General features: G+C 74.2%; 40 protein-coding genes and 1 pseudogene. 27 read left to right on the top strand and 14 right to left on the bottom strand.

Annotation, left to right across the window (positions count from 1 at the left end; translation table 11 throughout):
- Nucleotides 1–27: 27 nt before the first annotated feature.
- The gene (locus tag AB0B41_RS25610; protein WP_358207589.1) at nt 28–2100 is read right to left on the bottom strand and encodes an elongation factor G-like protein EF-G2; all 2073 of its coding nucleotides are present in this window, start codon (nt 2098–2100) and stop codon (nt 28–30) included.
- Between the two features lie 219 nt (nt 2101–2319).
- Between AB0B41_RS25610 and AB0B41_RS25605 the strand changes: the two genes are divergently transcribed.
- On the top strand, nt 2320–3729 hold the full coding sequence (locus AB0B41_RS25605) for an NAD-dependent malic enzyme (RefSeq protein ID WP_358207579.1): 1410 nt from the start codon (nt 2320–2322) through the stop codon (nt 3727–3729).
- A gap of 66 nt (nt 3730–3795) precedes the next feature.
- Nucleotides 3796–4428 carry a pyridoxal 5'-phosphate synthase glutaminase subunit PdxT gene (pdxT, locus tag AB0B41_RS25600; RefSeq protein ID WP_358207577.1) on the top strand — a complete coding sequence of 211 codons (633 nt, stop codon included), beginning with the start codon at nt 3796–3798 and terminating at the stop codon, nt 4426–4428.
- A gap of 20 nt (nt 4429–4448) precedes the next feature.
- Here pdxT and AB0B41_RS25595 read toward each other — a convergent pair whose 3' ends face one another.
- On the bottom strand, nt 4449–5075 hold the full coding sequence (locus tag AB0B41_RS25595) for a hypothetical protein (RefSeq protein ID WP_358207574.1): 627 nt from the start codon (nt 5073–5075) through the stop codon (nt 4449–4451).
- 36 nt (nt 5076–5111) lie between these two features.
- Nucleotides 5112–5441: a hypothetical protein gene (locus tag AB0B41_RS25590; protein ID WP_358207572.1), complete on the bottom strand. Its 330-nt coding sequence runs from the start codon at nt 5439–5441 to the stop codon at nt 5112–5114.
- A gap of 284 nt (nt 5442–5725) precedes the next feature.
- On the opposite strand from AB0B41_RS25590, the gene AB0B41_RS25585 reads away from it, so the two are divergent.
- The 5 genes from AB0B41_RS25585 to AB0B41_RS25565 all read left to right on the top strand — a co-directional run bounded on the left by AB0B41_RS25585 (nt 5726) and on the right by AB0B41_RS25565 (nt 12962).
- Nucleotides 5726–6478 (top strand): YebC/PmpR family DNA-binding transcriptional regulator, encoded by a 753-nt coding sequence (locus AB0B41_RS25585; RefSeq protein WP_358207570.1) that lies wholly within the window; start codon nt 5726–5728, stop codon nt 6476–6478.
- A 220-nt stretch (nt 6479–6698) separates the two neighbouring features.
- Nucleotides 6699–6932, top strand: coding sequence for a hypothetical protein (locus AB0B41_RS25580; protein ID WP_358207568.1), 234 nt, complete (start codon nt 6699–6701; stop codon nt 6930–6932).
- 69 nt (nt 6933–7001) lie between these two features.
- Nucleotides 7002–9377 carry a galactose oxidase-like domain-containing protein gene (locus AB0B41_RS25575; RefSeq protein WP_358207566.1) on the top strand — a complete coding sequence of 792 codons (2376 nt, stop codon included), beginning with the start codon at nt 7002–7004 and terminating at the stop codon, nt 9375–9377.
- A 115-nt stretch (nt 9378–9492) separates the two neighbouring features.
- On the top strand, nt 9493–12312 hold the full coding sequence (polA, locus tag AB0B41_RS25570; RefSeq protein ID WP_358207564.1) for a DNA polymerase I: 2820 nt from the start codon (nt 9493–9495) through the stop codon (nt 12310–12312).
- A gap of 47 nt (nt 12313–12359) precedes the next feature.
- Nucleotides 12360–12962 (top strand): AAA family ATPase, encoded by a 603-nt coding sequence (locus tag AB0B41_RS25565; RefSeq protein WP_358207562.1) that lies wholly within the window; start codon nt 12360–12362, stop codon nt 12960–12962.
- A gap of 66 nt (nt 12963–13028) precedes the next feature.
- Here the strand turns inward: AB0B41_RS25565 and AB0B41_RS25560 are convergent, their stop codons facing one another.
- Together AB0B41_RS25560 and AB0B41_RS25555 are read right to left on the bottom strand one after the other, a co-directional pair.
- On the bottom strand, nt 13029–14057 hold the full coding sequence (locus AB0B41_RS25560; RefSeq protein WP_358207560.1) for an NAD(P)-dependent alcohol dehydrogenase: 1029 nt from the start codon (nt 14055–14057) through the stop codon (nt 13029–13031).
- 76 nt (nt 14058–14133) lie between these two features.
- Complete coding sequence (locus AB0B41_RS25555) at nt 14134–14718, bottom strand: molybdenum cofactor biosysynthesis protein (protein ID WP_358207557.1); 585 nt, start codon at nt 14716–14718, stop codon at nt 14134–14136.
- 47 nt (nt 14719–14765) lie between these two features.
- Here AB0B41_RS25555 and AB0B41_RS25550 point away from each other — a divergent pair, with 47 nt between their 5' ends.
- The 10 genes from AB0B41_RS25550 to AB0B41_RS25505 all read left to right on the top strand — a co-directional run bounded on the left by AB0B41_RS25550 (nt 14766) and on the right by AB0B41_RS25505 (nt 25111).
- A complete protein-coding gene (locus tag AB0B41_RS25550; protein WP_358207555.1) occupies nt 14766–15266 on the top strand; it encodes an AraC family transcriptional regulator in 501 nt (166 codons plus the stop codon).
- Nucleotides 15263–15685: a VOC family protein gene (locus tag AB0B41_RS25545; RefSeq protein ID WP_358207553.1), complete on the top strand. Its 423-nt coding sequence runs from the start codon at nt 15263–15265 to the stop codon at nt 15683–15685. The genes AB0B41_RS25550 and AB0B41_RS25545 overlap by 4 nt, the downstream gene beginning before the upstream one ends.
- Nucleotides 15686–15789: 104 nt before the next feature.
- Nucleotides 15790–16419 carry a crossover junction endodeoxyribonuclease RuvC gene (gene ruvC, locus AB0B41_RS25540; RefSeq protein ID WP_358207551.1) on the top strand — a complete coding sequence of 210 codons (630 nt, stop codon included), beginning with the start codon at nt 15790–15792 and terminating at the stop codon, nt 16417–16419.
- A 244-nt stretch (nt 16420–16663) separates the two neighbouring features.
- Nucleotides 16664–17281 (top strand): Holliday junction branch migration protein RuvA, encoded by a 618-nt coding sequence (ruvA, locus tag AB0B41_RS25535; RefSeq protein ID WP_358207549.1) that lies wholly within the window; start codon nt 16664–16666, stop codon nt 17279–17281.
- A 32-nt stretch (nt 17282–17313) separates the two neighbouring features.
- Nucleotides 17314–18336: a Holliday junction branch migration DNA helicase RuvB gene (gene ruvB / locus AB0B41_RS25530; RefSeq protein WP_358207586.1), complete on the top strand. Its 1023-nt coding sequence runs from the start codon at nt 17314–17316 to the stop codon at nt 18334–18336.
- Between the two features lie 181 nt (nt 18337–18517).
- A complete protein-coding gene (yajC, locus tag AB0B41_RS25525; RefSeq protein WP_358207547.1) occupies nt 18518–18949 on the top strand; it encodes a preprotein translocase subunit YajC in 432 nt (143 codons plus the stop codon).
- Nucleotides 18950–19101: 152 nt separating this feature from the next.
- Nucleotides 19102–20862 carry a protein translocase subunit SecD gene (gene secD, locus AB0B41_RS25520; protein WP_358207545.1) on the top strand — a complete coding sequence of 587 codons (1761 nt, stop codon included), beginning with the start codon at nt 19102–19104 and terminating at the stop codon, nt 20860–20862.
- A 3-nt stretch (nt 20863–20865) separates the two neighbouring features.
- A complete protein-coding gene (gene secF, locus AB0B41_RS25515) occupies nt 20866–22116 on the top strand; it encodes a protein translocase subunit SecF (protein WP_358207543.1) in 1251 nt (416 codons plus the stop codon).
- A 50-nt stretch (nt 22117–22166) separates the two neighbouring features.
- A complete protein-coding gene (locus AB0B41_RS25510; RefSeq protein WP_358207584.1) occupies nt 22167–22682 on the top strand; it encodes an adenine phosphoribosyltransferase in 516 nt (171 codons plus the stop codon).
- Between the two features lie 68 nt (nt 22683–22750).
- Nucleotides 22751–25111, top strand: a complete 2361-nt coding sequence (locus AB0B41_RS25505; protein ID WP_358207541.1) for a RelA/SpoT family protein — start codon at nt 22751–22753, stop codon at nt 25109–25111.
- A gap of 71 nt (nt 25112–25182) precedes the next feature.
- Here AB0B41_RS25505 and AB0B41_RS25500 read toward each other — a convergent pair whose 3' ends face one another.
- Nucleotides 25183–25995: a peptidylprolyl isomerase gene (locus tag AB0B41_RS25500; RefSeq protein ID WP_358207539.1), complete on the bottom strand. Its 813-nt coding sequence runs from the start codon at nt 25993–25995 to the stop codon at nt 25183–25185.
- A gap of 92 nt (nt 25996–26087) precedes the next feature.
- Here AB0B41_RS25500 and AB0B41_RS25495 point away from each other — a divergent pair, with 92 nt between their 5' ends.
- From AB0B41_RS25495 to AB0B41_RS25485, 3 genes are all read left to right on the top strand, one after another.
- Nucleotides 26088–26801 (top strand): MBL fold metallo-hydrolase, encoded by a 714-nt coding sequence (locus AB0B41_RS25495; RefSeq protein ID WP_358207536.1) that lies wholly within the window; start codon nt 26088–26090, stop codon nt 26799–26801.
- Between the two features lie 5 nt (nt 26802–26806).
- Nucleotides 26807–28087 (top strand): histidine--tRNA ligase, encoded by a 1281-nt coding sequence (gene hisS / locus AB0B41_RS25490; RefSeq protein WP_358207581.1) that lies wholly within the window; start codon nt 26807–26809, stop codon nt 28085–28087.
- A gap of 70 nt (nt 28088–28157) precedes the next feature.
- A complete protein-coding gene (locus tag AB0B41_RS25485) occupies nt 28158–28730 on the top strand; it encodes a methyltransferase domain-containing protein (RefSeq protein WP_358207534.1) in 573 nt (190 codons plus the stop codon).
- Between the two features lie 7 nt (nt 28731–28737).
- Here the strand turns inward: AB0B41_RS25485 and AB0B41_RS25480 are convergent, their stop codons facing one another.
- The 3 genes and pseudogenes from AB0B41_RS25480 to AB0B41_RS25470 form a co-directional block, all read right to left on the bottom strand.
- On the bottom strand, nt 28738–30111 hold the full coding sequence (locus tag AB0B41_RS25480; protein WP_358207532.1) for a YibE/F family protein: 1374 nt from the start codon (nt 30109–30111) through the stop codon (nt 28738–28740).
- 57 nt (nt 30112–30168) lie between these two features.
- A pseudogene (locus tag AB0B41_RS25475) lies at nt 30169–31600 on the bottom strand (SLC13 family permease).
- A 62-nt stretch (nt 31601–31662) separates the two neighbouring features.
- Entirely contained in the window at nt 31663–32187 is a 525-nt protein-coding gene (locus AB0B41_RS25470; RefSeq protein ID WP_358207530.1) for a gluconokinase, read from the bottom strand.
- A gap of 85 nt (nt 32188–32272) precedes the next feature.
- Between AB0B41_RS25470 and AB0B41_RS25465 the strand changes: the two genes are divergently transcribed.
- The 5 genes from AB0B41_RS25465 (at nt 32273) to AB0B41_RS25445 (ending at nt 38514) form a co-directional block, all read left to right on the top strand.
- Nucleotides 32273–33322 (top strand): Rv2578c family radical SAM protein, encoded by a 1050-nt coding sequence (locus AB0B41_RS25465; protein WP_358207527.1) that lies wholly within the window; start codon nt 32273–32275, stop codon nt 33320–33322.
- A gap of 165 nt (nt 33323–33487) precedes the next feature.
- The gene (gene aspS, locus AB0B41_RS25460) at nt 33488–35323 is read left to right on the top strand and encodes an aspartate--tRNA ligase (protein ID WP_358207525.1); all 1836 of its coding nucleotides are present in this window, start codon (nt 33488–33490) and stop codon (nt 35321–35323) included.
- Nucleotides 35324–35337: 14 nt separating this feature from the next.
- A complete protein-coding gene (locus AB0B41_RS25455) occupies nt 35338–36279 on the top strand; it encodes a DUF389 domain-containing protein (RefSeq protein WP_358207523.1) in 942 nt (313 codons plus the stop codon).
- A 10-nt stretch (nt 36280–36289) separates the two neighbouring features.
- The gene (locus AB0B41_RS25450) at nt 36290–37495 is read left to right on the top strand and encodes a hypothetical protein (protein ID WP_358207520.1); all 1206 of its coding nucleotides are present in this window, start codon (nt 36290–36292) and stop codon (nt 37493–37495) included.
- A gap of 113 nt (nt 37496–37608) precedes the next feature.
- Nucleotides 37609–38514 (top strand): GDSL-type esterase/lipase family protein, encoded by a 906-nt coding sequence (locus AB0B41_RS25445; RefSeq protein ID WP_358207518.1) that lies wholly within the window; start codon nt 37609–37611, stop codon nt 38512–38514.
- Between the two features lie 21 nt (nt 38515–38535).
- Here the strand turns inward: AB0B41_RS25445 and AB0B41_RS25440 are convergent, their stop codons facing one another.
- The 4 genes from AB0B41_RS25440 to AB0B41_RS25425 form a co-directional block, all read right to left on the bottom strand.
- Nucleotides 38536–38748, bottom strand: a complete 213-nt coding sequence (locus AB0B41_RS25440) for a hypothetical protein (protein ID WP_358207516.1) — start codon at nt 38746–38748, stop codon at nt 38536–38538.
- A gap of 85 nt (nt 38749–38833) precedes the next feature.
- Entirely contained in the window at nt 38834–39997 is a 1164-nt protein-coding gene (locus AB0B41_RS25435; RefSeq protein WP_358207514.1) for an aminotransferase class I/II-fold pyridoxal phosphate-dependent enzyme, read from the bottom strand.
- A gap of 10 nt (nt 39998–40007) precedes the next feature.
- Entirely contained in the window at nt 40008–40496 is a 489-nt protein-coding gene (locus AB0B41_RS25430; protein WP_358207512.1) for an Lrp/AsnC family transcriptional regulator, read from the bottom strand.
- A gap of 11 nt (nt 40497–40507) precedes the next feature.
- Nucleotides 40508–41746, bottom strand: coding sequence for a PLP-dependent aminotransferase family protein (locus AB0B41_RS25425; RefSeq protein WP_358207510.1), 1239 nt, complete (start codon nt 41744–41746; stop codon nt 40508–40510).
- Between the two features lie 262 nt (nt 41747–42008).
- Here AB0B41_RS25425 and AB0B41_RS25420 point away from each other — a divergent pair, with 262 nt between their 5' ends.
- The gene (locus AB0B41_RS25420; RefSeq protein ID WP_358207507.1) at nt 42009–43163 is read left to right on the top strand and encodes a hypothetical protein; all 1155 of its coding nucleotides are present in this window, start codon (nt 42009–42011) and stop codon (nt 43161–43163) included.
- Nucleotides 43164–43208: 45 nt separating this feature from the next.
- Nucleotides 43209–44573, top strand: a complete 1365-nt coding sequence (locus tag AB0B41_RS25415) for a replication-associated recombination protein A (protein WP_358207505.1) — start codon at nt 43209–43211, stop codon at nt 44571–44573.
- Between the two features lie 124 nt (nt 44574–44697).
- Here AB0B41_RS25415 and AB0B41_RS25410 read toward each other — a convergent pair.
- Nucleotides 44698–45456: S1 family peptidase (locus AB0B41_RS25410; protein WP_358207503.1), on the bottom strand; the 759-nt coding region annotated here is incomplete at its 5' end.

Genomic DNA, 45456 nt, shown 5'->3' with positions numbered 1-45456 from the left:
GCAGGCGCCGCTCGCGACGGCCGGCCGCTACTTCTCCCCGTACCGCGCGAAGGCCCGGGTGAACGTGGCCGTCCCGGAGGTCATCGCCCGCAGGTCCACCGCGTAGCGCAGCAGCTCCTCGGACGGCACCTCGGCGCGGACCACGGTGCGGCCCGCCGTCTCCGTCGGCTCGGTGCCCAGCACCCGTCCGCGGCGCGACGACAGGTCGCCGAGGACGACGCCCAGGTGGTCGTCGAGGATCGTGACGGCGACCTCGTCGACCTGCTCCAGCAGCGTGACCCCGCAGGCCTCGGCGGCCTCGCGGAGCGCGAGCGCCCCGGCGGTCTGGAAGGCGGCGTCGGACGAATCGACGCTGTGCGCCTTGCCGTCGACGAGCGTCGCCCGGATGTCGACCACGGGGTGCGGCGGCGCGTCGGGGCCTTCCGACGGCGCGGTGAGACCCCGCTCGAGCTGCGCCCGGATGCCCTTCTCGACGCTCGGGACGTACTGCGTCGGCACCGACCCGCCGACCACGGCGGACTTGAACTCGAAGCCGGACCCGCGGGGGAGCGGCTCGAACTCGACGTGGCAGATCGCGTACTGGCCGTGCCCGCCGGACTGCTTGACGTGCCGGCCGGTCACCTTCGCCTTGTGGTCCAGCGTGACCCGCATCGGCACCCGCACGGGCTCGGTGTCGACGTTGGCCCCGGCCTCGCGCAGCCGGGACAGCACGACGTCCGCGTGCGCCTCGCCGGTGCACCACAGCACCGTCTGGTGGGTCTCCGGATTCCGCTCCAGGATCAGCCCCGGGTCCGCCGCGACCAGCTTGCCGAGCGTGCGGGCGAGCGCGTCCTCGTCGCTGCGGTCCTTCGCCACGACGGCGATGGGCAGCAACGGTTCCGGGAGGTCCCAGGCCCGCAGCAGCAGCGGGTGCTCGGCGTCGGACACGGTGTCCCCGGTCTCGGCCCCGGACAGCTTGGTCAGCGCGCAGATGTCGCCGGCCACGCAGGTCTCCGTCTCCTGCAGCGTGGAGCCCAGCGGGGTGTAGAGGTGGCTGAGCCGGTCGTCCGAGTCGTGGCCGGGCGGGAACGCGCCGGCGTCCTCCGGACTGGTCCGCGGGGCGGGGACGTGCCCGCTGACGTGCACGGACGTGTCCGGCCGCAGCGTCCCGGAGAACACCCGGACCAGCGAGACCCGGCCGACGTACGCGTCGGCCGAGGTGCGCACGACCTCGGCGGCCAGCGGGCCCCCGGGGTCCGCGGTGAGCGCGTCGTGCGCGCCGCCGTCGATCGTCGACACCATCGGCAGGGGGCGTTCCAGCGGGGACGGGAAGCCGCCCGCGAGCACTTCGAGCAGGGCGTCGAGCCCGACGCCGCTGGCCGAGCAGACCGGCACGACGGGGTGGAAGGCCCCGCGCGCGACGGCCGTCTCCAGGTCGTCGATCAGCACCGCGGTGTCGATGTCCTCGCCTCCGAGGTAGCGCTCCATGAGCGTCTCGTCCTCGGACTGCTCGATGATCCCCTCGATCAGCGTGGCCCGGGCCTCCTCCGCCCCGGCCGGCGCCGCGCCCTCGGGGGTCTGGCTCAGCAGGCCGTACAGACCGCCCTCGATGGGCAGGTAGAGCGGTGCGACCCCGCCGAACGCCTCCTGGCAGGCGATCTGGGTGGCTTCCACGTCCGCCCGCGCCTGGTCGCACCGCGCGACGACGAGCGCCCGGGGCATCCCGACGGCGGCGCACTCCTCCCACAGCGCGATCGTCCCGGCGTCGATGCCCTCGCCGTCCGCGCCCGCGATCGCCGGGACGACGAAGAGCGCGGCGTCCGCGGCCCGCAGGCCGGCGCGCAGCTCCCCGACGAAGTCCCCGTAGCCGGGCGTGTCGATGAGGTTGATCTTGAGCTCGCCGTGTCGCAGCGGCGCGACGGCGAGCGTGACGGAACGGTGCTGGCGGACGGCGGCCGGGTCGTGGTCGCACACGGTGGTCCCGTCGAGCACGCTGCCCTGCCGGGGGATCACGCCGGTGTGCGCGAGCAGCGCCTCCACCAGCGTCGTCTTCCCGGATCCGGACGGCCCGACGAGGGCGACGTTCCGGATGAGCGAGGGATCGGTGACCGGCGCCCCGATCCCGTCTGATGCTCCGCGCTGGCCGGTCTTGGGGTCTGATCTGACGGTCACTGCGACCACCTCCGCTGGGGTGCACTCCGATGTGCTGCGGGTCACACGCGATTCCACTCCCCTCGTCGCGCGGGCACAACCCCGCGCCCAGGGTCCGCCTCAAGCCTTGCCCAATCCGGTGGCGGCGCGATCGGGGTCACGCGGCGGGCGCGAGTAGGGTCCGTGGCCGTGCCCATTCCCGGTCCCGGATACGCCATCACCGTCCGCGTCGAGGCCCCGGCCTCCGCCAGCGCCGCCGGGGATCTGGCCGTGGCGGTCGGCAACGTCGGCGGGGTCGTGACCGCGTTCGACGTCGTCGAGGCCCGGACGGCCACGATCGTCGTCGACATCTCCTGCAACGCCCTCAACCAGGACCACGCCGAGGAGATCACCGCCGCGCTCGGCGCGGTGCCCGGCGTGCACGTGCGCAAGGTGTCGGATCGGACCTTCCTGATCCACCTCGGCGGCAAGCTCGAGGTGCAGTCGAAGGTCGCGCTGCGCAACCGTGACGACCTCTCCCGCGCCTACACCCCCGGCGTCGCCCGGGTCTGCCAGGCGATCGCGGCGAACCCCTCGGACGCGCGCCGGCTCACGATCAAGCGCAACACCGTCGCCGTGGTCACCGATGGCTCCGCGGTGCTGGGCCTGGGCAACCTCGGCGCGGCTGCCGCGATGCCGGTGATGGAGGGCAAGGCGGCGCTGTTCAAGCGGTTCGCCGGGGTCGACGCCTGGCCGGTCGCGCTGGACACCCAGGACACCGAGGAGATCATCCGCACCGTCGAGGTGATCGCCCCGGCCTACGGCGGGATCAACCTGGAGGACATCGCCGCGCCGCGCTGCTTCGAGATCGAGCGCCGGCTGCGCGAGATGCTCGACATCCCGGTCTTCCACGACGACCAGCACGGCACCGCGGTCGTGGTGCTCGGCGCGCTGCGCAACGCCCTGCGCGTGGTCGGCAAGAAGATCACCGACTGCTCGATCGTGGTGTGCGGGGTGGGCGCGGCCGGGTCGGCGATCATCCGGCTGCTGCAGTCGGAGAAGCCGGGCGACGTGCTCGCCGTCGACATCGACGGGATCGTGCACAAGAACCGGGCCGGCCTCGACGACAACCTGGCCTCGATCGCCGAGCAGACCAACACCCGGGGCCGGCAGGGGTCGCTGGCCGACGCGCTGGTCGGGGCGGACGTGTTCATCGGCGTCTCGGCGCCGAACCTGTTCGGGGCCGCGGAGCTCGCCACGATGGCCGACGACGCGGTCGTGTTCGCGCTGGCCAACCCCGACCCGGAGATCGACCCGTCGGTCGCGATGCACCACGCGGCCGTGGTCGCGACGGGGCGCTCGGACTACCCGAACCAGATCAACAACGTGCTCGCGTTCCCCGGCGTGTTCCGCGGCCTGCTCGACGCGCAGGCCCACGACATCACCGACCGGATGCTGCTCGCCGCCGCGGCGGCGATCGCGGACGTGGTGCACGAGCCCAACGCCAGCTTCATCGTGCCCAGCGTGTTCGACCCGTCGGTGGCCCCCGCGGTCGCCGAGGCCGTCCGGCACGCCGCGCAGGAGGCCGCGCGGGCCGGCGAGGTCGCCGCCGGGCAGTGATCGGCCGCTGACCGGCGCCGGGTGGGCCCGGTCACCGTCTACCCTGGTAGACGTGGTGATCGAGCAGTGACCGGAGCCGTCCCGACGATCGGCGTCCTGGCCCTCCAGGGCGACGTCCGCGAGCACGCCGCCGCCCTCGGGGCGACCGGTGCGAAGGCCGTGCCCGTCCGCCGCCCGGCGGAGCTGGCCGCGGTCGACGGCCTGGTGATCCCGGGCGGCGAGTCGACCACCATGAGCCGGCTCCTCGAGGTCTTCGAGCTGCTCGACCCGCTGCGCGACCGGATCGCCGACGGTATGCCCGCCTACGGCTCCTGCGCCGGGATGATCCTGCTCGCCGGCGAGGTGCTCGACGGCCGGCCGGACCAGAAGCAGCTCGGCGGGCTGGACGTCGTCGTGCGCCGCAACGCCTTCGGCCGCCAGGTCGACTCGTTCGAGACCGACCTCGCCTTCACCGGCGTCGAGGGCGGCCCGGTCCGGGCCGTGTTCATCCGCGCGCCGTGGGTCGAGAAGACCGGCGACGACGTCGAGGTGCTCGCCGTGGTCCCGCCCGTCACCAGCACGGGGAAGGACCCCGGCGCCGCGGCCGGCCGCCCGGTCGCGGTCCGGCAGGGCGCGGTGATCGCCACCGCGTTCCACCCGGAGCTCACCGGCGACGGGCGCGTGCACGCGCTCTTCGCCGACATCGTCCGGCAGAGCTGACCGGTTCGGCCCGGCGCGGTTCAGCCCGGCGCGGCCGGGTCCCGCTCGGCGGCCGCCCGGCCCTCGGCCAGGAAGGCGGCGAGGGCGTCGACGTCCGGCAGCGTCGAGGCCGGCCGCAGCGCACCGAACGGGGCGTTCCAGAACTCCCCGCGCCGGGGCTCCCAGGGGCCGACGTAGGCATACGGAGCCGGGTGTGCGGCGTCGCCGGGAGAGACCCCGTAGTTGACCCGGTCGGCCGTCACCGCCAGGTCGAAGTGCTCGGGCCAGAGCACCGGGTCACCGAGCCTCCGCAGCGCGGCGTCGCCCCGCGCGAACCAGTCCGCGAGGTGCTCCACCGCGGCCGGGTCGGGCGCGAACGGCTCGTCCGGGCCGACGCCCGAGCCGTCGGCGTAGAGCCCCTCGGGCGGTCCGACCTGCACACCCGCCGCCTCGGCGAGCTGCCGGCACGTGCCGGCGAGCGGTGCGCGCCCGCCCCGCCAGACCAGCTCGGTGTGCTCCACCCGCAGCGCGGAGAGGGTGCCGCCGAACCCGCCGGGCGTCACCTTCAGCCGGATGGTGCCGTCGGTCCGATACTGCGGGCCCGCGATCACCGACTCCGCCACCGCGTGCAGCGCCCGCCGGGTCGCCACCAGGGTCCGCTCGTCCATCCCGTCCTCCCGGTCGTCCGGCGCGAGGGAGGGAGCCTAACGCCCCCCGGCGTCGAGCAGCTGGCCGTCGATCCACGGGTCGAACGAGCGCTGCCGGCCCTGGTCGTCGACGTACCCGCAGGCCCGGTTCGTGATCTCGTCCGGGTTCGCCGGGTCGCCGAACTCCGGCGGGGACTGCAGGTCGCAGGTGTAGAGGGGGGCCGGTGCCCCGGTGATCGTGACGGTGAGCGGGGTGTCCGCGGTGGCGGTGCCGGTGAGCACCGTCGCGGCCGCGGTGCCTCCGGTGGCGAGCACGGCGGCGCCCGCCGCGGCCCATCCGAGCCGCGCCGCGGACCGCTCGCGGCCCCGCATGCTGTGCTTCCCCATCGCGCACCCCCTCGGCGTCCTTCACCGGTGACATCGCACGGGCGGCCCGGAACGTGAACGCCCGGCCCGCTCATTCACCGATGCCGGTGAGTTACCCGCCTGCTCCGTAACGAACCCGGCCCGGCGTGTGATGAACATGGCCGCACGTGGGGTGTCCGTGCCGGTGACGTGTCCGTCGGTACCATCGGTGGGATCCGGCAGGGCCTCGTGCAGGCCCTGCGTGCCCGTCCTGCGAGGCGTGGCGAGCGGGCACACGCGCGAGTTCAGGAAGGACGGGGCAGCCGATGAGTGGCCACTCCAAATGGGCGACGACGAAGCACAAGAAGGCCGTCATCGACGCCCGCCGGGGCAAGATGTTCGCGAAGCTGATCAAGAACATCGAGGTCGCGGCCCGGACCGGCGGCGGTGACCCCGACGGCAACCCCACGCTCTACGACGCCATCCAGAAGGCGAAGAAGAGCTCGGTGCCCAACGACAACATCGACCGCGCGGTCAAGCGCGGCTCGGGTGCCGACGCCGGCGGCGCGGACTACCAGACGATCACCTACGAGGGCTACGGCCCCAACGGCGTCGCGCTGCTGATCGAGTGCCTCACGGACAACCGCAACCGCGCGGCCACCGAGGTGCGCACGGCGATGACCCGCAACGGCGGCACCATGGCCGACCCGGGCTCCGTCGCCTACCTGTTCACGCGCAAGGGCGTCGTGGTGCTGCCGAAGAACGACCTCTCGGAGGACGACGTGCTCATGGCCGTCCTCGAGGCCGGCGCCGAGGAGGTCAACGACCTGGGCGAGAGCTTCGAGGTCGTCTCCGAGGCCACCGACCTGATCGCAGTGCGCACGGCCCTGCAGGAGGCGGGGATCGACTACGACTCCGCCGACCCGACCTTCCTGCCGTCGATGCAGGTCGAGCTCGACGCCGAGGCCGCCAAGAAGGTCTTCCGGCTGATCGACGCGCTCGAGGACTCCGACGAGGTCCAGAACGTCTACGCCAACTTCGACGTGAGCGACGCGGTCCTCGAGGAGGTCAACGCCTGAGGCGGAGGCCGAGGTCGGCCGACCCTCCGTCCGTCCGACGGCGCCGTCCCCCGTCCGGGGGCGGCGCCGCCGTCGTTCTCAGGGCCGTTCCGCCGGTGACCTCCACCCCGGCGGGGCCCGACAATCCCGAGGGGTCGGCGGGGCCGTCAGGGGCTATCCGGACCAGGACGGGCGGCGCGAGACGTACCGGCGGACAGCGACGGCGGAACCGGAGGCACGGATGATCAAGCGGATGCGCGACCTGGCCGACGAGCTGGACGCGTCGTTCCACGACGTCAAGGAGGCCGTGAACGCGCTGGCCGCGCAGCACGGGGCGGACCGGATCGTCGTGCACGAGGACGAGCCGCCGGAGTTCAAGATCCTCCGCGAGCAGTACGTCGACCAGCTGATCACCGAGGAGGGCTGCGAGGCGGTGCGCGAGATGCTCGGCCCGCCCCCGGAGGAGTTGGCGTGAGCGCCGAACCGCGGTATCACGTCCTGTGACCGGTGCCTCTGGTTCCGTAGCGACCACCCGGGAGGGCACGTGGACACGGACTTCACCGCGGTTCCGGACTGGTTCGCGGGCGCCTCGGCGGGGGCCGGGGTCGCGGTCGGCGACCTCGCCGGCGACGGCGGCCGCTCCGTCGTCGTCCTCATGATCGACGCGCCGCCGGGTGCGAACGCCGGCTGGTACCGGGTCGGCCACGGGCTGACGGACGGCGGCGCGCTGACCGGCCCGTGGAGCCCGTGGCGGCCGGTGCCGGACTGGGGGTTCTGGGAGAACCAGGGCGCCGGCATCGCGCTCGCCGACGTCACCGGCACCGGATCGCTCGACCTGGTCGTGTTCACGGTCGACGCGCCGGACGGCCCGAACGGCGGCTTCTACCGGATCGGCCGGGACCTCGACGCGGACGGCGAGGTCACCGGCGGCTGGACCGGCTGGACCGCGATCCCGGACTGGCCCTCCTGGCAGAACGCGGGCGCGGACATCGCGGTGGCCGACGTCGACGGGGACGGGCAGCCGGATCTCGTCGTGCTGTGCGTCGACGCCCCCGAGGGGCAGAACCACGGCTTCTACCGCAGCGGCCCGCTCGGGCCGGACGGCGTCGTCACCGAGTGGCGGGGCTGGGCCGAGGTCCCGGCCTGGTGGGGCTGGGAGAACCAGGGGGCCGGGCTGGCCGTCGCCGACCTCGACGGCGACGGCAGGCCCGAGCTGGTGGTCCTCGTCGTCGACAACCCGGCGGGGGAGAACGTCGGCTACGTCAGCGTCGGGTGGCGGCTCGAGGACGGCCGCAGCGCGGACGGCTGGGGACCGTGGGAGCGGCTGCCCGGCTGGGGGTTCTGGGAGAACTCCGACGCCGCGCTCGCCGTCGTCCCGCTCGGTGCCCGCGGCATGCCGCACGTGGTCACGCTGGCCGTCGACGCCCCGGTCGGCGGGAGCAGCGGCTGGTACCGGGTGTCGGACCTGATGACGGACCGGGACATGGGCGCCGAGATGGGCGTCTGGCGGCTGCTCGAGCGGGACTCCGGGGTGCTGGCGGTCCACGCGGCGCTGCTGCACACCGGGTCGGTCGCGTTCTTCGCGGGCTCGAGCAACGACCCGGACAACGCCGCCGCCGGCCGCTTCGGCACGGCGGTGTGGCACTACCCGTCGAGCGCGCTGAGCAGGCCGACGACCCCGGTCGACCTGTTCTGCTGCGGGCACGCCTTCCTGGCCGACGGCCGGCTGCTCGCCGCGGGCGGGACCGAGCGGTACGACCCGTTCCTCGGCCTGCGCCAGGCCGTGGTGTTCGACCCCGACAAGGGCGCGCCCGACCCGGGCTCGCCGACCGGGACGACGGGGGCGTGGGAGGCGGTGCCGGACATGGCCGGCGGCCGCTGGTACCCGACGCTCGTGGCGCTCTCCGACGGCCGGGTCCTCGCGGTCTCCGGGCTCGACGGCACCTCGCAGCTCAACACCCACCCGGAGATCTACCGGGACGGCACGGGCTGGACCACGCTGCCGACCTCGCCGAACTGGCCGATGTACGGGCACCTGTTCCTGCTCGAGGACGGGCGGGTCTTCTACTCGGGCGGCCAGTACGGTCCGAACAACGGCGAGCGGCCGGCGACGTGGGACCTCGCGACGAACGCGACGGTGCCGGTGGAGGGCCTGCCGGTGCCGCAGGCCCGCAACCAGGCGGCGAGCGTGCTGCTGCCGCCCGTGCAGGACCAGCGGGTGATGATCGTGGGCGGCGGCCCGTGGGACATGCACGACATGACCGGTGCGACGGGCTCCGCCGCGGTGGTGGACCTGAAGGCCGCCGCGCCCCGGTACGTCGCCACCGGCTCGCTCGCGATGCCGCGGATGCACCTCTGCGCGACCCTGCTGCCGGACCGGACGGTGCTGGTCAACGGGGGCGCGATGATGGAGGAGTCCGCCGCCGACGCGGCCCTCGACGCGGAGATCTACGACCCCGCGAGCGGCACCTGGGCGATGGGCGCGACCTCGCGCGTCCCGCGGCTCTACCACTCGGTCGCCCTGCTGATGCCCGACGGCCGGGTGGTCACCGCCGGCTCGAACCCCGCGCGCAAGACCGAGGAGCTGCGCATCGAGGTCTACTGGCCGCCGTACCTGTTCCGCGGGACGCCGCCGGGGTGCGTGCCCGCGGAGACGGCGGTCGACTTCGGCGGGACGCTCGACGTGTCGACCGGGGACCCCGGGGCGATCGCCTCCGCCGCCCTGGTGCGGCCCGCCGCGACCACCCACTCCGCCGACGTCGAGCAACGACTCGTCGACCTGCCGATCCTCGCCCGGGGGGCGGTCCGGCTGACCGTCCGGCTGCCGGGGCCTCGGCACGCGCCGCCGGGCTGGTACCTGCTGTTCCTGCTGTCCGACGCAGGCCTCCCCTCCCGCGGGGAGTGGGTGCGGCTGGGGTGAGGACGGGTCGCGGCGGGGGCGGGGCCCGCCCGCCGCTCGCCCGATCGGGGACGGGGCCGGGCCGTGGCGGAGGCTCGCCGGGAACTGTCGGTGCCCGGTCCTAGACTCGCCCCCGATGAGCCCCGCCACGAAGTCACCCGCCACACCGGCCGCCGGGAAGTCCGCCACGAGCGCCGGGAAGACCGCCGCGCCCGAGGGCAGGCGGCTGCTGCTGCTCGACGGTCACTCGCTCGCGTACCGGGCGTTCTTCGCCCTGCCCGCGGAGAACTTCCGCACGGGCACGGGGCAGACCACGAACGCCGTCTACGGCTTCACGTCGATGCTCATCAACCAGCTGCGCGACGAGCAGCCGACGCACCTGGCCGTGGCGTTCGACGTCTCGCGCAAGACCTTCCGGGCGGAGCGGTACGCGGACTACAAGGCGAACCGGACGACGACCCCTGACGACTTCAGGGGCCAGGTCGACCTCATCAAGGAGGTCCTGCGGGCGCTGAACATCCCGGTGTTCGCGGTCGAGGGCTTCGAGGCGGACGACATCATCGCCACGCTGGCCACGCAGGCCGAGGCGCAGGGCTTCGAGGTGCTCATCACCACCGGCGACCGGGACGCGTTCCAGCTGGTCACCGACAACGTCACGGTGCTGTACCCGAAGCGGGGCGTGTCGGACCTGGGGCGCATCGACCCGGCGGAGGTCGACAAGCGCTACGGGCTCACCCCGACCCAGTACCCGGACTTCGCGGCGCTGCGCGGCGACCCCAGCGACAACCTGCCGAACATCCCGGGCGTGGGGGAGAAGACGGCGGCCAAGTGGGTCCGCGAGTTCGGCTCGCTCGGCGAGCTCACCGACCGGGTGGACGAGGTGAAGGGCAAGGCGGGGGACGCCCTGCGCGCCAACCTGGCCAACGTCCTGATGAACCGGCAGCTCACCGAGCTGGTGCGGGACGTGCCGCTCGACAGCGTGCCCGCCGAGCTCGAGGTCCGGCCCTGGGACCGGGACGCGGTGCACCGGCTGTTCGACGAGCTGGAGTTCCGGGTGCTGCGCGAGCGGCTGTTCGCCACACTGCAGAGCGCCGAACCGGAGGCCGAGTCGGGCTTCGACGTGCAGGGCGGGACCATCGCGCCGGGCACCGTGCGCACCTGGCTGGCCGAGCACGCGCGGGACGGGCGGCGGGTCGGCGTCGCCTTCTCGGGGGTGGCGGGCGGGATCACCGAGCGGGACTTCACGGGCATCGCGCTGGCCACCGGCGAGCCGACGCTGGAGGATCGGGCCGGCCTGGATTCCCGCCCGCCTGCCGAGGCCGGCGTCCCGGTGGCCGGCTACGTCGACGTCCGGCTGCTGGAGCCGGACGACGAGGCTGCCCTGGGCGAGTGGCTGGCCGACCCGGCCGTGCCCAAGGCGTCGCACGACGTCAAGGCGGTGCTGCACGGGCTGCGCGCCCGTGGCTGGACGCTCGCGGGCCTGACCAGCGACACCGCACTTGCGGCGTACCTCGCGCGGCCGGGGCAGCGCAGCTTCGACCTCGCCGACCTGGCCCTGCGGTACCTGCGCCGCGAGCTCGCGATGGAGGGCGGCGAGGGAGACGGCCAGCTGTCGCTGCTGGGCGGCGAGGAGGAGGCCGACGCGAAGCACGCCGAGACCGAGATGGTGGCGGCGTCGGCGGTGGCCGAGCTGGCCGACGCGCTGGGTGCCGAGCTGGCAGAGAAGGAGCAGACCCGGCTGCTGCTCGAGCTGGAGCAGCCGCTGGCCTTCGTGCTCGCCGACCTCGAGGCCGCGGGCATCGCCGTGGACCGGGACCACCTGGAGTCGCTCGAGTCCGAGTTCGCGGCCCAGGTGAAGGAGGCCGCGCGCGCCGCCTTCGAGGTGATCGGCAAGGAGATCAACCTCGGCTCGCCGAAGCAGCTGCAGGTCGTGCTGTTCGACGAGCTGAGCATGCCGAAGACCAAGCGCACCAAGACCGGCTACACCACGGACGCGGACGCGCTGCAGAGCCTCTACGAGCAGACCGAGCACCCGTTCCTCATGCACCTGCTGCAGCACCGGGACGCGACGCGGCTCAAGGTCACGGTCGACGGGCTGCTCAAGTCGATCGCGGCCGACGGGCGGATCCACACCACGTACAGCCAGACGATCGCGGCGACCGGCCGGCTGTCGTCGACCGACCCGAACCTGCAGAACGTGCCGATCCGCACCGCCGCGGGGCGGCGGATCCGCGAGACCTTCGTGGTCGGCGAGGGCTACGGCGAGCTGATGACCGCCGACTACAGCCAGATCGAGATGCGGATCATGGCGCACCTGTCCGAGGACGAGGCGCTGATCGAGGCGTTCAACTCGAAGCGGGACTTCCACTCGGAGACCGCGTCGAAGGTGTTCGGCGTCGCGGCGGACGAGGTCACCCCCGAGCAGCGCGCCAAGATCAAGGCGATGAACTACGGCCTGGCCTACGGGCTGTCGGCGTTCGGGCTCTCCGCGCAGCTGCGGATCTCCACCGAGGAGGCCCGCGCCCTGATGGAGGACTACTTCGAGACGTTCGGCGGCGTGCGGGACTACCTGCGCTCGGTCGTCGACGTGGCCCGCAAGGAGGGCTACACCGCCACCATGCTCGGCCGGCGGCGCTACCTCCCCGACCTGACCAGCGACAACCGGCAGCGCCGGGAGATGGCCGAGCGGATGGCGCTCAACGCGCCGATCCAGGGCAGCGCGGCGGACATCATCAAGGTCGCGATGCTCAACGTGCACGGTGCGCTGGCCTCCGGGTCGTTGCGCAGCCGGATCCTGCTCCAGGTGCACGACGAGCTGGTGCTCGAGGTCGCGGAGGGCGAGCGCGAGGCCGTCGAGGAGCTGGTGCGCCGGGAGATGGGCGCGGCCGAGACGCTGTCGGTGCCGCTCGAGGTGTCGGTCGGGTACGGCCGCAGCTGGGACGACGCGGCGCACTGATCGGAAACCGGGTGCGGGGGCCGGGCCCGGCCGACCAGGATGGCGCGGTGCTGCTCGGCCCCTCGGACCCGTTGCCCGCGCGACCCCGCCGCATCCTCGTCACCGGTTGCTCCGGCTCCGGCAAGTCGACCCTCGGTCGCGCGCTCGAGGCCAGGCTGGGCCTGCCCTACACCGAGCTCGACGGCCTGTTCCACGGACCGGACTGGGTGCCGCGGCCCGAGTTCGCCGCCGACGTCGTGGTGCTGACCGCCGGCGAGGAGTGGATCACCGAGTACGGCTACTCGGCGGCCCGACCGCTGGTGCTGCCGCGCGCCGAGCTGCTGGTGTGGCTCGACCTGCCGCGCGTGATGGTGATGCGGCAGGTCGTGCCGCGGACCGTCACGCGCCGGATCCGCCGTCAGGTGCTGTGGAACGGCAACATCGAGCCGCCCTTCCGGACCTTCCTCACCGACCCTGACCACATCGTCCGGTGGGCGTGGCGCACCCACGGCAAGGCGGCCGTCCGGGTCGGGGAGGTGCAGGAGCGCAGGCCCGAGCTGCCCGTCGTGCGCCTGCGCTCCCGCCGCGAGGTCCGGCAGTGGCTCGCCGGCCCGGTGGCGGCCCTCGCCGCCGCCGGCGCCCCCACCAGCGAGGGCACCGACGGCGCCTGAACCGCGAGTCGCGCCGTGCCTTCCCGCGAAGTCGCGCTGTGCCCTCCGGCGAGTCGCGTTCGGTCGTCAGGGCACCAGCACGCCCCGCCCGTGCATCCGGCCGTGCTCGAGGTCCGCGAAGGCGTCGGCGAAGGCGTCGAGCGGGTATCGCCGCGCCCGCACCGTCACCCTGCCTGCCGCCGCGAGCGCGACGAGCTCGCGGAGGTCGTCGAACGTCCCGACGGCGTTGCCGACCACACTGATCTCGGGCAGGACCAGGGCGAAGGTCGGTACCCGCAGCTCCCCGCCGTAGCCGACGACGAAGTACGTGCCTCGTGGCCGCACCATCGCCAGCGCCGTCCCGACGGCGTCGCCCTCGCCCACGAAGTCGATCACGGCGTGGGCCCCGGCCCCGTCCGTGAGGTCGCGGACGCCGTCGACCTCCCGGCCGTCGACCGGGAGCACCTGGTGGGCCCCGGACTCGGTCGCCAGCGCGCGGGCCTCGGGATCGGGATCGACGGCGACGATCGTGGCCGCGGTGAGCGCGCGCAGGCACTGGATCCCGATGTGGCCGAGCCCGCCGACGCCGACGACCGCGACCGTCGTCCCCGGGCCGAGCAGGGGCACGGCCTTGCGGGCGACGTGCATCGCGGTGAGTCCGGCGTCGGCGTGCGGGGCGAGGTCCACGGGGTTGAGGCCTGCGGGCAACGTGAGGACGCCCCGCTCGGTGGTGAGCAGCAGGTCCGCGAACCCGCCGGCCCGGGTGAGGCCGGTGAAGGAGAGGCCGCGGGCGCAGCGCATGTCGTCACCGATGCGGCAGGCCGCGCACGTGCCGCAGCTCTGCTGGGGATGGCAGATCACGGTGTCGCCCGGCGCCACGGCCCGCACCTCCGGCCCGACCGCCTCGACCACACCGGTGTTCTCGTGGCCCAGGGTGAGCGGGAGGTCCGTCGGCACGGCGGGGGCGAACCAGCCGTCGCGGATGTGCAGGTCGGTCCGGCAGAGGCCGGCGCCGGCGATCCGCACCACCACGTCGTGCGGGCCGGTCGCCTCCGGTTCGGGCACCTGGTCGAGCCGGGGTGGCTTGTCGTAGGAGTGCAGCCGCACGGCCCGCATCGGGACCTCCTGACGTCGAGGTGCGCCGAGCGTCACACTCGTCGTCGGGGCGCGGTAGTACGCAGTTCGACGTACGTCAGAGTTCTTGACGAGCCACCACGGCGGCCAGCTCGGCGGGCATGGTGAGCGTCGCCGCTCCCCGCTGCAGCACGCCGTCGGAGAGGGGCTCGCAGCGCACTCCACCGCGGCCGCGGAGTGCCGTGAAGGCCCCGGGGGCCAGCACGACGTCCATCCAGCGGCAGGGGTGAGCCGCGCGATGCGCGCGGAAGCGGACGGGACCCTCGCCGGAGTCGAGCGTGAACTCGGCGCCGGAGCCGGCCAGGGCGTCGACCGCGGCCCCGCGCAGGACGACGGTCCGCCGCGCCAGGACGGGGTCGAACGGAGACACGCCGAGATCGGTCGCGACGGCCTCGAGCGCCTCCGCCGACAGCAGGGTCACCGCCGCGCGCCGGTGCGCCGCGTGGTTGAAGTACCGGTCGCCGACGACGCCGAGCCCGGCCCGGACCTCGATCCGGTCCCGCCGCGGGTCCTCGGGATCCGGCCGCGGCCCGTCCGCCGGGCGGCCCTCGTACGCGTGCACGGGCGAGGCGACCAGCTCGACGATCTCGACGGCGATGCCCACCGGCGCGCCGGTCGCATCCTGGGCGGCGATCTCCTGCACGCCTCGATGATGCCCGCGGAGGGGGCCCGGGCTGGGACGATGGCGGCATGACCCGCGGCACGCCCCGGCCCGCGGTCGCGTACGTCCGGCGAGCCCGCGACCTGATCGACCGCGACTACGCCGAGCCGCTGGACCTCGACGCCATGGCCGCGGCCGCCGGCTTCTCGCGCTTCCACTTCGCCCGCGCCTTCCGCGCGGCCTACGGCGAGACGCCCGCGGCCTACCTGACCCGGCGGCGGGTCGAACGGGCCAAGGACCTGCTGCGCTCGGCGAACCTCACCGTGACCGAGATCTGCCATCTCGTCGGCTTCACCAGCCTCGGCTCCTTCAGCAGCCGGTTCACCGAGCTGGTGGGCCTGAGCCCGACCGCGTACCGCGACGAGCACGTCCGCCGCGGCGGGCCGCCACCCATCCCCGGGTGCGTCCTCATGAGCTGGACGCGCCCGCCCGCACCGCGCACGCCGGACACCGCAAGTACGGAGAAGCCTCCGGACGCCGAGCGGTCCTACCGTTCCCACGACCGATCCACCGAGGAGGGAACGCCGTGATCGACCGCATGTCCCACACCACCATCTGGGTCCTGGACCAGGACTCCGCCAGGAGCTTCTACACCGGCAAGCTCGGCTTCGAGGTGCGCACCGACGTCGTGATGGGCCCGGAGTCCGAGGGCGGGATCCGCTGGCTGACCGTCGGCCCGCCGGGGCGCCCCGACCAGGAGCTGATCCTCGCCGACCCGGCGATGGGCCACGACCCGTCGACGGCCGGCCAGATCCGCGAGCTCGTCGCGAAGGGGGCGCTCGGCACGGGCGTGATGGCGACGGAGGACTGCCACGCCACCCACGCCGAGCTCGTCGCCCGCGGGGTCGAGTTCCTGCAGCCGCCCGCCGAGCGGCCGTACGGCATCGAGGCCGTGTTCGTCGACGACTCGGGCAACTGGTTCAGCCTCTGCCAGCGGCACCCGGGCTGAGGCCCGCCCCGTGGTGATCGTCTCGGCCGCGGGGCGGCGCGCCGCACGCGGGGGCCAGGTGCCGCGCCGGTAGCGTGCGGCGCGGACCGGTGAGGGGAGCGCGCGTGCGGGTGCTCGGAGTCGACCCGGGGCTGACCCGGTGCGGCCTCGGCGTGGTCGACGGCGACGGCGGCCGCCAGGTGGCGTGCGTCGACGTCGGCGTCGTGCGCAGCGACGTCGACCTGCCGGTGGACCGGCGGCTCCTCGTGGTCGCCGACGAGGTGGAGCGCTGGATCGCCCGGCACCGGCCGGACGTCGTGGCCGTCGAGCGGGTGTTCAGCCAGCACAACGTCCGCACCGTGATGGGGACCGCGCAGGCCAGCGGGGTGGTCGCGCTCGTCGCCGCGCGGGCCGGGCTGCCGGTGGCCTTCCACACCCCGAGCGAGGTCAAGGCCGCGGTCACCGGGGCGGGCCGCGCGGACAAGGCCCAGGTCACGACCATGGTCACGCGCGTGCTCGGGCTGACCGAGGCGCCGAGGCCGGCCGACGCCGCCGACGCCCTCGCCCTCGCGATCTGCCACTGCTGGCGGGCCCCGATGATGACGCGCATGGCGGAGGCGGAGCGGCGCGCCGCCGAGATCGCCAAGGCGCACAAGGCCCGCCTCGCCGCGGCGCAGAAGGAGCGCCGGAAGCAGCTGGCGACGCAGCAGGAGAAGCAGCGGCTCGCGGAGTCCGCCGCCCGCCCCCGCCCCTGACCCCCGTCCCGCGCGTGCCGCCTCGCGGTGCTGGAAGTGCCGACTCGCGGTGTGGGAAGTGCCGACTCGCGGTGTGGGAAGTGCCGGCTCGCGGTGTGGGAACTGCCGACTCGCGGTGTGGGAACTGCCGACTCGCGGGGACTGCGTGCGGGACACGCCGAGGGGCGGGGGAGCGGGCGGGGGTGTCGGTGGGGACCGGTAGCCTTCGGCCTCGAACGACTGTTCGCAGGAGCGGGGGAGTGCCGTGATCGCGTCCGTGCGCGGGCCCGTGCTGGAGATCGGGCTGGACCACGCCGTGGTCGAGGTCGGCGGCGTCGGGCTGGCGGTGTTCTGCACCCCGGCCACGCTGGCGGGCCTGCGGCGCGGCACCGAGGCCCGGCTGTCCACGACGTTGATCGTGCGCGAGGAGTCGCTGACGCTGTTCGGCTTCGCCGACGCGGACGAGCGGGAGCTGTTCCTGCTGCTGCAGACGGTGAGCGGGATCGGGCCGCGGCTCGCGCTCGCCACGATCGCCGTCCTGGAGCCGGAGGTGCTGCGCCGCGCCCTGCACGACGGCGACCTGGCCACGCTGACCCGCATCCCGGGCGTCGGCAAGAAGAGCGCCGAGCGGCTCGTGGTGGAGCTGCGGGACAAGGTCGTGGTGGCACCGGCGCCGGTCACCGCGGCGGGCATCGCCGTCCCGGTCGCGGCCGGCAACGGGGCCTCGCCGGTCCGCGACCAGGTCGTCGAGGCGCTGGTCGGCCTCGGGTTCACCCTCAAGCCCGCCGAGCAGGCGGTCGACGCCGTGCTCGCGGACAAGCCCGAGGCCGAGGCCTCGCAGCTGCTGCGCGCGGCGTTGGCGGGCCTGGGCCGGAGCAGGTGACCGAGCCGGTGACCGAGTACGAGCCGGGGGACCTGCGGGACGTGGCGGCCGAGGCCGTCCCCGAGGACCTCGACGTCGAGAACTCGCTGCGCCCGCGCCGGCTCAGCGAGTTCATCGGGCAGCCCCGGGTCCGCGAGCAACTGGAGCTGGTACTGGAGGGCGCCCGCCGGCGCGGCGACCCGCCCGACCACATCCTGCTCTCGGGCCCGCCAGGCCTGGGCAAGACGAGCCTGTCCATGATCGTCGCGGCCGAACTCGGCGCGGCGATCCGGCTGACGAGCGGCCCCGCGCTGGAACGCGCCGGGGACCTCGCGGCCATGCTGTCGAACCTCGTCCCCGGCGACGTGCTGTTCATCGACGAGATCCACCGGATCGCCCGCCCCGCCGAGGAGATGCTCTACCTCGCGATGGAGGACTTCCGGGTGGACGTCGTGGTCGGCAAGGGCCCGGGCGCCACGTCCATCCCGCTCGACATCGCACCGTTCACGCTGGTCGGGGCCACCACCCGGGCCGGCGCGCTCACCGGCCCGCTGCGGGACCGCTTCGGCTTCACCGCGCACATGGAGTTCTACGAGCCGGACGAGCTCGAGCTCGTGCTCCGCCGGGCCGCCGTGATCCTCGACGTCGACCTGAAGCCCGACGGTGCCGCGGAGATCGCCCGGCGCTCCCGTGGCACCCCCCGCATCGCGAACCGGCTGCTGCGCCGGGTCCGGGACTTCGCCGAGGTCCGCACCGACGGGGCCGTCACCCTGTCCGTCGCCCGGGACGCGCTCGCGGTCTACGACGTCGACGAGCTCGGCCTCGACCGGCTCGACCGCGCCGTGTTGGGGGCCCTCGTACGGACGTTCGGGGGAGGCCCGGTGGGCGTGTCCACGCTGGCAGTGGCGGTGGGCGAGGAACCCGGTACCGTCGAGGAGGTCTGCGAGCCCTACCTGGTGCGGGCCGGGATGCTGGCCCGGACGCCGCGGGGTCGTGTCGCCACGCCCGCGGCCTGGAGCCATCTCGGCCTGCGGCCGCCGGAGTCCGGCGGCGAGGTGCCGCCGGCGCTGTTCTGAACGCGGTCTCGATCGGGGGCGGAGCGGTACCGGGGGGCGCACCCGGTGGGCCCCGCACGGAAACCGCACGTCACGGGGCCGTCACGGGGCCGTCACGACGCCGGGTCGACCGACCGGGTGTCGGACCCGACTGGCAGACTCGGCCGTCCGACCTGCCCGAGAAACGGAGAAAAACGACATCATGGACCTGAGCCTGCTGTTCCCGATCCTCATCCTGCTGCTCTTCATCCCGATCTTCCTGTCGGGTCGCAAGCAGAAGCGGCAGATGGCGGAGACCCAGGCGATGCAGAACGCGCTCGCCGAGGGCGACGTCGTGACCACCACCTCGGGGCTGCGCGGCACGGTCGTCGACGCCTCCTACGAGGACACGATCGACCTCGAGATCGCCGACGGCGTCGTCACCACCTGGCTGCGCGCGGCCGTGCGGGACAAGGTCGCCCAGGACGACCACGCCGAGATCGCCGACGCGGCCGACGAGACCCCGGCCGCGACCGGCGCCGCGACCACCGGCGAGCTCCCGGCGAGCGGCGCCACCAGCGCGAACGGGACGCCGAGCGCCAACGGGGCGGTCTCGGACACCCCCGCCGACTCCACCGCGGACGAGAAGAAGTAACCGGATCGCCCACGGCGGGGCCGCCGTCGGCCCGCTGCGCCGGATGGTGCAGCATCGTGCGGGAACACCGGGCCGCGGCCACGCCGCGGACAGGACCGGACAGGCCGTCCGCCGACGCGTGACCGGGCCGTGACGCCAGGAGAGCAGAGAGAGTGGCAACGACCCCGGGGCGGATCCGCCCCTGGCGGTACCTCGCGGGGTTCGCGGGCATCGTCGTGGTGCTGTACGCGCTGGTCGCCTTCACCGGCGACCGGTCCTTCGCCCCGAAGCTGGGCATCGACCTGCAGGGCGGTACCCGGGTCACCCTGACCGCGCGCACCGAGTCGGGCCAGGTCCCGCCGCGCGACCAGCTGGTGCAGGCGCAGGCGATCATCGAGCAGCGCGTCAACGGGCTGGGCGTGAGCGGCGCCGAGGTGGTGCTCGACGGGAACAACATCACCATCACCGTGCCCGGCGACCAGGGCGAGCAGGCCCGCTCGCTCGGCCAGACCGCGCAGCTGCGCATCCGCCCGGTCGTCGGCCAGCCGATCGCGGCCACCCCCGCCACCCCGCCGGCCGGGCAGGACACCGGCGGCGCCACCACCCCGCCCGCCGGGCAGGACACCGGCGGCGGCACGACCCCGCCGGCCGGGGAGAGCACCGCACCGGCCCCGTCCGGCGGCGGCGCGCAGCCGCAGAGCCAGGGCACGGGCCCGGTCGTCGACGGCACGGTCGCCCCGGTCTCGTACAGCACCGCGCTGGCGCCGGCCCAGCAGCCGACCCCGCCGCCGGGCGGCGACGAGGACCCGGCCAAGGCCGCCGCGATCGCCGAGGCGAAGGCCACCCGGCAGAGCACCGACCAGGTGACCCAGCAGCAGGCGCTCCTCGCGCTCGACTGCAACGCCCCGGACCCCCTGCGGGGCTACGACGACTCGTCGCTGCCCCTGGTGACCTGCGACCAGGACAAGACCGCGAAGTACATCCTCGGGCCCACGGTGGTCGAGGGCACCCAGATCGCGTCCGCGCAGGCCTCGCAGAACCAGCAGGGCGTCGGCTACGTCGTCGACCTCAGCTTCAAGGCGGACGGGTCGAAGGCCTGGGGCGACTACACCGCCGCGCACATCGGCGAGCAGGCCGCCTTCGTGCTCGACGGCGAGGTGGTCTCGGCCCCGACGATCCAGGGCGCGCTGTACGGGAACACCCAGGTCAGCGGCAACTTCAACCAGCAGCAGGCGCAGGACCTCGCGGGCATCCTGCGGTACGGCTCGCTGCCGCTGTCCTTCGAGGCGTCCGACGCGCAGACCGTGTCCGCCACGCTCGGGCTCGCCTCGCTGGAGGCCGGCCTGATCGCGGGCGCCATCGGCCTGGCCCTCGTGTTCGTCTACTGCCTCTTCTACTACCGCGTGCTGGGCGTGCTCACGATCCTGTCGCTGGTGCTGTCCGGCCTCGTGGTCTACGCGGTGCTGGTGCTGCTCGGGCGGTGGATCGGGTTCACCCTGGACCTCGCCGGCGTGGCCGGGTTCATCGTCGCGATCGGCATCACCGCGGACTCGTTCGTGATCTTCTTCGAACGGCTGAAGGACGAGGTCCGCGAGGGCCGCTCGTTCCGCTCGGCCGTCCCGCGGGCCTGGGTGCGGGCGCGGCGCACGATCCTGACCGCGGACGCCGTGAGCTTCCTCGCGGCCGCGGTGCTGTACATCCTGGCCGTCGGGCAGGTGAAGGGCTTCGCGTTCACCCTGGGCATGTCGACCGTCCTGGACCTGGTCGTGGTCTTCCTGGTCACGCACCCGCTGGTCGCGCTGGCGTCGAACTCGAAGATCTTCGGCAGCCCCACGCTGTCCGGGCTCGGTGCGGTGGCGAAGATCGGCGCGCAACGGCGGCGGCAACCGCGGGAGACCGCCGGCAGCGGGTCCGGCACGAACAAGGGGGCCTGAGGCATGGTCGGGACGAACGGGGCCGGCGCCGCCCGCAAGCGCGGGGTGCTCAGCCGGCTGTACACGGGTACCGGGGCGTTCGACGTCGTCGGCCACCGCAGGACCTGGTACATCTCCTTCGGCGTGCTGGTGCTGGTCTGCGTGCTGTCGATCGCGATCCGCGGCTTCAACCTCGGCATCGACTTCACCGGCGGCTCGCAGTTCCAGATGCCCGCCGCCGGGGCCAACGGCACGATCACCACGGAGCAGGTCGAGGACGTCTTCCGCTCCTCGGTCGGCGAGGAGCCGGCGTCGACCCAGTCCGCCGGCGCCGGCGGCTCGGCCACGATCCTCGTCCGGGCGGAGCCCCTCAACCCGGCGCAGATCGCCTCGTTCAAGGACGCGGTGTTCCAGCAGCTCCAGCCGCTCGACGCGAGCGGACAGCCGTCCGAGCAGGTGATCAGCGACAGCGCGGTCAGCGGCACCTGGGGCGGGGAGATCACCCGCCAGGCGCTGATCGCCCTCGCCGTGTTCCTGGTGCTGGTCACGATCTTCCTGGCCTTCTACTTCGAGCGGGCCATGGCGATCGCGGCGCTGGTGGCGCTGGTGCACGACGTCGTCGTCACCGCGGGCATCTACTCGCTGATCGGCTTCGAGGTCACCCCGTCCACGGTCATCGGCCTGCTGACGATCCTCGGCTTCTCGCTCTACGACACGGTCGTGGTGTTCGACAAGGTCAAGGAGAACACCCGCGGGCTGCTCAACCTGACCCGCCGCACGTACGGCGAGCAGGCCAACCTGGCGGTCAACCAGACGCTGATGCGCTCGATCAACACGTCGCTGATCGCGGTGCTGCCGGTGATCGGGCTGATGGTGGTCGGCGTCGGGCTGCTCGGCGTCGGCACGCTCGCCGACCTGGCACTGGTGCAGCTGGTCGGCATCATCGCCGGCGCCCTGTCCTCCCTGCTGCTGGCCACACCGCTGCTGGTCGACCTCAAGATGCGCGACCCGCGGTTCCGCAAGCAGGCCGAGCGGGTCGCCGCCCGCCGCGCCCGGGCCGCCGCCGCGCAGTCCGTGGACACCGGCGAGGAGGACCTCGACACCGCGGACGACGAGGCCCTCGCCCGCGAGCTGCGCCGCGAGCGTGCGATGGCCGCGGCGGCCGCCGCCCCCGACCGGGTGCGGCCGGGCCGTCCGCAGGGCAAGGCGGGTCAGGGCCGGGCGGGCCAGAACCGGGCGACGTCCGGGCGGCCGAGCGGGAAGCGGCGCCGGTGAGCGCCGCGTCCGACGGCCCGGCCGGCCCGGTCGAGCTCGACGAGTCCGTCCTGGAGCTCGAGAAGGTCCGGGAGCTGGTCCGGGCGGTACCGGACTACCCGGAGCCCGGCGTGCTGTTCCGCGACCTCACACCGGCGTTGGCCGACGCCGAGGCGTTCGCCATCCTGACCACCGAGCTCGCGGCCTCCGCGGGCGCCGCCGACCTGATCGCCGGCGTCGAGGCCCGCGGGTTCCTGATCGGTGCCGCGGTCGCGCTGGTCGCGGGCACCGGCGTCGTCCCGGTGCGCAAGGCGGGCAAGCTGCCGGCCGTCGCCGGGTCGCGGACCTACCAGCTCGAGTACGGCACGGCCACGCTGGAGTTGCCCGCGGGCACCGTGGAGCCCGGGGCCCGGGTCTTCGTCGTCGACGACGTGCTCGCCACCGGCGGCACCGCCGCAGCGGCCTGCGGGCTGCTGACGGACGTCGGGGCCGAGATCACGGGTTTCGGCACCGTCGTCGAGCTGGCGGCGCTGAGGGGCCGGGAGCGGCTCGGTGGCATCGACGTGCACGCCCTGCTCACCTATTAGGCGAGCGTCCCTCCGGGCTACCGGAGGGTTATCCTTCGGTAGGTGGTGACAGGAGCGGAGCAGGCCCGGTGACGGACGTCCAGCAGAACGCACCCGCACCCGCGGAGGCGCCCTCCGGCGCGTCGCGGACCGCCGTCCAGACGGCGGCGCAGGACCCGGCCCGCCCCTCGGCCACTCGCCGGGTCCGGGCCCGCATCGCCCGGCGGATGACGCCGCAGCGGGTCGCCATCGTCAAGCCCGTCCTCGAGCCGCTGGCGAGCGTGCACCGTGCGCTGCACCCCAAGGCCGACCTGGTGCTGCTGCAGCGGGCGTACGACGTCGCCGAGGAGAAGCACGCCGGGCAGAAGCGCAAGTCCGGCGACCCGTACATCACGCACCCGCTGGCCGTGGCCACGATCCTCGCCGAGCTCGGCATGGACACGACCACGCTGGTCGCGGCGCTGCTGCACGACACCGTCGAGGACACCGACTACTCGCTCGAGCGGCTCAGCACGGACTTCGGCGAGGAGGTCGCGCACCTCGTCGACGGCGTGACCAAGCTGGACAAGGTCGAGTTCGGCACCGCGGCGGAGGCCGAGACCATCCGGAAGATGGTCGTCGCCATGGCGCGGGACCCCCGGGTGCTGGTGATCAAGCTCTCCGACCGGCTGCACAACATGCGCACCATGCGCTTCCTGCCGCCGGAGAAGCAGGCGAAGAAGGCGCGCGAGACGCTCGAGGTCATGGCGCCGCTGGCGCACCGCCTGGGCATGGCGACGATCAAGTGGGAGCTGGAGGACCTGTCCTTCGCGATCCTGCACCCGAAGAAGTACGAGGAGATCGTCCGGCTCGTCGCGACCCGCGCCCCGTCCCGGGACACCTACCTCAAGCAGGTCATCGACGAGGTGTCGCGGCAGCTGGAGGCCGCCCGGGTCAGCGGCACGGTCGAGGGCCGGCCGAAGCACTACTACTCGATCTACCGCAAGATGATCGTCAAGGGCCGCGAGTTCGACGACATCCACGACCTCGTCGGCGTGCGCGTGCTGGTCGACGAGGTGCGGGACTGCTACGCGGCGATGGGCATGGTCCACGCGCTGTGGCAGCCGATGCCCGGCCGGTTCAAGGACTACATCGCCCAGCCGCGGTTCGGCGTGTACCAGTCGCTGCACACCACGGTGATCGGGCCGGACGGCAAGCCGCTCGAGGTGCAGATCCGCACGCACGAGATGCACCGCACCGCCGAGTACGGCATCGCGGCGCACTGGCGCTACAAGGAGACCCGCGGGCAGAACAGCGCCAACGGCACCGTCGAGATCGACGAGATGTCCTGGATGCGGCAGCTGCTCGACTGGCAGCGCGAGGCCGCGGACCCCGGGGACTTCCTCGAGTCGCTGCGCTACGACCTCGCGGCCAAGGAGCTGTTCGTCTTCACCCCGAAGGGCGACGTCGTCACGTTGCCGGTCGGGTCCACCCCGGTCGACTTCGCCTACGCCGTGCACACCGAGGTCGGCAACCGCTGTATCGGCTCCCGGGTCAACGGCCGGCTGGTCGCGCTGGAGCGCACGCTGGAGTCCGGCGACGTCGTCGAGATCTTCACGTCGAAGGCCGAGGGCGCCGGGCCGAGCCGGGACTGGCTGGGCTTCGTCAAGTCGCCGCGCGCCAAGAACAAGATCAAGCAGTGGTTCGCCAAGGAGCGCCGCGAGGAGGCCATCGAGGAGGGCAAGGAGGCGATCACGCGGGAGGCCCGGCGCACGGGCATGCCGCTGCAGCGCCTCGTGTCCGCCGACGCGATGGCCGCCCTGTCCCGCGAGATGCACTACTCCGAGATCTCGGCGCTCTACGCCGCGGTCGGGGAGGGGCAGGCCAGCGCCCGGCACGTCGTGCAGCGGCTGGTCGCGCTGCTCGGCGGGATGGAGGACGCCGAGGAGGAGCTCGCCGAGCGGGCCACCCCGTCGACCGTCCGGGTGCGCCGTCCCTCCGGCGACGCGGGCGTGGTGCTCACCGGCGAGAACGGCGTCGAGATGGGGGACGTCTACTGCAAGCTCGCCCGCTGCTGCACGCCCGTGCCCGGGGACGAGATCCTCGGGTTCGTCACCCGCGGCGGCGCTGTCTCGGTGCACCGCACGGACTGCACCAACGCTGCGGACCTCAAGGCCCGCAGCGAGCGGCTGGTCGACGTCGCGTGGTCGGTATCGCCGGCGTCGGTGTTCCTGGTGGCGATCCAGGTCGAGGCGCTCGACCGGCACCGCCTGCTGTCCGACGTCACGAAGGTACTGGCGGACGAGAAGGTCAACATCCTCTCCGCGTCCGTCACCACCTCGCGCGACCGCGTGGCCGTGTCGCGCTTCTCCTTCGAGATGGGCGACCCGAAGCACCTCGGGCACGTGCTGCACGCCGTGCGCAACGTGGAGGGCGTCTACGACGTCTACCGCGTCACCAGCGCCAGCTGATCCCGCCGACCAGGAGCTGAGGGCTCCGCCGGAGGTCCGGCGGAGCCCTCAGCTCCTGGTGATCAGGCGGGTCAGGCCGCGACCGTGGCGGTCTGGATGGTGACCGGGGTCTTCGGCTTGCCGTCGCCGGGGCCGTTGCTGTCGTCCGTGCCCTCTGCGGCGACCTTGTCGACGGTCGCCAGGCCGGCCTCGTCGATCGTGCCGAACACGGTGTAGTCCGGCGGGAGCGTCGAGTCGGCGTAGACCAGGAAGAACTGGCTGCCGCCCGAGTTCGGGGCGGAGGTCTTGGCCATCGCGATCGTGCCGCGGGGGTAGATCACCGCACCGGACTGGCCCGCAGGGGCCAGGGCCGTCGGCGGCTCGTCCGCGATGGTGTAGCCGGGGCCGCCGGTGCCCTGGCCGCTCGGGTCGCCGCACTGCAGCACCTTCAGGCCCTCGCTCGTGGTGAGCCGGTGGCACGGGGTGTCGTTGAAGTACCCCTGGCTCGCCAGCGACGTGAAGCTGTTCACGGTGCAGGGCGCCTCGGCCCGGTTCAGCGTGAGCCCGATCGGGCCCGCCGACGTCGTCAGGGAGACGGGGACCGTGCCCTGGTTGCTCACCGCGTCCGTCTGCGGGGCGTTCGCCGGCTTCGCGGCGGCGCCGTCGGACGGGTACTGGCAGTTCACGGTGCCGGGCGGGGCGGCGGCCTGCGCGGCCGGCGAGGCCGGGTCGGACTTCCACGGGGCGGTCGTGAGCAGCACCACCGCGACGACCACGACCACCACGGCCGCGGCGGAGCTGATCACGGCGACCCGCTTCTGCCTGCGGGCCCGTTCGGCGCGCCGCGCCTGCTGATTGGCCAGCTTGCGCTTGGCCGCCTCCCGCCGCATCTGGTTCGTGGCCACGGTGTGCGTCGTCCTCCCGGTCGAATGGATCGCCGGGCAGGGTATCGACCGTTCCTGAGAGGCCCGTGTGCAGGCACGTCTAGGCTGGTCGCGTGCTCGTCGCAGGATTCCCCGCAGGAGCGTTCCAGACCAACTGCTACGTCGTCGCCCATGGCGCCGGCGAGGCGTGCGTGGTCGTCGACCCCGGGCAGGACGCCGTCGAACCGCTGGAGGCCGTGCTCGCGGAGCACCGGCTGACCCCGGTGGCGGTGCTGCTGACCCACGGCCATTTCGACCACACCTTCAGCGTCCAGCCGGTGTGCGACGGCTCGGACATCCCGGCGTGGATCCATCCGGACGACCGGGAGCTGCTCGCCGACCCGATGAAGGGCATCTCCTCGGAGTCCGCGGCGTTCTTCGGCGGCCGGCTGGAGCTGAAGGAGCCGCGCGAGGTGCGCACGCTGACCGACCGCAGCGACCTGGAGCTCGCCGGAATGCGGCTGCGGGTCGACCACACCCCCGGCCACACTCGGGGCTCGGTGGTGTTCACGACGGAGACGGAGGACGGGACCGAGGTGATCCTCGCGGGCGACACGCTCTTCGCGGGCTCGATCGGGCGGACGGACCTGCCCGGCGGCTCGCACCGCCAGCTGCTGGAGAGCATCCGGGACCGGCTGCTCGGCCGGCCGGACTCGGGCGTCGTCCTCCCCGGCCACGGCCCGACGACGACCGTGGGCCGGGAGCGGGTGTCCAACCCGTTCCTGCAGGGCCTCGGCGGTGCCGATGCGGATTCCGCCGCCGCTCCGGCCCCGGGGCGCGGGCTGTGAGCGCGGTGCAGGAGGGCGTCCGGCGCGCCACCGCCTTCGCGGCGCCCAAGGGCATCCCGGAGTACTACCCGCCGGAGTCCGCCGGGTTCGTGCACGTCCGGGACACGCTGGCCGGCGCGGCCGAGCGCGCCGGGTACGGCTACGTCGAGCTGCCGATCTTCGAGGACACCGGGCTGTTCGCGCGCGGCGTCGGCGAGTCGACGGACGTGGTGAGCAAGGAGATGTACACCTTCGCCGACCGCGGCGACCGGTCCGTCACGCTGCGGCCGGAGGGCACGGCGGGCGTGGTCCGGTCGGTGATCGAGCACAACCTCGACCGGGCCGGGCTGCCGGTCAAGCTGCGCTACTCCGGCCCGTTCTTCCGCTACGAGCGGCCGCAGGCCGGGCGGTACCGGCAGCTGCAGCAGGTCGGCGTGGAGGCCATCGGGGTGGACGACCCCGCGCTCGACGCCGAGGTCATCGCCGTCGCCGACGAGGGCTTCAAGGCGCTCGGGCTGACCGGGTACAGGCTGGAGCTGACCTCGCTGGGCGACGCGGAGTGCCGGCCGGCCTACCGCGAGCGGCTGCAGGAGTTCCTGGCCGGGCTGGACCTCGACGAGCCGACGCGGGACCGGGCGCGGATCAACCCGCTGCGGGTGCTCGACGACAAGCGGCCCGAGGTGCGCAGGCAGCTCGAGGACGCGCCGCTGCTGCTCGACCACCTGTCCGCCGCCTCGGCCGAGCATCACGCCGCCGTGCTGGCCCACCTCGACGATCTCGGCGTGGCCTACACGACCAACCCGCGGATGGTGCGCGGGCTGGACTACTACACCAAGACGACCTTCGAGTTCGTGCACGACGGCCTGGGCGCCCAGTCCGGGATCGGCGGCGGCGGCCGGTACGACGGCCTGATGGAGACCCTGGGCGGGCAGCCGCTGTCCGGCGTCGGGTTCGGGATCGGCGTCGACCGGACGCTGCTGGCCTGCCGGGCCGAGGGCGTGCAGCCCTGGTCGGAGGCCCGGGCCGAGGTGTTCGGCGTGCCGCTGGGCGAGGCCGCGAAGCGCCGCCTCGTCGTCATCGCGGCCGAGCTGCGCCGCGCCGGGGTGCGCGTGGACCTGGCGTACGGCGGGCGCGGCCTCAAGGGCGCGATGAAGTCCGCGGACCGCTCCGGTGCCCGGTACGCGCTGGTGCTGGGGGAGCGGGACCTCGAGGCCGGCACGGTCGGCGTGAAGGACCTGGCCTCCGGCGACCAGCGCGCGGTGCCGCTGGACTCCGTCGTGACGGAGCTCGTCGCGAAGCTGGCCTGATGCCCGGACGACCGGCGCTCTCGATCAGTAGGTGTGAGCGAGAGCGCCGTTCGCTCGTCGGGGGGCGGGGTTGAGCGCGACCGACCGGGAGCGGTGGGACGCCCGGCACGCGGCGGTCGGGCTCGGAGTGCCGATGCCGCCGGACGGGCTGCGGGGCCGGCTCGGGCTGCTCCCGGGCGGGGCCGAGCCGGGGGACCGGAGCGGGCTGCCCGCGGGTGGGCGCGCGCTCGACGTCGCCTGCGGACGCGGTGCGGTCGCGGTGTGGTTGGCGCACCAGGGCTTCACGGTCGACGCGGTCGACGTCTCGGGCACCGGTCTCGCGTCGGCCCGGGCGCTGGCCGCGGCCGAAGGGGTACCGCACGTGCGGTTCCTCGAGGCCGACCTGGAGGCCGGGCTGCCGGTCGCGGGGCCCTACGACCTCGTGGTCTGCCAGCGCTACCGCGACCCCGCGCTGTACCCGGCGCTCGCCGCCGTGCTCGCGCCCGGCGGCCTGCTCGTGCTCACCGTCCTGTCCGCGGTCGGCGACGAGGGCGGCCGTTTCCGGGCGGTCCCCGGCGAGCTGGCGCGCGCGTTCCCGCAGCTGGAGACGCTCGACCATCGCGAGGGCGACGGCGAGGCGACCCTGCTGGCTCGCCGTCCCTGAGGCGTGGTCAGCGGGCGCGGCGGGTCCGGCGGCCGAGCGGGCGACCGGGTTCCTCCCGGCTGGCGACGAGGGCGGCGAGTCCCGTCGTGATCGGCACGGAGGCGACCAGCCCGATGCTGCCGACGAGGGTCCGGACGATCTCGGTCGCGACGTCCTGCGAGGTCAGCACGTCGCCCGGGCCGCGCCCGGCCACCGTGAACAGCAGCAACAGCGGCAGCGACGCGCCCGCGTAGGCGAGCACGAGGGTGTTCACCGCCGACGACACGTGGTCCCTCCCGATCCGCATCCCGGCGCTGAACAACGCCCGGGCGCCCAGGGCCGGGTTCGCCGCGCGCAGCTCCCAGACGGCGCTGGTCTGGGTGACCGTGACGTCGTCGAGCACGCCGAGCGCACCGATCACGATCCCGGCGAGCAGCAGGCCCCGGGCGTCGACGGGCGCGCCGAGCGTCGCGATGAGGCTGGCGGTGGTGTCGTCGAGGCCGGTGAGCCGGGCGAGCGCCGAGAACGCCGCGCTGAGCAGCGCGATCAGGCCGAGCGACGCCAGGGTGCCGAGCACGGCGGCCGAGGTCCGGGCCGAGAGGCCGTGGGTGAGGTAGAGGACCACGAACATGATCAGGCAGGCGCCGACCACCGCCACCCACACCGGGCTCGCGCCGCCCAGGATCGCCGGCAGCACGAACAGCACCAGCACGACCAGGCTCATCCCGAGCGCCACGAGGGCGGCGAGCCCGCGCCACCGGCCCAGCAGCAGCACCGCCAGCGCGAACGCGACCGCCAGGGCGATCAGCGGGCCCGACCGCTGGAAGTCGACGACCTGGTAGGAGCCCGGGTCCGTCGCGTCGCCGCCCGAGTACGCCACCCGGACCCGGTCGCCGACCGCGAACCGCGGCGTGGACGGCTCGACCGGCACGATCTGCACCAGGTCGCGGCCCGGCAACGGGCCGCCGTCCATCCGCAGGGTCAGGCCGGCGCACCCGCCGTCGCCCGAGCCGGGGGTGCAGTCGCCGGCCTGGGCGGCGACCACCTCGGCGTCGAACACCTCGCCGGCCGGCTGGGTGCTGTGCGGCAGCGGGCCGCTGGGCCACAGCAGCACCAGCCCGATGAGGGTGGCCAGGGCGCAGGGCACCAGCAGCCCGACGAGCAGCATCCGGACGCGGCGGCCCGCGGGCGTCGCGGGTCCGTGGCCGTGCCCGTGGCCGTGCCCCCGCTCGTGGCCGAGGTCCGGGTCGTGGGCTCGGCCGGGCGGGGCGGGCTCGGCCGCGACCGGCGCGAGGGGGGTGGTGCGCTCCGCGTCCGTCTCCGGCGGGACCGCGCTCCGGACCGGAGTCCGGACCGGGGCACGGTGCCGCCCGCTGTCGGACGACGGGTCGCGCGGGGCCACCCCGGCATCCTCACCCGTCGCCGTGCGGGCCCGGCAACCGCCCTCCGCAGCCGCCGGCTACACGAACACCGACACCAGCAGCACGAGCAGCAGGCCGACGACCGAGATGACGGTCTCCATCACCGACCAGCTCTTGATCGTCTGCCCGACCGTGAGCCCGAAGTACTCCTTGACCAGCCAGAAGCCGGCGTCGTTGACGTGCGAGAAGAACAGCGACCCGGCGCCGATGGCGAGGGCCAGGAGCGCCACGGTCGCCGGCGGCAGCCCGGCGGCGAGCGGCGCGACGATCCCGGCCGCGGTGATCGTGGCGACCGTCGCCGATCCCGTCGCCACCCGGATCGCGACCGCGACGAGCCACCCGAGGATGAGCGGGGACAGGGCGGCCGCGCCGGCCCACTGCCCGATCAGGGTGCCGACGCCGGCGTCGACCAGCGTCTGCTTGAAGCCGCCGCCCGCGCCGACGATCAGCAGGATCCCGGCGATCGCGGGCAGCGCCCCGCCGACCGAGGCGGTGAGCCCCCGCCGGTCCATCCCGGAGGGGAGCCCGAGCGCGAGCATGGCGACGACCACGCCGACGAGCAGGGCGACGATCGGCTCGCCGAGCACCTCGAGGGCGCCCCGGACCGCGTTGTCCTCGGGGAGCGCGATCTCGGCGACCGCCCGGACCAGCATGAGGACGACGGGTGTGAGCACGACGGCGATCGCCGCGCCGACGCTGACCCGGCGGCCCGTCCGTTCGCCGGTCCGGGTCCCCGTGCCGCCGCGACCGGCCGGGCCGTCGGCGCGGTCGTCGCGGTCCGCCCGGTCGGTACGCTCGGCGGGCGGGTCGGGCCGGCCCTCAACGCCGGATCCGCCCTCGATCGCCGCGCTCTCCGGGGGCGGCGGCAGCGGCACCCAGCGCGCGGCGACGCGCGCGAACAGCGGGCCCGCGACGACCACCGTCGGGATGGCCACGAGGAGACCGAACAGCAGGGTCAGGCCCAGGTCCGCGCCGAGGGCGTCGATCGCGACCAGTGGGCCGGGGTGCGGCGGCACGAGCCCGTGCAGGACGGACAGGCCTGCGAGGGCCGGGATGCCGACGGTGATGACGGACAGCCGGGTACGGGCCGCGACCAGCACCACGACCGGCACCAGCAGCACGACACCGACCTCGAAGAACAGCGGGATGCCGATGAGGGCCGCCACGCCGGCGAGCGCCCAGGGCATCCCCTTGGGGCCGACCCGGTTCGTCACCGCCTCGACGACCCGGTCGGCACCGCCGGAGTCGCGCAGCAGGCCGCCGATCATGGCGCCGAGCGCGATGAGCACGCCCACGCCGCCGACCGTCGAGCCGACGCCGTCGGTGAAGCTGTCCACTGTCTTGCCCGGACCGAGCCCCCCGACGATCCCGAGCACCGCGGTGCCCGCGATCAGCGCCAGGAACGGGTGGACGTGCAACCACGTGATCAGCAGGACGATCACCCGCGATCCCGAGCAGGGCGGCGATCACGAGCTGCGTCGCCCCCGCGGCCGGCGCGGTCTCCTGGGACTGCGCGAGCACCAGTGTCGCGGTCACGCGACACCTCCGGTGGGTGCGAGCTCGGCGAGGACCCGGTCGACGACCGTGCCGGGATCGCCCTCGCCGCTCACCGCGGTACCCGGTTCGCCGGTCTCCAACGGCTCGAGCGTCTCGAGCTGGCTCTGCAGCAGCGAGGCGGGCATGTAGTGGCCGCGGCGGGTGGCCAGCCGGGAGGCCAGGGCGTCGGACGACGCCTGCAGGTGCACGAAGCGGACGGAGGGGTGCCCGTCGGCGAGCACGTCCCGGTACCTGCGGCGCAACGCCGAGCAGGTGACGACGGCGCTCCGGCCGGCCGCCTCCTGCTCGCCGATCCAGCCGGCCACCCGGCGCAGCCACGGCCACCGGTCGTCGTCCGTCAGCGGCTGGCCGGCGGCCATCTTGCGCCGGTTCTCCTCGGGGTGCAGGTCGTCGCCCTCGGCGAAGGCCCAGCCCGTCCGCCGCACGAGCTCCTCGGCGACGGTCGACTTGCCGACCCCCGACACCCCCATCACCACGAGCGTTGTCGTCTTCGCCCTCATGGGGGCAGCCTGGCCGACGGTGGCCGATCCTGCCGGGTGGGCAAGGGCGCTTGCGGCGAGCTCGAACATGTGTTCGACTAGGTAAGTGCGGTGGAGCGGGCAGCAGGTGCTGACGGACGGCGTGGGCGAGGCGGCGGCCCTGCCGGGGCTGCGGGGCCTGCTGCGTTCGGTGCGCACGCCGGAGTTCGCGGGCACGGTGTTCCACGAGGTGGAGGCGAAGTCCGCGCTGAACCGGGTGCCGGGGAACTCGCCGATGCCCTTCGCATGGACCGTGAACCCGTACCGGGGCTGCACGCACGCGTGCGTGTACTGCTTCGCGCGCAACACCCACACCTACCTCGACCTCGACGCGGGGGCGGACTTCGACTCGCAGATCGTCGTGAAGGTCAACGTCGCGCGGGTGCTGGCGCGCGAGCTCGCCCGTCCCGGCTGGGCCCGCGAGCCGGTGGCGATGGGCACCAACACCGACCCCTACCAGCGCGCGGAGGGCCGGTACCGGCTGATGCCGGACATCATCCGGGCGCTCACGCGCTCGGGCACGCCCTTCTCGATCCTCACCAAGGGCACCGTGCTCGGCCGCGACCTGCCCGACCTCGCCGCCGCGGCGCGGGACGTGCCGGTCGGGCTCGGGGTGTCGCTCGCGCTCGCCGACCCTGGGCTGCAGGCCCGGCTCGAGCCCGGCACGCCCTCGCCGCAGGCCCGGCTCGACCTGGTCGAGCGGATCGCCGACGCCGGCCTGGACTGCGGCGTGATGGTCGCGCCGGTGCTCCCGCTGCTCACCGACTCGGCCGAGGCGCTCGACGCGCTGCTGGAGCGGGTCCGGGCGGCGGGCGCGTCCGGGGTCAGCGTGCTCGCCCTGCACCTGCGCCCGGGCACGCGGGAGTGGTTCATGGCCTGGCTCGCGCGGGAGTACCCGGCCCTCGTGCCGGCCTACGAACGGCTGTACCGGCGCGGGGCGTACGTCGACCCGGAGTACCGGCGGGCGCTGGCCGAGCGGGTCCGCCCGCTGCTGCGCCGGCACGGGCTGGACCGCAGCGTAGGCGTGCAGCGCACCGGCGGGGACGGCTTCCCGCACGGCGCACCGCCCGCCGAACGGCTGGCGGCCCCGGTCGTCGAGCAGCTCACCCTGCTCTGACCGTGCGGACGTACCCGGACTCCGTGCCGGTACCGACGTCAGGCGGGTGCGCGAGGCCGAGGGCCTGCCTCTCCTCGGACGTCCGGGCCTCGTGTCGCGGACTGCGACCCCGGGAGGGAAACCTGCTGGCCGGACACCGGAGGGGGCCGGATAACCTCGACGACCGTGATGCGAACCCACCCCGTCGGCACCCTGCGTGCCGAGGACGCCGGCCAGACCGTGACCCTCGCCGGATGGGTGGCCCGTCGCCGCGATCACGGCGGTGTGATCTTCGTCGACCTGCGGGACAGCTCGGGCACCGCCCAGATCGTGTTCCGCGAGGGCGAGATGGCCGAGCGCGCCCACCGGCTGCGCTCCGAGTTCTGCCTGCAGGTGACCGGCGAGGTCGTCGCGCGGCCGGCGGGCAACGAGAACCCCGAGCTGCCGACCGGCGCCATCGAGGTCACGGTCACCGACCTCGTCGTGCTGTCCGAGTCCGCACCGCTGCCCTTCCCGATCGACGAGCACACCGGGGTCGGCGAGGAGGTCCGGCTCAGGTACCGCTACCTCGACCTGCGCCGTCCGGAGCCCGCCGCGGCGATCAAGCTGCGCAGCGCCGTGAACAAGGCCGCGCGTGTCGTGCTCGAGGGGCACGACTTCGTCGAGATCGAGACGCCCACGCTGACCCGCTCCACGCCCGAGGGCGCGCGGGACTTCCTCGTGCCGGCCCGTCTCAAGCCCGGCTCCTGGTACGCCCTGCCGCAGAGCCCGCAGCTGTTCAAGCAGCTGCTCATGGTCGCCGGCATGGAGCGCTACTACCAGATCGCGCGCTGCTACCGGGACGAGGACTTCCGCGCCGACCGGCAGCCCGAGTTCACCCAGCTCGACATCGAGATGAGCTTCGTCGAGCAGGACGACGTGATCGCCCTGTCCGAGGAGATCCTCGCCGCGCTGTGGGGGCTGGTCGGGCACGAGGTCCCGCGCCCGATCCGGCGGATCAGCTACGCCGAGGCGATGTCCCGCTACGGCTCGGACAAGCCGGACCTGCGCTTCGACATCGAGCTCACCGAGCTCACCGAGTACTTCGCCGCCACCAACTTCCGCGTGTTCCAGAACCCGTACGTCGGCGCGGTCGTCATGCCGGGCGGCGCCTCGCAGCCGCGCAAGCAGCTCGACGCCTGGCAGGAGTGGGCCAAGCAGCGCGGCGCCCGCGGCCTCGCGTACGTCCTGGTCGACGAGGACGGCACCGTGTCCGAGAAGGGCCCGGTGACCAAGAACCTGTCGGAGGAGGAGCGCGCGGGGCTGCCCGCCGCCGTCGGGGCGAACCCCGGCGACTGCATCTTCTTCGCCGCCGGCCGCCCGAACGAGGCCCGGGCCCTGCTCGGCGCCGCGCGCGGCGAGATCGCCCGGCGGATCGGGGCGATCGACGAGAACGCCTGGTCCTTCGTCTGGGTCGTGGACTTCCCGCTGTTCGAGGCGGCCGACGAGACGGACGACGTCGCCGTCGGGCACGGCAAGTGGACGGCGCTGCACCACGCCTTCACCTCGCCGACCCCGGACTGGATCGACAAGTTCGAGTCCGACCCCGGCAACGCGCTGGCCTACGCCTACGACATCGTCTGCAACGGCAACGAGATCGGCGGCGGGTCCATCCGTATCCACCGGGCGGACGTCCAGAAGCGGGTCTTCGAGATCATGGGCCTGTCCGAGGACGAGGCACAGGAGAAGTTCGGCTTCCTGCTCGACGCCTTCGCCTACGGCCCGCCCCCGCACGGCGGCATCGCGTTCGGCTGGGACCGGATCACCGCGCTGCTCGCCGGCGAGGACTCGATCCGCGAGGTCATCGCCTTCCCGAAGACCGGCGGCGGCTACGACCCGCTCACCGCGGCCCCGGCGCCGATCACGCCGGAGCAGCGCAAGGAGGCCGGGGTCGACGCCGTCCCGCCGAAGCCCGCGGCGCAGGCCGACGCGACGGTGGACGCGAAGGCCGCCGCGAAGGACGCGGAGGGCGGCGGGGCCTGACCCGGGCCCCGGTCGTGCTGCACCTGCGTGTGATCGGCCCGCCGGACCGCACGGACGCGGTCCGGGCGGTGCTGGCGGAGGAGCCCGGAGTCGCCCACCTGATCGTGCTGCCGGGCGCCGCGGTGCGCCCGGCGGGCGACGTCCTCGAGGCGGACGTCGCCCGCGAGTGCGCCGACGCCCTGCTCGGCCGCCTCCGCGACCTGGGGCTGGACCACGACGGCGCGGTGACCCTCGAGGTCCTCGACACCGTCCTGTCCGACGCCGCGGACGAAGCGGAGAGGGCCGCGCCCGGCGAGGGCTCCGACGCCGTCGTGTGGGACGAGCTGATCGCCCGGACCGGCGAGGAGTCCCGGCTGAGCTTCTCCTTCCAGGCCTTCCTCACCATCGCCTGCCTGCTCGCCGCGATCGGCGCGATCACGGACTCGCCGGTGCTCGTCGTCGGGGCGATGGTGCTGGGACCGGAGTTCGGCCCGCTCGCCGCCGTCGCGGTCGGGGTGGTGCTGCGCCGCCGCGACCTCGTGCGGCGCGGCGGCCTCGCCCTGCTCGTCGGCTTCCCGCTCGGCATGGCCATCACGGCCCTGGCGACCCTGCTGTTCGACGCCACCGGGCTGCTGTCGAGCAGCACGCTCGACCACCTCGACCAGGTCGAGTTCATCTACGAGGTCGGCCCGTTCTCGCTGATCGTCGCGGTGCTGGCGGGCCTCGCCGGGATCCTCGCGCTCACGTCGGCGAAGGCGGCGAGCCTGGTCGGCGTGTTCATCTCGGTCACCACGGTGCCCGCGGCCGCATTCGCCTCCGTTGCGGCGGTCGAGGGCCGGTGGCGGGAAGCGGGGCTGTCGGCCCTGCAGCTGGCGGTGAACCTGGTCGGGATCGTGGTCGCGGCGGCCCTCGCGCTCCTGATCGCCCGACGCTCCCGGCGGCGCAGGGACGCCGGCCGGGCGCTCTCGTCGGGGTAGGGTCCAGGTGATGTCACGTGACCTGGCCGACTTCCCCAGGCCCGTGCTCACCGCGTTGGCCGCGGCGGAACGCCTGCTCACCCGGCGGGCCGGGGCCACCGTGGTCCTCGCGGACCCGGAGGACCTCGGCGGCAGCGAACGGTCGGTGGTGGCGCGTGCCCGGGTGGCGCGCAACCCGTTCTCGCTGCCGCGCACCCTCGTGGTGAAGCAGTACGTGGGCGAGCCCGACGCGAACCGGCCGGATCCCTTCCACTTCGAGGTCGCGAGCTGCCAGCTGTTCACCGCGCTCCCGGCCGACGCCCGGCCCAGCCCGGTGCTCATCGCGCACGACCCCGCGGCCCGGCTGCTGGTGCTCGAGGACCTGGGCCGCAGCTCCACGCTGGCCGACATGCTGTTCGCGCCGGATCCGGTTGCGGCACAGCGGTGCCTGCTGAGCTGGGCGCGGGCGCTCGGCCGGATGCAGGCCGCCACCGCGGGCCGGGAGAACGACTTCGGCGCGTTGCTGCGCCGGCTGGGGGAGAAGGCCCGCCGCGACCCGATCGCCGACGAGGCGCGCGCCGCCTTCGCCGGCGTGCCCGAGCTGGTCGCCGAGGTGCTGGGCGTGACGGTCAGCGCGGCGGCCGAGACGGAGGCCCGGGAGACCGCGCGGCTGCTGGGCGGTACCCGCTACCGGGCGTTCAGCCCCTCGGACACCTGCCCGGACAACAACCTCGTGACGGGCCGTGGGGTGCGGTTCGTCGACTTCGAGTGGGGTTGCTTCCGCGACGTCGCGCTCGACGCCGCCTACTTCCGCGTCCCGTTCCCGGCGTGCGAGTCCAGCTTCGCGCTGCCGGACGGGATGGCCGACGCCATGCTCGAGGCCTGGCGCAACGAGATCGCCACGGTGTGGCCGGACCTCGACGACCCCGCGCTGCTGCGGGCCCGCCTGCTCGACGCCCAGGTGCTGTGGGTCTGGCTGTGCACGTGGTGGCTGCTGCCGCGGGCGGTGTCCGGCGAGACGCGCATCGGGATGGACCCCGGCCGGTCGCCGCGAATCAGCGCCGCGCTGGCGGACTACTGGCGGCGGCTCGCGGGAGCGGCGGCGGCCGGCGGGCGGCCGGCCACCGTCGACCTGGCCGACCGGATGGCGAGCGCCCTGCAGCAGCGGTTCGACGACCCGGCGGACAACGGCTCGGGCCGGCTGCCCGTCTACCCCGCCTTCCGCAGCCTGGTCTGAGGGCTCGCCCGGGGAGTTCGCCCGGGGAGTTCGCCCGGGGAGTTCGCGGAGCCGTCGGCGACGCGTCACCACGCGCACACCCCGGCGGAGCCTCGCGACCCGATCATGCGCACGTGTCCGTGCAGAGCGTGCGACCCGTCCGTGCCCTCCCGACCCCGGCGACCCTCCCGACGCCCCGGACCGTCTCGACCCTGGCCACCCTCGGCGACTCGACGGCCGTCGGGCTGGGTGACCCGCTGCCCGGCGGCGGCTGGCGGGGCTTCCCCGTCCTGCTCCGGGACGCCCTCGGCGGTGATACCCGGCTGCTCAACCCCGCCCGCACCGGCGCCCGCATGGCCGACGTCCGCGGGGCCCAGCTCGCCGCGGTCCTGCCCGCCCGGCCCGAGGCCACGATCATCTGCGCGGGCATGAACGACACCCTGCGCTCGGACTTCGACCCGGAGGGCATCCGCGCCGACCTCGCCGCCACGCTGGCGGAGCTCGCCGCGGCCGGCACCTTCCCGGTGGTCCTGCGCTACCACGACCACACCCGCGTCTTCCGGCTCCCCGGCCGGCTGCGGGCCGCGCTGCGGACCCGGGTGACGGCGCTGAACACGGCGATCGACACCGCTATCGACACCGCCATCGACACCGCTACCGACACCGCCATCGACACCGCCGTCGACACGGCGATCGACAGGGCGACCGCGGGCACGGGCGGCCCGGCCGTGGGGGTGCTCGACCTGCACCTGCTCCCCGGCGGCTACGAGCGCGCGGCGTGGAGCGTCGACCGGCTGCACCCCTCGGAGCTGGGGCACCGGTTGCTGGCCCGGGCCGCGGGCGAGCTGCTCGCGGACGCGGGCTTCGCGGTGCCCGCGCCGGTGCCGATCGCCTGCGGCGGCGGGCGCGAGATCACCGCGTTCCACCGGGCCGCGTGGATCGTGGTCCGCGGCACGCCGTGGCTGGTGCGCCGCGGCCGCGACCTGGGCCCGGTGATCCTGCACGGCCTGCTCACGGGCGGGCGGGCGCGGGCCGCCTGAGCGTGAGCGGGTGAGTCCCGGCTAGGCGGACCGGGGGAGCGAGGCGGGGCGGACCGGTTGCCCCGTCTCGATCTCGAACAGGTGGGCGCGGGTGCAGGGCCCGCAGACCCAGCTGATCACGCCGTCGACGTGGTGGCTGCTCCAGGCCAGACCACGCACGTCGGCCGCGGTCCGCGGGCAGGCGCACAGGGTGCAGGAGTGGAGGGTGCGGGCGGTGACAGGTGTGCCGTCCATGCCCCCGGAGGATGCACCGGTCGCGTTGCCGTGCCGTGAACGCCACGCCGCACAGTGTTGCGATCCGGCGACGGTTGGGAGCGCGTTACGGCGACCGCAGCGACCCGAGGAACCGGTCGATGCGCACGAGCGCCTCCTCCAGCTGCGGCAACGCCGTCGCGTACGAGCACCGGATGTGTCCCTCGCCGGAGGGCCCGAACACGTTGCCGGGCACCACGGCCACGCTCTCCTCGTGGAGGAGCCGCTCGGCGAAGGTCTCCGAGTCCAGCCCCGACGAGCGGATGGACGGGAAGGCGTAGAACGCGCCGCCGGGCTCCGGGCAGTCCAGGCCGATCTCGCGCAGGCCCTTCACGAACACCCGGCGCCGGCGGTCGTAGTCGGCGACCATCTCGCGGACGTCGCCGTCGGCCTCCTTGAGCGCCTCCACCGCGGCGATCTGCGAGACGTGCGGGGCGCACAGCATCGTGTACTGGTGCACCCGCACGCAGAGCTCGGCCACGGCCTGCGACGCGCAGATCCAGCCGACCCGCCAGCCCGTCATCGCCTGGGCCTTGGAGAACCCGCCCAGCACGACGGTCCGCTCCCGCGCCCCGGGCACCGCGCCCAGGCAGACGTGGGTGTCGTCGTAGGTGAGCCGGTCGTAGATCTCGTCGGAGATCAGGTACAGGTCGTGCCGCTCGGCCAGCCGGACCAGGCCCTCCAGCGCCGCGCGCGGCTGGACCGCGCCCGTCGGGTTCGCGGGGGAGCCGATGAGGATCGCCTTGGTGCGCGGGGTGATCGCGGCCTCGACGGCGTCGGGGTCGATCGCGAAGTCCGCCTCCCACCGCGTGGCCACCCGGACCGGGGTGCCGCCCGCGAACGAGACGCACGGCTCGTAGGCCACGTAGCAGGGCTCCGGCACGATCACCTCGTCGCCGGCGTTGAGCAGCACCCGCAGGGCCAGGTCGAGGCCCTCGGACACGCCCGTGGTGATCAGGCACTCGGTGTCCCACGCGTACTGCGCGGCGTAGCGCTTCTCCAGCTCCCCGCAGATCAACCGGCGCAGCTCCGGCAGTCCGGCGTTGGAGGTGTAGGTGGTGTAGCCGTGCTCGAGGGCGTAGATGCCGGCCTCGCGGATGCGCCACGGCGTGACGAAGTCCGGCTCGCCCACGCCGAGGGAGATCACGTCGTCCATCTCGGCGGCGATGTCGAAGAAGCGCCGGATGCCCGACGGCGGGCAGGCGGCGATGACGTCGTTGAGCGGCTTCATCGGGTGGTCCTCACGGGGTCACGCGGAGCCGGTGGTCGGGCTCCGGCTCGAAGAACGTGTCGCCGTCGCGCTTGTGCGTGTGGAGCACGAAGTGCGTGGCGGTGGCCGTGACCCGGTCGATGGTCGAGAGCTTGCGGCTCACGAAGTCGCTGACCGCCCGGATGTTCGACCCGACGACCGTGCACCGCAGGTCGTGCCCGCCGGAGACGAGGTAGCAGCTGCGGACCTCGTCGAACCGGGAGATCCGCTCGGCGACGTCGTCGAACCCGACACCCCGCGCGGGGGCGACCGCCACGTCGATGAACGCGGTGACCTCGGTCGCCTCCGAGCCGTCGACCTTCTCCCAGTCGACCACCGCCTTGTACCGGCGGATCACGCCCGCCTTCTCCCACGCCGCGATCTGGGCCGACACCTCCGCGACGGGCCGACCGGTCATGGTGGCCAGGGTGTCGTGGCTCAGCGACGCGTCCCGCTCCAGCAGTTCCAGGATCTCGCGCACGGTCCCCGACCCTACTCAGCGGTCCGCCCGGAGGCGGCCCGGGCGAGCCGCCGGACGGCCTCGGTCAGCTGATCGGGCGGATAGGTCGCGAAGCAGAGCCGCGCGGCCGTACCCGGGCCGCGCCGGCCGTCGACCGCCGGGTCCACCGAGAAGGCGCTCCCGGGGACGAACCCGACCCCGTGCTCGAGCGCGCGCGGCAGCAGCTCCGCCGTGTCGGTGCCGTCGGCGAACTCCAGCCAGCAGAACATGCCCCCGGTCGGGGTGGACCGGGTGACGGACGAGCCGAACTCGGCGTCGACCGCCGCGGTGAGCGCCGCGGCCCGGTCCCGGTTCTCCCGCCGGACGCCGTCGACGTGCGCGGCGAACCACTCCTCGTCGGCCAGCAGCTCCGCGGTGATCATCTGGGTGAGCGACGAGCCGCAGAGGTCCGTGGACTGCTTGAGCCGCTCGAGGGCGGCGGCCAGCACCGGCGGCGCGACCAGCCAGCCGACCCGCAGCGACGGGGCCAGGACCTTCGACGCGCTCCCCAGCCGCACGACGTGGTCGCCGTGCGCGGCCAGCGGACGCGGCGGCGCGCCGTCGAAGGCCAGCAGGCCGTAGGGGTCGTCCTCGACGACGAGGAAGCCGTACCGCTCGGCCAGCCCGCACAGGGCCCGGCGGCGTTCCTGGCTCATCGTCACGCCGCGCGGGTTGTGGAAGCTGGACACGGTGTGCACGAGCCGGGGCCGGAACCCGGCCGCGAGCCGCTCCTCGAGCGCGTCGACGCGCAGCCCGTCGGCGTCGAGCGGGAACGGGTGCACGTCGGCGCCCGCGGCCTGCAGGACCTGCAGCGCCCCGACGTACACCGGGTCCTCGACGGCCACCGGGTCGCCCGGGTCGAGCAGGGCGCGGGCGAGCAGGTCCAGGGCCTGCTGCGACCCGCTCGTCACGACGACGTCGGCGGGCGCAACGGGCCGGCCGGTCCGGCCGGTCTCGTGCGCGGCGACGACCTCGCGCAACCGGGCGAGCCCGGCCGTCTCGGAGTACTGCACGGCGGCGGGGGACCGGAGCGCGCGGTCCGCGGCCTCGGCGATGCGCCCGCGCGGCATGAGATCGGCGGCGGGCAGGCCGCCGGCAAGGCTCAGCACGTCGTCGCGCGCGGTGAGGGTGAGCAGGTCCCGGATGGCGGAGCCGCGGATCCCGGCGAGCCGGGCGGCGAGCGCGACCGGGGGCCGCGCGGGCGGGGCGGGACGGAGATCGGTGTCGGTCATGAGGGCCTCGCGGAGAGGGGGTCAGGGCGGGGACCCCGAGCGCTCCCGGTGGTCACCGGGAGGGCCGGGCCGTCCCGCGGGGGTCGTCCGCGGAGCACGGGCGCGGGATCGGGTGGACCGGCGCCCGTCCCGATACTGCGCCTCACGTCCTGCGATACGGAAACGGCTTCCCACCTGATGGGACGAACTCGATCGGGTGCGCACCGACCACAGGACTTCCGACCTGGTGACCGACGTGGGCAAACCCTCTACCTTGCGCGGTATGAGCAACCCGTCGGGTGACGACCGCCACCAGCACGGCGAGCAGGGCACCCCGCAGCCCGGCTCGGCATCGCCGCAGCCGGGCGGGCAGGAGTCGGGCGGCTACCCGCCCCCGGGACACGCCCAGGGGCCGCCCCCGGAGGGGTCCGGGCAGGCCCCGCCGCCCGGCTACGGGGGCGGTCCGGGACAGCCCGGCCAGGGGTACGGGCCACAGGGCTACCCACCGCCCGGTCCCGAACAGCAGGCATACGGTCAGCAGGGGTACGGGCAGCAGGGGTATCCGCAGCAGGGGTATCCGCAGCAGGGGTACGGACAGCAGGGCTACCCGCCGCAGGGGTACGGCCCCGAGGGGTACGGCCAGCAGCCCTACGGCTACGGCCAGCCCGCGCAGTACCCGGGCGGGGCGGCCGCGCCGCTCGCGGACCCGCTGGTCGCCGCCGACTTCTCGGACTGGTGGACGAAGGTCCTCGCGGTGCTCAAGCGGAGCTGGCAGCCGCTGCTGCTGATCCAGATCGCCACCGCGCTGCCGGCCCTGATCATCGGCGCGCTGATCGCGGTGATCGTCGCCACGGGCGGCGGCTGGGTCGGCGTGGGGATCGGCGGCGGCCTGGCGCTGATCATCGTGGTCGCCGTGTCCCTGCTGGCGCAGGGCGCGTCCGTCTACGTGGTCACACGGCAGGCCGCGGAGCAGCCGGTCGGCGCCGGGGAGGCGCTGTCCTTCGCCGCCCGTCGCGCGCTGCCGCTGCTCGGCTGGGGCATCCTCGCCGGGATCCTGGTCTTCATCGGCTTCCTGCTGCTGGTCATCCCGGGCATCTACCTCAGCGTGGTGTTCGTGGCCGCGCTGACGGGTGTGATCATGTACGAGCGGGCCGGCATCGGCCGGACGTTCGAGCTGGTCAACCGCGAGTTCTGGGGTACGTTCGGCCGGCTGATCACCTTCGCGATCGCGGCCGCGGTGTACAGCGGGATCATCAGCGCGATCGTCGGCACCTTCACCGAGCCGAACAGCCTCGCGCGGTCGATCATCGTGAACATCCTGACGCTGCCGGTGACCCTGGCCGCGGCGGGTGTCGCCGTCGTCACCTACGCCTCGCTGCGCAACAAGGAGAACCCCCAGGTCGGCACGCCGACGCTGGTGCAGGAGCTGCAGTCCTGACCTGCCGCCCCGAATCGTCGGTGCCGGGTGGCACCCTGGACACCGATGAGCGCTGACGGCCTGTTCGACATCGGCGAGCCCGCGGGCGGAGACGCCTCCGGGGCCGCCGCGGAGGAGGCGCGCCCGGCCCCGGGCGCGCCTCTCGCCGTGCGGATGCGGCCGCGCTCGCTCGAGGAGGTGGTCGGGCAGCGGCACCTGCTCAAGCCCGGCGCCCCGCTGCGCCGGCTGCTCGAGGGCGGCACCCCGGCGTCCGTGCTGCTCTACGGCCCGCCCGGCACCGGCAAGACCACCCTCGCCCGGCTGATGGCCCGGGCGGGCGAGCGGCACTTCGTCGCCCTCTCGGCCCTCTCGGCCGGGGTGAAGGAGCTGCGCGCCGTGATCGACGACGCGCGGCGCCGCCGGGACTACCACGGCGGCTCCACCGTGCTGTTCATCGACGAGGTGCACCGCTTCTCCAAGACCCAGCAGGACGCGCTGCTCGGCGCCGTGGAGGACCGGGTGGTGCTGCTGGTCGCCGCCACCACCGAGAACCCGTCCTTCTCGGTCGTCTCGCCGCTGCTGTCCCGCTCGCTGGTCCTGCAGCTGCAGTCGCTCGACGAGGACGAGGTCCGCGAGGTGCTCCGCCGGGCGGTGAGCGCCGAGCAGGGCCTGAACGGGACCGTCACCCTGGCCGAGGACGGCGAGGCCGCGCTGGTGCGGCTCTCCGCGGGCGACGCGCGCCGGGCCCTCACCGCGCTCGAGGCGGCGGCGGACGGGGTGCTGGCGGACGGCACGGGCGTCGTCGACCTCGCCGCGGTCGAGCGGGCGGTCACCGAGGTCGCGGTCCGCTACGACCGGGCCGGCGACCAGCACTACGACGTGATCAGCGCGTTCATCAAGTCCATCCGCGGCTCCGATCCCGATGCCGCGCTGCACTACCTGGCCCGGATGATCGTCGCGGGGGAGGACCCGCGGTTCATCGCGCGCCGGCTGATGGTGCACGCGAGCGAGGACATCGGGCTCGCCGACCCCACCGCACTGCAGGCCGCCACGGCGGCGGCGCAGGTGGTGCAGCTCGTCGGCATGCCCGAGGCGCGGCTCGCGCTGGCGCAGGCCACGGTGCACCTGGCCACCGCGCCGAAGTCCAACGCCGTGATCGCGGCGATCGACGCCGCCATGGCGGACGTGCGGGGCGGGGCGGTCGGCGCGGTGCCGGCACACCTGCGGGACGGGCACTACGCGGGCGCCCAGAAGCTGGGCAACGCCGTGGGCTACCGCTACCCGCACAGCACGCCGGACGGGGTGCTGGCCCAGCAGTACCCGCCGGACGAGCTCGTCGGCAAGGACTACTACGAGCCCACCACGCACGGCGCGGAGCGGGTCCTCGCCGAGCGCGTGCCCAAGCTCCGCCGCGCGGTCCGCGGCCGCTGAATTCAGCGCATCATGGTTCCATAACGCGATTGTCAGTCCCTCTCGAGCGCATGAGGGAACCATAATGCGAATTCGAGGCGGGCTGAGGCGCGTTGTGGAACCATCATGCGAATCGAGGGCGGGGTCAGGCGGTGCGCAGGGTCAGGCCCAGCGAGCTCAGCGCCTGGTCGATCGGGGTGAAGTAGGCGGTGCAGCCGTTGCCGGCCCCGCTGTGCACGCCCTGCGCCTGGCCGTCGGCGGTGATGTACGGGCCGCCGGAGTCGCCCTGGGCTGTGCAGATCGAGGCCACGACCATGCCGCGCTGCTGCTGGCCGTCGAAGTTCACGGTGCGGTTGCGGGCGCTCACGGTGCCACAGGCCTTGCCGCTGGTGCTGCCGTAGAGGCACACCGCGGAGCCGACGGGCGCGGGCACGGTGCCGCGGACGGGGACCGAGGCCACCTCGGGCAGGGCCGCCGTCGAGGAGGTGACGGGCACGGCGCCGACGTCGACGCCGTTGCCGGCGGTCTTCGCGCCGTCGCCGATGACCTCGCCGTTGTCGTCGAGCCATTCGTCGGACTCGCGGGTGCAGTGTCCCGCCGTGATGATCCAGTCCTGTGCGCCCGAGCCGGCGGAGAAGCCGAGCGTGCACCGGGTGGTGCCGGCGGTGATCCGCTGGCCGCCGCGCAGGGCCTGGTGCTGCGGCACGCCCGCGCCGGTCTCCACGCGCAGCAGGGCCGGGTCGATCCCGTCGAACAGCGCGGTCACGTCGGGGGAGGGATCGCCGACCAGCCGGACGTCGACGACGTCGCCCTCGATCCCGTAGTCCGCGACCCCGGCCGGCATACCGGCCGCGGTGCGCGCGTCGAGCAGCGCCATGACGGCGGCGGGCGCGGCGAGCGGCGC

Source organism: Pseudonocardia sp. NPDC049154, assembly GCF_040648315.1.
Taxonomy (GTDB): domain Bacteria; phylum Actinomycetota; class Actinomycetes; order Mycobacteriales; family Pseudonocardiaceae; genus Pseudonocardia.
The sequence above is the reverse complement of the archived record's forward strand: the minus strand, read 5'-3'. Positions and strand labels throughout refer to the sequence as shown.

Bases quoted from the DNA above. Each gene is read 5' to 3' on its own strand.
- AB0B41_RS25595 (WP_358207574.1), bottom strand. From the start codon at position 5,075: ATGGACGAGCGGACCCTGGTGGCGACCCGGCGGGCGCTGCACGCGGTG.
- AB0B41_RS25590 (WP_358207572.1), bottom strand. From the start codon at position 5,441: ATGGGGAAGCACAGCATGCGGGGCCGCGAGCGGTCCGCGGCGCGGCTC.
- AB0B41_RS25585 (WP_358207570.1), top strand. From the start codon at position 5,726: ATGAGTGGCCACTCCAAATGGGCGACGACGAAGCACAAGAAGGCCGTC.
- AB0B41_RS25580 (WP_358207568.1), top strand. From the start codon at position 6,699: ATGATCAAGCGGATGCGCGACCTGGCCGACGAGCTGGACGCGTCGTTC.
- polA (WP_358207564.1), top strand. From the start codon at position 9,493: ATGAGCCCCGCCACGAAGTCACCCGCCACACCGGCCGCCGGGAAGTCC.
- AB0B41_RS25560 (WP_358207560.1), bottom strand. From the start codon at position 14,057: ATGCGGGCCGTGCGGCTGCACTCCTACGACAAGCCACCCCGGCTCGAC.
- AB0B41_RS25550 (WP_358207555.1), top strand. From the start codon at position 14,766: ATGACCCGCGGCACGCCCCGGCCCGCGGTCGCGTACGTCCGGCGAGCC.
- yajC (WP_358207547.1), top strand. From the start codon at position 18,518: ATGGACCTGAGCCTGCTGTTCCCGATCCTCATCCTGCTGCTCTTCATC.
- secF (WP_358207543.1), top strand. From the start codon at position 20,866: ATGGTCGGGACGAACGGGGCCGGCGCCGCCCGCAAGCGCGGGGTGCTC.
- AB0B41_RS25470 (WP_358207530.1), bottom strand. From the start codon at position 32,187: ATGAGGGCGAAGACGACAACGCTCGTGGTGATGGGGGTGTCGGGGGTC.
- AB0B41_RS25450 (WP_358207520.1), top strand. From the start codon at position 36,290: ATGTCACGTGACCTGGCCGACTTCCCCAGGCCCGTGCTCACCGCGTTG.
- AB0B41_RS25440 (WP_358207516.1), bottom strand. From the start codon at position 38,748: ATGGACGGCACACCTGTCACCGCCCGCACCCTCCACTCCTGCACCCTG.
- AB0B41_RS25435 (WP_358207514.1), bottom strand. From the start codon at position 39,997: ATGAAGCCGCTCAACGACGTCATCGCCGCCTGCCCGCCGTCGGGCATC.
- AB0B41_RS25425 (WP_358207510.1), bottom strand. From the start codon at position 41,746: ATGACCGACACCGATCTCCGTCCCGCCCCGCCCGCGCGGCCCCCGGTC.
- AB0B41_RS25420 (WP_358207507.1), top strand. From the start codon at position 42,009: ATGAGCAACCCGTCGGGTGACGACCGCCACCAGCACGGCGAGCAGGGC.
- AB0B41_RS25415 (WP_358207505.1), top strand. From the start codon at position 43,209: ATGAGCGCTGACGGCCTGTTCGACATCGGCGAGCCCGCGGGCGGAGAC.